Annotated in this window: 58 protein-coding genes (2 of these 58 cut by a window edge); 13 read left to right on the top strand and 45 right to left on the bottom strand. The window is 70.0% G+C overall.

The genetic code is table 11. The features are described from left to right. On the bottom strand, positions 1-53 hold the 5' end (the start) of the coding sequence (locus H629_RS14550) for a histidine kinase (protein ID WP_084705375.1). Its footprint begins 730 nt before the window's first position; the window shows 53 of its 783 coding nt (coding positions 1-53); it begins with the start codon at positions 51-53; the stop codon falls past the left edge of the window. Positions 54-160: 107 nt separating this feature from the next. Between H629_RS14550 and H629_RS0108435 the strand changes: the two genes are divergently transcribed. Continuing rightward, positions 161-946, top strand: a complete 786-nt coding sequence (locus tag H629_RS0108435) for a GAP family protein (protein WP_051137854.1) — start codon at positions 161-163, stop codon at positions 944-946. Positions 947-985: 39 nt separating this feature from the next. Here the strand turns inward: H629_RS0108435 and H629_RS0108430 are convergent, their stop codons facing one another. The 5 genes from H629_RS0108430 to H629_RS0108410 all read right to left on the bottom strand — a co-directional run bounded on the left by H629_RS0108430 (position 986) and on the right by H629_RS0108410 (position 6,555). Next, positions 986-2,035: a hypothetical protein gene (locus tag H629_RS0108430; protein WP_024356837.1), complete on the bottom strand. Its 1,050-nt coding sequence runs from the start codon at positions 2,033-2,035 to the stop codon at positions 986-988. A 308-nt stretch (positions 2,036-2,343) separates the two neighbouring features. Continuing rightward, positions 2,344-3,246 (bottom strand): succinate--CoA ligase subunit alpha, encoded by a 903-nt coding sequence (sucD, locus tag H629_RS0108425; protein WP_024356836.1) that lies wholly within the window; start codon positions 3,244-3,246, stop codon positions 2,344-2,346. A 30-nt stretch (positions 3,247-3,276) separates the two neighbouring features. Further along, on the bottom strand, positions 3,277-4,443 hold the full coding sequence (gene sucC / locus H629_RS0108420; RefSeq protein WP_024356835.1) for an ADP-forming succinate--CoA ligase subunit beta: 1,167 nt from the start codon (positions 4,441-4,443) through the stop codon (positions 3,277-3,279). Between the two features lie 116 nt (positions 4,444-4,559). Continuing rightward, positions 4,560-5,585, bottom strand: a complete 1,026-nt coding sequence (locus H629_RS0108415; RefSeq protein ID WP_024356834.1) for a GGDEF domain-containing protein — start codon at positions 5,583-5,585, stop codon at positions 4,560-4,562. Continuing rightward, complete coding sequence (locus H629_RS0108410) at positions 5,578-6,555, bottom strand: GGDEF domain-containing protein (protein WP_024356833.1); 978 nt, start codon at positions 6,553-6,555, stop codon at positions 5,578-5,580. The genes H629_RS0108415 and H629_RS0108410 overlap by 8 nt, the downstream gene beginning before the upstream one ends. Before the next feature lie 223 nt (positions 6,556-6,778). On the opposite strand from H629_RS0108410, the gene H629_RS0108405 reads away from it, so the two are divergent. Continuing rightward, on the top strand, positions 6,779-7,408 hold the full coding sequence (locus H629_RS0108405) for a TetR/AcrR family transcriptional regulator (RefSeq protein WP_024356832.1): 630 nt from the start codon (positions 6,779-6,781) through the stop codon (positions 7,406-7,408). 50 nt (positions 7,409-7,458) lie between these two features. On the opposite strand, the gene H629_RS0108400 is transcribed toward H629_RS0108405, so the two are convergent. Further along, on the bottom strand, positions 7,459-10,044 hold the full coding sequence (locus tag H629_RS0108400; protein WP_029746759.1) for an ATP-dependent helicase: 2,586 nt from the start codon (positions 10,042-10,044) through the stop codon (positions 7,459-7,461). Positions 10,045-10,145: 101 nt separating this feature from the next. Here H629_RS0108400 and H629_RS0108395 point away from each other — a divergent pair, with 101 nt between their 5' ends. After that, positions 10,146-11,132 carry an asparaginase domain-containing protein gene (locus H629_RS0108395; protein WP_024356831.1) on the top strand — a complete coding sequence of 329 codons (987 nt, stop codon included), beginning with the start codon at positions 10,146-10,148 and terminating at the stop codon, positions 11,130-11,132. Positions 11,133-11,167: 35 nt separating this feature from the next. On the opposite strand, the gene H629_RS0108390 is transcribed toward H629_RS0108395, so the two are convergent. Further along, complete coding sequence (locus H629_RS0108390; protein ID WP_024356830.1) at positions 11,168-12,184, bottom strand: glycerophosphodiester phosphodiesterase family protein; 1,017 nt, start codon at positions 12,182-12,184, stop codon at positions 11,168-11,170. A 121-nt stretch (positions 12,185-12,305) separates the two neighbouring features. Here H629_RS0108390 and H629_RS0108385 point away from each other — a divergent pair, with 121 nt between their 5' ends. Continuing rightward, positions 12,306-13,130 carry a Bax inhibitor-1/YccA family protein gene (locus H629_RS0108385; protein WP_024356829.1) on the top strand — a complete coding sequence of 275 codons (825 nt, stop codon included), beginning with the start codon at positions 12,306-12,308 and terminating at the stop codon, positions 13,128-13,130. A 221-nt stretch (positions 13,131-13,351) separates the two neighbouring features. Next, positions 13,352-14,017 (top strand): prepilin peptidase, encoded by a 666-nt coding sequence (locus tag H629_RS0108380; RefSeq protein WP_024356828.1) that lies wholly within the window; start codon positions 13,352-13,354, stop codon positions 14,015-14,017. Between the two features lie 211 nt (positions 14,018-14,228). On the opposite strand, the gene guaA is transcribed toward H629_RS0108380, so the two are convergent. The 7 genes from guaA to H629_RS0108345 form a co-directional block, all read right to left on the bottom strand. Then, complete coding sequence (guaA, locus tag H629_RS0108375) at positions 14,229-15,812, bottom strand: glutamine-hydrolyzing GMP synthase (protein ID WP_024356827.1); 1,584 nt, start codon at positions 15,810-15,812, stop codon at positions 14,229-14,231. A 38-nt stretch (positions 15,813-15,850) separates the two neighbouring features. Then, on the bottom strand, positions 15,851-16,309 hold the full coding sequence (locus H629_RS0108370; protein ID WP_024356826.1) for a DUF3817 domain-containing protein: 459 nt from the start codon (positions 16,307-16,309) through the stop codon (positions 15,851-15,853). A 10-nt stretch (positions 16,310-16,319) separates the two neighbouring features. After that, on the bottom strand, positions 16,320-17,183 hold the full coding sequence (locus H629_RS0108365) for an SURF1 family protein (RefSeq protein WP_240471080.1): 864 nt from the start codon (positions 17,181-17,183) through the stop codon (positions 16,320-16,322). Positions 17,184-17,252: 69 nt separating this feature from the next. Next, positions 17,253-18,374, bottom strand: coding sequence for a GuaB3 family IMP dehydrogenase-related protein (locus tag H629_RS0108360; protein ID WP_024356824.1), 1,122 nt, complete (start codon positions 18,372-18,374; stop codon positions 17,253-17,255). Positions 18,375-18,462: 88 nt separating this feature from the next. Next, positions 18,463-20,082, bottom strand: coding sequence for a solute symporter family protein (locus H629_RS0108355; protein WP_024356823.1), 1,620 nt, complete (start codon positions 20,080-20,082; stop codon positions 18,463-18,465). Next, positions 20,079-20,477, bottom strand: a complete 399-nt coding sequence (locus H629_RS0108350; protein WP_024356822.1) for a DUF485 domain-containing protein — start codon at positions 20,475-20,477, stop codon at positions 20,079-20,081. Before H629_RS0108350 ends, H629_RS0108355 begins: the two co-directional genes overlap by 4 nt. A 46-nt stretch (positions 20,478-20,523) precedes the next feature. Beyond that, entirely contained in the window at positions 20,524-22,503 is a 1,980-nt protein-coding gene (locus tag H629_RS0108345; protein WP_024356821.1) for an AMP-binding protein, read from the bottom strand. 104 nt (positions 22,504-22,607) lie between these two features. Here H629_RS0108345 and H629_RS0108340 point away from each other — a divergent pair, with 104 nt between their 5' ends. Beyond that, on the top strand, positions 22,608-23,561 hold the full coding sequence (locus H629_RS0108340; RefSeq protein ID WP_024356820.1) for a helix-turn-helix transcriptional regulator: 954 nt from the start codon (positions 22,608-22,610) through the stop codon (positions 23,559-23,561). 90 nt (positions 23,562-23,651) lie between these two features. On the opposite strand, the gene guaB is transcribed toward H629_RS0108340, so the two are convergent. The 3 genes from guaB to groES all read right to left on the bottom strand — a co-directional run bounded on the left by guaB (position 23,652) and on the right by groES (position 26,620). Continuing rightward, complete coding sequence (gene guaB / locus H629_RS0108335; RefSeq protein WP_024356819.1) at positions 23,652-25,154, bottom strand: IMP dehydrogenase; 1,503 nt, start codon at positions 25,152-25,154, stop codon at positions 23,652-23,654. Positions 25,155-25,221: 67 nt separating this feature from the next. Then, complete coding sequence (rarD, locus tag H629_RS0108330) at positions 25,222-26,226, bottom strand: EamA family transporter RarD (protein ID WP_024356818.1); 1,005 nt, start codon at positions 26,224-26,226, stop codon at positions 25,222-25,224. Positions 26,227-26,323: 97 nt separating this feature from the next. Further along, on the bottom strand, positions 26,324-26,620 hold the full coding sequence (gene groES, locus H629_RS0108325) for a co-chaperone GroES (RefSeq protein WP_024356817.1): 297 nt from the start codon (positions 26,618-26,620) through the stop codon (positions 26,324-26,326). A gap of 257 nt (positions 26,621-26,877) precedes the next feature. Between groES and H629_RS0108320 the strand changes: the two genes are divergently transcribed. From H629_RS0108320 to H629_RS0108310, 3 genes are all read left to right on the top strand, one after another. Next, the gene (locus tag H629_RS0108320; RefSeq protein ID WP_024356816.1) at positions 26,878-27,306 is read left to right on the top strand and encodes a DUF4190 domain-containing protein; all 429 of its coding nucleotides are present in this window, start codon (positions 26,878-26,880) and stop codon (positions 27,304-27,306) included. 46 nt (positions 27,307-27,352) lie between these two features. Further along, the gene (locus H629_RS15575) at positions 27,353-27,892 is read left to right on the top strand and encodes a DUF4190 domain-containing protein (protein ID WP_024356815.1); all 540 of its coding nucleotides are present in this window, start codon (positions 27,353-27,355) and stop codon (positions 27,890-27,892) included. Positions 27,893-28,012: 120 nt separating this feature from the next. Next, positions 28,013-29,167 (top strand): THUMP-like domain-containing protein, encoded by a 1,155-nt coding sequence (locus tag H629_RS0108310; RefSeq protein ID WP_240471082.1) that lies wholly within the window; start codon positions 28,013-28,015, stop codon positions 29,165-29,167. 187 nt (positions 29,168-29,354) lie between these two features. Here the strand turns inward: H629_RS0108310 and H629_RS0108305 are convergent, their stop codons facing one another. The 8 genes from H629_RS0108305 to glmS form a co-directional block, all read right to left on the bottom strand. Next, positions 29,355-29,744: a hypothetical protein gene (locus H629_RS0108305; protein WP_024356813.1), complete on the bottom strand. Its 390-nt coding sequence runs from the start codon at positions 29,742-29,744 to the stop codon at positions 29,355-29,357. Positions 29,745-29,868: 124 nt separating this feature from the next. Beyond that, positions 29,869-30,972, bottom strand: a complete 1,104-nt coding sequence (tsaD, locus tag H629_RS0108300; protein ID WP_024356812.1) for a tRNA (adenosine(37)-N6)-threonylcarbamoyltransferase complex transferase subunit TsaD — start codon at positions 30,970-30,972, stop codon at positions 29,869-29,871. After that, positions 30,969-31,514 carry a ribosomal protein S18-alanine N-acetyltransferase gene (gene rimI, locus H629_RS0108295; protein WP_024356811.1) on the bottom strand — a complete coding sequence of 182 codons (546 nt, stop codon included), beginning with the start codon at positions 31,512-31,514 and terminating at the stop codon, positions 30,969-30,971. The genes tsaD and rimI overlap by 4 nt, the downstream gene beginning before the upstream one ends. Further along, positions 31,511-32,290 carry a tRNA (adenosine(37)-N6)-threonylcarbamoyltransferase complex dimerization subunit type 1 TsaB gene (gene tsaB / locus H629_RS0108290; RefSeq protein WP_240471079.1) on the bottom strand — a complete coding sequence of 260 codons (780 nt, stop codon included), beginning with the start codon at positions 32,288-32,290 and terminating at the stop codon, positions 31,511-31,513. The genes rimI and tsaB overlap by 4 nt, the downstream gene beginning before the upstream one ends. Continuing rightward, positions 32,287-32,952: a tRNA (adenosine(37)-N6)-threonylcarbamoyltransferase complex ATPase subunit type 1 TsaE gene (gene tsaE / locus H629_RS14985; RefSeq protein ID WP_420835249.1), complete on the bottom strand. Its 666-nt coding sequence runs from the start codon at positions 32,950-32,952 to the stop codon at positions 32,287-32,289. The genes tsaB and tsaE overlap by 4 nt, the downstream gene beginning before the upstream one ends. Before the next feature lie 17 nt (positions 32,953-32,969). Beyond that, positions 32,970-34,106, bottom strand: a complete 1,137-nt coding sequence (alr, locus tag H629_RS0108280; RefSeq protein WP_024356808.1) for an alanine racemase — start codon at positions 34,104-34,106, stop codon at positions 32,970-32,972. Beyond that, the gene (locus tag H629_RS0108275) at positions 34,103-34,549 is read right to left on the bottom strand and encodes a holo-ACP synthase (protein WP_024356807.1); all 447 of its coding nucleotides are present in this window, start codon (positions 34,547-34,549) and stop codon (positions 34,103-34,105) included. Before H629_RS0108275 ends, alr begins: the two co-directional genes overlap by 4 nt. A 48-nt stretch (positions 34,550-34,597) precedes the next feature. Continuing rightward, positions 34,598-36,448: a glutamine--fructose-6-phosphate transaminase (isomerizing) gene (glmS, locus tag H629_RS0108270; RefSeq protein WP_024356806.1), complete on the bottom strand. Its 1,851-nt coding sequence runs from the start codon at positions 36,446-36,448 to the stop codon at positions 34,598-34,600. A 128-nt stretch (positions 36,449-36,576) separates the two neighbouring features. On the opposite strand from glmS, the gene coaA reads away from it, so the two are divergent. Next, a complete protein-coding gene (gene coaA / locus H629_RS0108265) occupies positions 36,577-37,512 on the top strand; it encodes a type I pantothenate kinase (protein WP_029746748.1) in 936 nt (311 codons plus the stop codon). 103 nt (positions 37,513-37,615) lie between these two features. Here coaA and H629_RS0108260 read toward each other — a convergent pair whose 3' ends face one another. After that, positions 37,616-38,164: a DinB family protein gene (locus H629_RS0108260; protein ID WP_024356804.1), complete on the bottom strand. Its 549-nt coding sequence runs from the start codon at positions 38,162-38,164 to the stop codon at positions 37,616-37,618. 80 nt (positions 38,165-38,244) lie between these two features. Between H629_RS0108260 and H629_RS0108255 the strand changes: the two genes are divergently transcribed. Next, positions 38,245-39,186 (top strand): helix-turn-helix transcriptional regulator, encoded by a 942-nt coding sequence (locus tag H629_RS0108255; RefSeq protein WP_024356803.1) that lies wholly within the window; start codon positions 38,245-38,247, stop codon positions 39,184-39,186. 124 nt (positions 39,187-39,310) lie between these two features. Here H629_RS0108255 and H629_RS0108250 read toward each other — a convergent pair whose 3' ends face one another. From H629_RS0108250 to H629_RS0108230, 5 genes are all read right to left on the bottom strand, one after another. Then, on the bottom strand, positions 39,311-40,129 hold the full coding sequence (locus H629_RS0108250; RefSeq protein ID WP_024356802.1) for a DUF559 domain-containing protein: 819 nt from the start codon (positions 40,127-40,129) through the stop codon (positions 39,311-39,313). 213 nt (positions 40,130-40,342) lie between these two features. Beyond that, positions 40,343-41,692 carry a phosphoglucosamine mutase gene (gene glmM / locus H629_RS0108245; RefSeq protein WP_024356801.1) on the bottom strand — a complete coding sequence of 450 codons (1,350 nt, stop codon included), beginning with the start codon at positions 41,690-41,692 and terminating at the stop codon, positions 40,343-40,345. Positions 41,693-41,709: 17 nt separating this feature from the next. Then, a complete protein-coding gene (gene rpsI / locus H629_RS0108240) occupies positions 41,710-42,189 on the bottom strand; it encodes a 30S ribosomal protein S9 (protein ID WP_024356800.1) in 480 nt (159 codons plus the stop codon). 38 nt (positions 42,190-42,227) lie between these two features. Then, positions 42,228-42,674, bottom strand: coding sequence for a 50S ribosomal protein L13 (gene rplM, locus H629_RS0108235; protein ID WP_024356799.1), 447 nt, complete (start codon positions 42,672-42,674; stop codon positions 42,228-42,230). A gap of 159 nt (positions 42,675-42,833) precedes the next feature. Continuing rightward, positions 42,834-43,883, bottom strand: coding sequence for a serine hydrolase domain-containing protein (locus H629_RS0108230; RefSeq protein WP_024356798.1), 1,050 nt, complete (start codon positions 43,881-43,883; stop codon positions 42,834-42,836). Positions 43,884-43,958: 75 nt separating this feature from the next. Between H629_RS0108230 and H629_RS0108225 the strand changes: the two genes are divergently transcribed. Further along, positions 43,959-44,495, top strand: a complete 537-nt coding sequence (locus tag H629_RS0108225) for a PadR family transcriptional regulator (RefSeq protein ID WP_024356797.1) — start codon at positions 43,959-43,961, stop codon at positions 44,493-44,495. Positions 44,496-44,523: 28 nt separating this feature from the next. Here the strand turns inward: H629_RS0108225 and H629_RS0108220 are convergent, their stop codons facing one another. Continuing rightward, entirely contained in the window at positions 44,524-45,432 is a 909-nt protein-coding gene (locus H629_RS0108220) for a tRNA pseudouridine synthase A (RefSeq protein ID WP_024356796.1), read from the bottom strand. A gap of 124 nt (positions 45,433-45,556) precedes the next feature. Here H629_RS0108220 and H629_RS0108215 point away from each other — a divergent pair, with 124 nt between their 5' ends. Beyond that, positions 45,557-47,524 (top strand): acyltransferase family protein, encoded by a 1,968-nt coding sequence (locus tag H629_RS0108215; protein ID WP_024356795.1) that lies wholly within the window; start codon positions 45,557-45,559, stop codon positions 47,522-47,524. 411 nt (positions 47,525-47,935) lie between these two features. Here H629_RS0108215 and rplQ read toward each other — a convergent pair whose 3' ends face one another. From rplQ to rpmD, 12 genes are all read right to left on the bottom strand, one after another. Continuing rightward, entirely contained in the window at positions 47,936-48,439 is a 504-nt protein-coding gene (gene rplQ, locus H629_RS0108210) for a 50S ribosomal protein L17 (protein ID WP_024356794.1), read from the bottom strand. A gap of 45 nt (positions 48,440-48,484) precedes the next feature. Beyond that, positions 48,485-49,471 carry a DNA-directed RNA polymerase subunit alpha gene (locus H629_RS0108205; protein WP_017885300.1) on the bottom strand — a complete coding sequence of 329 codons (987 nt, stop codon included), beginning with the start codon at positions 49,469-49,471 and terminating at the stop codon, positions 48,485-48,487. A 201-nt stretch (positions 49,472-49,672) separates the two neighbouring features. Then, complete coding sequence (gene rpsK / locus H629_RS0108200) at positions 49,673-50,071, bottom strand: 30S ribosomal protein S11 (RefSeq protein ID WP_017885301.1); 399 nt, start codon at positions 50,069-50,071, stop codon at positions 49,673-49,675. 48 nt (positions 50,072-50,119) lie between these two features. Continuing rightward, entirely contained in the window at positions 50,120-50,488 is a 369-nt protein-coding gene (rpsM, locus tag H629_RS0108195; protein ID WP_024356793.1) for a 30S ribosomal protein S13, read from the bottom strand. Positions 50,489-50,714: 226 nt separating this feature from the next. After that, positions 50,715-50,831, bottom strand: a complete 117-nt coding sequence (gene rpmJ / locus H629_RS0108190) for a 50S ribosomal protein L36 (protein WP_017885303.1) — start codon at positions 50,829-50,831, stop codon at positions 50,715-50,717. A 67-nt stretch (positions 50,832-50,898) separates the two neighbouring features. Then, on the bottom strand, positions 50,899-51,120 hold the full coding sequence (gene infA, locus H629_RS0108185) for a translation initiation factor IF-1 (protein WP_017885304.1): 222 nt from the start codon (positions 51,118-51,120) through the stop codon (positions 50,899-50,901). Positions 51,121-51,277: 157 nt separating this feature from the next. Then, complete coding sequence (locus tag H629_RS0108180; protein WP_024356792.1) at positions 51,278-52,165, bottom strand: polysaccharide deacetylase family protein; 888 nt, start codon at positions 52,163-52,165, stop codon at positions 51,278-51,280. Between the two features lie 33 nt (positions 52,166-52,198). After that, positions 52,199-53,041, bottom strand: coding sequence for a type I methionyl aminopeptidase (gene map / locus H629_RS0108175; protein WP_029746742.1), 843 nt, complete (start codon positions 53,039-53,041; stop codon positions 52,199-52,201). Positions 53,042-53,044: 3 nt separating this feature from the next. Then, the gene (locus tag H629_RS0108170; RefSeq protein WP_024356790.1) at positions 53,045-53,644 is read right to left on the bottom strand and encodes an adenylate kinase; all 600 of its coding nucleotides are present in this window, start codon (positions 53,642-53,644) and stop codon (positions 53,045-53,047) included. After that, positions 53,641-54,963: a preprotein translocase subunit SecY gene (gene secY / locus H629_RS0108165; protein WP_024356789.1), complete on the bottom strand. Its 1,323-nt coding sequence runs from the start codon at positions 54,961-54,963 to the stop codon at positions 53,641-53,643. Before secY ends, H629_RS0108170 begins: the two co-directional genes overlap by 4 nt. A 209-nt stretch (positions 54,964-55,172) precedes the next feature. Further along, positions 55,173-55,634, bottom strand: coding sequence for a 50S ribosomal protein L15 (gene rplO, locus H629_RS0108160; RefSeq protein ID WP_024356788.1), 462 nt, complete (start codon positions 55,632-55,634; stop codon positions 55,173-55,175). After that, a protein-coding gene (rpmD, locus tag H629_RS0108155) for a 50S ribosomal protein L30 (protein WP_024356787.1) crosses the window boundary here: on the bottom strand, positions 55,631-55,801 show its 3' portion. It continues 18 nt past the right edge of the window; only the last 171 of its 189 coding nucleotides appear in the window; its start codon lies beyond the right edge, outside the window; it ends in the stop codon at positions 55,631-55,633. The genes rplO and rpmD overlap by 4 nt, the downstream gene beginning before the upstream one ends.

Below are 55,801 nucleotides of genomic sequence, written 5' to 3'. Positions count from 1 at the left end.
CGATCGGCGATCACTCGAAGCATCCCCCGGGGCTGCGCAGTCTCAGTGGTCATGCTCCCATCCAAGCAGCAGCCTCGGACATCCGTCTCCGGCCAAAGGATGAGGCGGTGTCGTGCCTTCCGCCGATGCGCGCGCGGAGCGCAGCCGCGAGAGTGGCGGCATGCTCGTCACCGCCCAGCTTCCGATCCTCGCCGATGTCCCGCTGCCCCTCGCCCTCGCGCTGCTCGCCCTGCTCGACGGGCTCAGCGTCGGCACCCTGCTGATCCCCCTGTTCTTCCTCATCGCACCCGGGCGGCCCCGTATCGCCCGCGTGCTGCTGTACCTCGGCACGATCACGCTGTTCTACCTCGCGATCGGCGTGCTCTTCACGCTGGGGCTCGTCAACGTCATCGACGCGGGACGCGATTTCCTCGGCTCGACGCTCGGCCGGGTGGTGCTGCTTGCGGGCGGGCTCGCGCTGCTCGCGAGCGGCATCGTGATCGGGGTGTCGGATGCGCGCAAGCGAAAGGCCGCCGCGGCGCTTCCTGACAGCAGCCCGACGGCTCAGACGAGCGGGCGGATCCTGCGATGGCGCGACCGCCTGCTCTCCGACGGCACGAGTCGCGCCGCGGTCGTGGGTGTCGCCCTCGCCGCGGGCCTCGCCGAGGTGGCGGGCATGCTCCCCTACCTCATCGGCATGACGATGCTGGCCGACGCCCCCATCGGCATGCCGGCCCGCTTCGCGATGCTCGCGGGCTACTGCGTCGTGATGATCCTGCCCGCCCTCATCCTGCTGGCGGCACGCCTGGTCGCCGCACGCTCTGTCGACCGCCCGCTGCGCCGCTTCACCGGGTGGATGCAGCGCACGGGCGCGGAGAACACGGCGTGGATCCTCGGTATCATCGGCTTCCTGCTCGCCAGATCCGGCGCGACGCAGCTCGGGATAGACCTGCCGATCATCGGCTGAGCGGCGGCCGGAACGATCGTGCCGTCGCGATCCGCCCCGCTACCAGGCGGCTGCGACCGCCCGGTGCGTCTCGAACAGCGGGACCGTCGTGCCCTCGGGGGCGCGACCGAAGCCGCACTCGGTGGCGACGCCGAAGGGGCGGGACACGTGCTGCTGCGCGGCGGCGATACGGCGCTCGGCGCCCTCGGCGCCGTCCTCGCGGTGCACGAGGCCGAGGTAGAGCTCGGTCTGCTGCGGGATCGCGAGCCCCGCGAGCGCCGCGAAGTAGTCGGCGTCGTCGCGTTCGATCGGCACCGGCAGATGCAGCCAGGTGAGCGGGCGCTCTGCGGCCCCGACTGCGAGGTTCGCGAATCGCACCAGGTTCTCGGTGTCGCGCGGCTCGACGAAGTGCTTCTCGGCCACGTCGCCGTAGCAGAGGTGCACCCCCACCTCCACGTCTGCGGGCACCCTGTCGATCTGGCGGGCGAGCCGCTCGCTCGTGCCGGACCAGACATCGTCGAACCACTCGTAGGGCTGCCCCGTGAAGCTCTTCTGCTGCTCCAGCATCGCGAACTCCAGAGCCGCATCCCACTGGATCGCGAGCTCGTCGTGCGGGATCTCGGCGAGAATGCGGTCGAGCTCGGCGGCGAGCGCGCGCTCGTAGACCGGCTCGAACTCGATGCGATCCGCCGCCCACACGAAACTGCCGACCACGCCGAGCGGCGTGGGCAGCGACACCTGGAAGCGGGTGGCCAAGGGGATCGCGCCCTCGCCCTTCAGCCGCGAGAAGACCGCGTACGACTCGAGCGCGGCGTCGGCGTAGCCGAGCGGCGGCAGTTCGAGATCGGCGGCGCGCACCCCTTCGGCGAGGCGCACCGGCCGCATGTCGAGCATGCGCAGCGGGATCGGCGCATCGCCGACGCGCTCGATGCCGTCAGCCGCGCCCAGACGGTCGGCCTGGAACACGATCCAGTGGAAGCGCTCCCCCACCTCGCCGTCGGGGATGCGCTTGAGCCGGTCACCGAGGTGCTCGGCAGCGGTGCGCATGGTGGTCTCGGCGTCGTCGAAGTTGATGCTGCCGACGAGGTGGGCTCCCTGGGGTTCGCTCATGCGCTCCAGTGTAGTGAGCGGGGTCGGGGGGCCTGAACCTCCCGGCAGCCCCGAGCCCCGAAGCCCCGACGCCCCCAATCCCCCAAGCCCCCAAGCCTCGGGTGGCCCCTGCCTCTCCCTCTGCCCGAATACGCGAAAGGCGGATTTCGCATGCGGACCCAAGAATCCAGCTGCGAAATCCGCCTTTCGAGAGGGGTGGATCGCGCTCGCGCGAGCACAGGCATGCAACAGGGGCGGATCGCACAGCTGCGCGATCCGCCCCTCAGCAGCGGCGAGCGCACCCGCCCGCCCCCTGCAACCCGAAGCGCTTACAGGGCGGCGTACGCCGCGCGCAGCAGCTCGGCGGTCTCGGTGGGGGTCTTGCCCACCTTGACGCCAGCGGCCTCGAGGGCCTCCTTCTTCGCCTGCGCGGTGCCGGCCGAGCCGGACACGATGGCGCCGGCGTGGCCCATCGTCTTGCCCTCGGGCGCGGTGAAGCCCGCGACGTAGCCGACGACAGGCTTCGTCACGTTGGCCTTGATGAAATCGGCCGCGCGCTCCTCGGCGTCGCCGCCGATCTCGCCGATCATCACGATCGCCTTCGTCTCCGGATCGGCCTCGAACGCCGCGAGGGCGTCGATGTGCGTCGTGCCGATGACGGGGTCTCCGCCGATGCCGATGGCGGTCGAGAAGCCGAGATCGCGCAGTTCGTACATCATCTGGTAGGTGAGGGTGCCCGACTTCGAGACGAGGCCGATGGGCCCCTTGCCCGTGATCGTCGCGGGCGTGATGCCTGCGAGCGCTTCGTCGGGCGTGATGATGCCGGGGCAGTTCGGGCCGATGATGCGGGTCTTGTTGCCGGTGGCCTTCGCGTGGGCCCACAGCTCTGCCGAGTCCTTGACCGGCACGCCCTCGGTGATGATCACCAGCAGGCCGATGCCCGCGTCGATGGCCTCGACGGCTGCGTCCTTGGTGAAGGCCGGGGGCACGAAGGCGACCGATACGTCGGCGCCGGTCTGCTCCATGGCCTCGGCGACCGTCGCGAAGACGGGCAGCTCGACGGTGTTGCCGTCCCGGTCGGTGTGCGTCACCGTGGTGCCGGCCTTGCGGGCGTTCACGCCGCCCACGATGTCAGTGCCTGAGGCGAGCATGCGCGCGGTGTGCTTGGTGCCCTCGCCGCCCGTGATGCCCTGCACGATGACCTTGGAATCCTTGTTCAGGAAGATCGACATTCTGTTGCTTCTTTCCGTGAGTCTCGTGGGTTAGCGGGCGTTCGCGAGTTCGGCGGCCTTGTCGGCGCCCTCGTCCATGGTGGCGGCGAGCGTGACGAGCGGGTGCGCGGCCTCGGCGAGGATGCGGCGCCCCTCCTCGACGTTGTTGCCGTCGAGCCGCACGACCAGCGGCTTGTTGGCCGAGTCGCCCAGCTTCTGCAGCGCGCCGACGATGCCGTTGGCCACCGCGTCGCAGGCGGTGATGCCGCCGAAGACGTTGACGAACACCGACTTCACCTGCGGATCGCCGAGGATCACGTCGAGGCCAGCGGCCATGACCTCGGCCGACGCGCCGCCGCCGATGTCGAGGAAGTTCGCGGGCTTCACCCCGCCGTGGTTCTCACCGGCGTAGGCGACCACGTCGAGCGTCGACATCACGAGGCCCGCGCCGTTGCCGATCACGCCGACCTCGCCGTCGAGCTTCACGTAGTTGAGATCCTGCGCTTTCGCCTTGGCCTCGAGCGGATCCTCCTCGGCCTTGTCCTCGAGCGCCTCGTGCTCGGGGTGGCGGAAGTCGGCGTTCGCGTCGAGCGAGACCTTGCCGTCGAGGGCGATGACGTCGCCGGCGCCGGTGAGCACGAGCGGGTTCACCTCGACGAGCGTCGCATCCTCACCGGTGTAGACCGCGTAGAGCCGCTCGAACACAGCCGCGACCTTGGCGACGAGCTCCTCGGGGAACTTCGCGGCGCGAGCGATCTCCTCCGCCTTCGCGGCGTCGATGCCGACGATCGGATCGACCTCGATGCGCGCCAGCGCCTCCGGCTTCTCGACCGCGAGCTGCTCGATCTCCATGCCGCCCTCCACCGAGCACAGCGAGAGGTACGAGCGGTTGGCACGATCCAGCAGCACCGAGAAGTAGAACTCCTGCGCGATGTCGGCGCCGGCGGCGACCATCACGCGCTGCACCACGTGCCCCTTGATGTCGAGTCCGAGGATCGCCTGGGCCGCGTCGAACGCCTCGTCAGGGGTCTTCGCCACCTTCACGCCGCCGGCCTTGCCGCGCCCGCCGGTCTTCACCTGAGCCTTGACCACGACCACGCCGCCGAGCTTCTCGGCGGCGGCTCGCGCCTCCTCCGGCGTATCAGCGATGATGCCGGCAAGCACCGGCACTCCGTATCGCTCAAAAAGATCTCGTGCCTGGTACTCGTACAGATCCACGTACTGTCCTTCGCTTGGGAGTAATGGTGATCCGAGGCAGAAAAATGTCTCGACGTCGAGATATCTCGACCATCCGAGAGTCTAGCACCGCGATATGGGCGCCTCCCGGCCGCGGCTCATCCCTCGCGTCGTGCGCCACGACCGAGATACAGCTCGGCGTCGGCGCGCGCGATCGCCTCGTCCAGACCCTCGGTCGTCTGCGCGGCCACCACGCCCCATGACCACGAGAACGGGGACTCGTCATGCGCACGACCGAGACTCGCCCTCAGCTCCCCCGAGCCGGCACGCGCCACGAGCACGAACTCGTCTCCCCCGAGCCTCGCCACGAAGCCTCCGCCGCGGCCGGAGTGCCCGCGCATCCCCACCATCGCCGACCACTGCCGCACCGACTCGCGCAGCGCCGTGTCGCCGGCGGCGTGACCGCCGGCGTCGTTGACGAGCTTGAAGTCGTCGAAGTCGATTACGGCGACCGCCAGCGGCTCGTCGAGGCGCTCGGAACGGCGCAGCATCCGCGATCCGGCCTCCGCCATTCCCCGCCGGTTCAGCGCGCCCGTCAGCGCATCGGTGCACGCCTGGGCGCGCAGCTGACGGCGCACCGCTCGCGCCCCCTCGAAGCAGAACAGCATGATGATGAGCGCGTAGCCGATCATGACGAACGGCGATCCGACATCATTCCCCATGTCGGGGTTCCAGATCAGCGTGCTCGACACCCGCGCCATGCTCAGCCCGATGAAGCTCCACGCGACCACCGTGGGGTAGAACCAGGCCACGTAGAGCGCCACGAGCGGCAGCTCCAGCAGCGCGTTGATCTCCGCGTGGCTGTGGCGGGAGAACATCAGGAAGTAGCTCGACCAGGCCTCCATGCCGAGCACCACCGCGAACCCCGCCCAGAGCGGGTAGTGGCGTCCCAGCACCAGCGGCACCATCGCGAGCAGCAGGTACAGCACCAGCCACACGCTCACCATCGGCCGCTCGATGTGCGGGTGACCGACCACGAGATCGGAGGCGAACACGACCGCGAGCATCAGCGGGATCAACGCGCTCACCGTCGAGAACGGCGTCTGCCACCGCACGAAGCGGCGCAGCAGCGCGCCCGCCCGGTCGAAGACGCCGGCCGCCCACTCAACCGACCCGCTAGCCATCGTTCTTCACCCGCCGATCCGCTTTCGACTGCTTCTCCCGATACAGTTCGCCGTCGGCCCGCGCGAGCATCGCCGCCGGCGTATCGCCGGCGCCGGACTGCGCGATCCCCGCCGACCACGGGTGAGGGGCCCCGTCCCGCAGGCGGTCCACGATGCACTGGGCCTCCTCGATCCGCACATGCGGCAGCAGCAGCACGAACTCGTCGCCGCCGATCCTGCCGACCGCATCGCCCGCGCGCAGCTCGGCCCGCCAGCCCGCGGTCGTCTCGAACAGGGCCTCGTCGCCGGCGGCGTGCCCCCGGGTGTCGTTGAGCCGCTTGAAGTCGTCGAAGTCGATCACCACCAGGCAGAACGGATCGCGCCGCGTCGAGCGCCGCTGCAGCCGGTGCGAGATCCGCTCGACGATCGCCCGCCGATGATAGGTGCCGGTCAGCGGATCGATCGCGGCGGACTGCGCCTGCCTGCGCCACAGGTACAGCCCGGCGCCGAAGCAGAACAGCATCGCGAGCAGCGCGTGCACGGCGACCGGGGCCCCGATGACGCCGTCCGCGCTGAACAGCGGGTTCATCCACATCGTGATGCCGAACGACACCAGGCACAGCATCACGAGCAGCAGCGCGAGGCGCGGCCGCACGAACCAGCCGAGGTAGAACGCGACCACCGGCAGCTGCTGCGCCGAGGAGATCACCGCCTGGGGATCATCGGCGAGACTCAGGTAGTAGGTCTGCGCCACGATGAAGATGAGCACGCTGAGGGTGCCGATCCAGCGCGGCACCTGCTTGCCGAACAGGAAGGCCGAGCATCCGCCGACCACGCAGAACAGCAGCAGCCCCCACGTCAGCGCGGGGTTGCCCAGACCGGCGTGGAACACCACGTCGACCACCAGAGTGAGTCCGAGCAGCAGGGCCGCTGAGGAGAGATACAGGGAGTGCGCATCCTGCCGCCGCATCAGCGCCGAGACTCGCCTCATGACTCCCCCTCCCCGACGTATCCCCATTCCGTCGATGCCCCTGCCAGTTTCTGCCAGCGTACACACGCTTCCGTGTGGAATCACCCTGGCTTCACCCTGCGGACCGCGCTGCAGCCACCGGAATCACAGGCTGCGGGCGGTATGCTGAGGGGGCTGCTGACGGCGGGGTTCCCGCCCGGAGGCATCAGACCTCTCCGGCGGCCGGTGAACAAGGGAGGTGGACGTGGAAGAGACCGAGACACCCAAGCGCGAGGGCCTGCGGGCGCGCAAGCGTCGAGCGACCGAGAACGCCATCGAGACCTCGGCCGTGACTCTGGCCCTGGAGCACGGCGTCGAACACGTCACGGTCGAAGCGATCTGCGAGATGGCGGACATCTCGCGCAGCACCTTCTTCAACTACTTCGCCGGGCGCGACTACGCCATCGTGGGGCGTGCGATCAGCATCCCCGAGGGCGATGAAGCCTTCGTGGTGCTCGACAGCTGCCCCGACAACCTCACCCTCGGCATCCTGCGTCTCATCTTCGCCGCCATCGGGCACAGCAACGTCAACACCGAGGTGGCACGCCTGCGCGCCCAGCTGCTCGCCGAGCAGCCGGAGGCCGGACGCATGGCGCTCGTCACCCTGCTCGAGTCGGCCCACCACATCACCGCAACCGCGACGGCGTGGCTCATCGCGCATCCCGAGCACGCGAAGCTCGACTCCCCGTTCCGCGAAGCCACGATGGCGGCGTCGCTCGCGCACGGCGTCATCAGTGCGCAACTCGGCGAGTGGATGCAGCGCGACGGCGACATCGCCGCCGACGAGGCCGACCTCGAACGCATCATGCAGGAGTACCGCGTCCTCATCGGCTGAGCGGTCGGCCGCGTGGGATCGCGGCCCCCTGGGAGGAAAGATCGGGCGGCTCAGTCGATCTTGGAGATCGGGGCGAGCTTCACGAGCAGCTTGCGCTCCCCGACCGCGTCGAACACGACGTGCGCGATCCGCTTCGAGCCGGCGCCCGTGACGCTCGTCACACGGCCTTCGCCGTACTCGTCGTGGCGGATGCGGTCACCCGAGGAGAGTTCGAGGTCGCCGTTGTCGCGTGCGGCGCCGCCGATCATGTTGGGGAAGCCGCCGCCCGCGGCCTGCGCCGCCTTCGCCTGACGCTTGCGCTCTCGCCACTTGTCGAGCGCGGACTGCATGTTGCCGCTCGCGGGCTCGCTGACCGCCGCCGAGCCGTAACCGCCGCCCGAGGTGCCGAACGACACCGAGGAGTCGACGCGCCCCCGCGACCGGGAGGCCCCCGAGCCGTACCCCGAGGACGATCCGCGCGGCGCGTTAAGCGCGCGCGACTCGGTGCCGCCACGACCCGTGACCTCGCCGGGCGACTGGCGCCAATCGATGAGCCCCTCGGGGATCTCCTGCAGGAAGCGGGAAGGCATCGCGACCGACACGTCGCCGAAGGTGGCGCGGGTGGATGCGAGCGTGAGGTACAGCTGCTCGCGGGCGCGGGTGATACCGACGTACATGAGGCGCCGCTCCTCGCTGATGCCGCCGACCTCGTCGACCGACATCTGGTGCGGCAGCAGCCCCTCCTCCACTCCCGTGATGAACACGGCCTTGAACTCGAGGCCCTTCGCGGTGTGCATCGTCATGAGCGAGACGGTGCCGCTCGTGTCGTCGAGGTCGTCGGCTGCGGCGACGAGGCTGACCTCGGTGAGGAAGGCGAGCAGCCCGGCGCCCGGCTGCTTGGCGTCGAACTCGCGGGCCACCGCGATGAGCTCTTCGAGGTTCTCGGCGCGCGCGTCGTCCTGCGGATCGCGCTTGGCCCGCAGCTTCTCGATCATCTCGGTCTCATCGAGGATCAGCTTGAGCACGTCGCCGACGGGAGCGGGCTTCGCCTCCTCGTCCGAGTCGTCGGTCGCACCGCCGCCGGCGGCCATGCGCGCGGCTCGGGCGAGCAGTTCGGCGAGCTGCCGCACCGTGCCCCGAAGCTTCGGCCCGATCGCCGGGATCTCGTCGACGCGCAGCATGGCGTCGTGGAACGAGAGGCCCTGCGCCTCCTGGAAGTTGGCGAGGTGCGCCTCGGCCATCGGGCCGATCCCCCGCTTGGGGGCGCCCAGCAGCCGCGACCACGCGATCGGGTCGTAGGGGTTCGCGATGCTGGTGAGGTAGGACATCGCGTCTTTGATCTCGGCGCGCTCGTAGAACTTGGTTCCGCCGAGCACGCGGTACGGGATCGCGGATCGGATGAGCAGTTCTTCCAGCGCTCGGGTCTGCGAGTTGGTGCGGTAGAACACGGCCACGTCGCCGTAGGCCATGCCGCCCCGGTGCAGATCCTCGATCTCCTCGGCGACGAAGCGCGCCTCGTCGTGCTGTGAGTACCCGGTGAAGCCGACGATCTTCGCGCCGTCGCCCTCGGTGGTGAAGAGGTTCTTCTCCTGGCGGTCGAAGTTGTTGCCGATGACGGCGTTGGCGGCCGAGAGGATGTTCTGCGTGGAGCGGTAGTTCTGCTCGAGCTTCACGACCTCGGCGCCGCGGAAGTCGCGCTCGAACTCGACGATGTTGCGGATGTCGGCCCCGCGGAAGGCGTAGATCGACTGGTCGCTGTCGCCCACGACGGTGAGGCTGGCCGGCGGGATGCGGCCGCTCGCGTCGAGTTCGCGCGCGCGGGCGGGCGGCACGAGCCTGTCGACCTCTTCGGGCTCGATGAAGCGCGTGAGCTCTCGGATCAGGGAGTACTGGGCGTGGTTCGTGTCCTGGTACTCGTCGACGAGGACGTGGCGGAAGCGCCGCTGGTAGACGGCGGCCACGTCGGGGTGCGCGCGGAAGAGCTGCACCGTCTGCCCGATGAGGTCGTCGAAGTCGAAGGCGTTGGCGCGGCGCAGCTCCTGCTCGTACATCTTGAAGATCTCGACGAACAGGCGATCGCGCGGGTCGCTCTCGTTCATGGTCGCGGCGTAGTCGTCGGCGTCGCTCAGCTCGTTCTTGAGCTTCGATATCTTCGAGCCGGCGTTCGCGGGGGTGAAGCCGTAGGTGTCGGCGTCGAGCTCCTTGATGATGCGCTTGAGCAGAGCGCGCGAGTCGGCGGAGTCGTAGATGGTGAAGCCCGAGACGTAGCCGAAGCGCTCGGCTTCGCGCCGCAGGATCCGCACGCACGCGGAGTGGAAGGTGGAGACCCACATGCCCTGCGCGCCCTCGCCGAGCAGCCCCTCGATGCGCTCCCGCATCTCGGCGGCGGCCTTGTTAGTGAAGGTGATCGCGAGGATCTGACTGGGCCACGCCTCCTTGTTGCGGATGAGGTGGGCGATGCGGTGGGTGAGCACGCGGGTCTTGCCGGATCCGGCGCCGGCGACGATCAGCAGCGCCTGTCCGCGCGAGACCACGGCGCGCTCCTGCGCCGGGTTCAGCCCGTGGAGCAGCGGATCGCCGCCGTCTGCCGCCCCCGCGCCGCCCGCCGAAGGACCACCGAACGGAGCCCCGGGCTCCAGAAGTTCAAACTCGCTCATCGTGGGATCCAGTCTAGGCATGACCACTGACATTCACGTCCGCGCCCCCACCCGATCCGCCCCGGCGAGCAACCGCGCGGCGAACAGGCCAGAATAGAGGGATGGCTACTCCCAGCGTGCTCGTCTTCGCGACGGGCGGCACGATCGGCATGCACGAGACCGACGCGGGGCTCGCCCCCGACCCCGACTTCCCCGAGGTGCTCGAACGGCTCGTGGCCGGCATCTGCGGCCCGCTCGGCGTCGAGGCGCGCATCAACCACCTGCTCCCCGCGATCGACAGCGCGAACGCCGACGCCGATACGGCGCCCCGCATCGCCCGCGCGATCAGCGCCCGCGTGCGCACCCACCGCCCCCGCGGCGTCGTCATCCTGCACGGCACCGACACGCTCGCCTATACCGCGTCCCGGCTCGCGTTCGAGCTCTCCGGCATCGGCAGCCCCGTCGTGGTGACGGGCAGCCAGCTCGCGCACGGCGCCCCCGGCACCGACGCTCTCGACAATCTCGCCCTCGCGATCCGCGCCTCCGTGAAGGCCGCACCGGGCGCGCCGGTGTCGGTGGCCTTCGGGGGCGCGATCCTGCCCGCCGTGCGCGCGGTCAAGCACGACAGCGTGTCGCTCGCCGCTTTCCGCGCCGAACGTCCGCTCGCCGCCGGCTCCGCTGGCATTTCAGCGGAGCCGACAGGCCAGGACTCCCCCGCCGCGCCGGCCCGCGTGCTCTCGTTCCGTTTCACCCCGGCGGTGACCGCGGCCGACCTGCGCGCAATGGTGGGCGGGCAGCCCGACGGGCTCGTGCTGGAGTGCTACGGGTCCGGCAATGCGCCTATGGCACGACCCGGCATGCTGGGCACGCTGCGGGAGATCTGCGGATCGATGCCCGTGGTCGCCGTCACTCAGTGCGCGGTCGGCGGGGTGGATCTCGCCCGCTACGCGGTCGGCCGCGAGCTGGCGGCGGCGGGAGTGATCGACGGATCCGACCTCACCGTGGAGGCGGCGACGGCCAAGCTCGGCTTCCTGCTCGACCGCGGCCATCGCGGCGCCGAGCTGCGCGCCCTGATGGAGCAGAACCTCGTCGGGGAGCTCACCCGCTGAGCACCGCGGCCTCCGCGTCACCGCCCGCGATCGCGCTACTGCGCGTCGCGGATCGCCACCCCGAGATCGGGGTGGTCCACGAACACGCCATCGACGCCGGACCGCAGCAGCAGCGCGAACTCCGCCTGCCAGTCACCCCACGCCGCCCCGCGCAGCGAGGTCTGGTGGCGCACGTTGAGGTAGCGGTTCTCGGGCCGCAGCGTCCAGGTGTAGACGAGCAGCCCGCGCGCGTGCGCCCGCGCCACGAGGTCGGTGGCGCCGATCGCGCGCCCCAGCGCGTTCACCCGGATCAGGTTGCCCTTCGCGACGCTGATCCCGTCGACCCGCTGCGCGAGCAGCTCGAGCCCGGGGTCGCTGCGGTACCAGGCGAAGCTGCGCGAGGGGGCGCCGTCGACGGGCTCGTCGGCCGGCGACCCGAAGCGGTCGGCGAGGAACACGAGATCGGCGCGCACCCCGGCGGCGCGCAGCCGATCCAGCACCCCGAGCTCGAACGATTCGATCACCAGACGCTCGCGATCCGCATCCCACCCGGTGGCCGCGAGCTCGGCGAGCAGCAGCGCTCCGAGGTCGTGCCCGACGCCCGCGAAGTAGGCGGCGTGCTTCACCTCCACCACCGCGCGCAGCCGCCGCCCCAGCCGCGCGCTCTCCTCGTCGACGATCGCGAGCACGTCGCGCAGGCGCAGGATCGGCTCGGCGCCGTCGAACTCGCGATTGCCGGGGCGCACCCGCGGCAGGCGCTCGGCGCAGCGCAGGGTCGCGAGTTCGTCCCAGGTGAAGTCCTCGGTGAACCATCCGGTGAGGCGCTTGCCGTCGATCGTCTTGGTGGTGCGGCGAGCGGCGAACTCGGGGTGCTGCGCGACGTCGGTGGTGCCCGAGATCTCGTTCTCGTGCCGCACCACGAGCACCCCGTCGCGCGTCGCGACGATGTCGGGCTCCACAGCGTCGGCGCCGAGCTCGAAGGCGAGCCGGTACGAGGAGGCGCTGTGCTCGGGACGGTAGCCCGGTGCCCCGCGGTGGCCGATGACGATGGGCGCAGGATCCGGGCTCTCCATGCGCCCAGCCTATCCGCGCTGCGCGAACAGGGGCGGCGGATCGGGCAGAGTCACAGCCACGGAAGCGCCCCCTGTGGATAAGCTGGAACCGTTCCCATACGCCAGGAAAGGATTCCGACGCATGAGCAACCCGGCTCTCAGCAACAACCCGGCACTCAACGGCAAGACCCTCACCGCTGACGAGCTGCGCCGCATCTACGATCAGCCCGCTGCGCAGACGCAGCGGCCAGGCATCGACGAGCCCGTCGCCGAGGCGGGCTTCGGCGGCGAGCAGCCGCCCGTCATCGCCCCCTCCGACCGTCCGATGACCTACGAGAACACCATCTCCAAGACGGTGATGCTGTTCCTCATCGTGCTCGTCTTCGGCGCGGTCGGCTGGTTCATGCCGATCCTCGCACTGCCGGCGGCCATCGCCGGCCTGGTGCTCGGCCTCGTCAACTCCTTCAAGAAGGAGCCGAGCGTTCCCCTCATCGTGCTGTACGCGGTGTTCCAGGGCGTCTTCCTCGGCGGCATCTCGGGCATCTTCGAGGCGCAGTGGGCGGGCATCGTGTCGCAGGCGATCATCGGCACCCTCTCGGTGTTCGGCGTGACCCTGCTGCTCTTCCGCAGCGGCAAGGTGCGCACCAGCCCGAAGCTCAACAAGATCTTCATGGTCGCGATCTTCGGCTACCTGGCGTTCTCGGTCGTGAACCTCGTGCTCATGCTCACCGGCGTCAACCAGGACCCGTGGGGGCTGCGCACCGGCTGGCTCGGCCTCGCGATCGGCGCGCTCGCCGTGCTGCTCGCCGCCTACTCGCTCGTCATGGACTTCGAGCTCATCCAGAACGGTGTGAAGAACCGCGTGCCCGAGAAGTGGGCCTGGTCGGCGGCCTTCGGCCTCATGGTGACGCTGATCTGGCTGTACGTCGAGATCCTGCGCATCCTCGCGATCCTGCGCGGCGACTGACACCGTCTGCGACCCGGAGCCTCGTGCTCCGGTGATCGGGGCCGGTCATCCACTCGGGTGACCGGCCTCAGCCGTATCCGGGTCCGGCCAGACGGACGTCCGGAGGGCCGGAGGGACGGGCGGCCGGAGGACCGCCCGGAGGGACGGGGCTGTGGACAGCCGGGTACGCGGTGCGATGGCGCGAACTACGGTCGAGGGCACCCCCTCCGAAAGCAGGCGCCATGCAGACCCCCGATCCGATGCCCGCGACGGCCAGCGCGGCGACAGCCATCGCGGCGACGACGATCGCACTTGCGGCGGCCGCACTTGCGACGACCGTGGTCTGGTGGTGGCCGCGGGCCGGCGCCGATGTCGAGGGGCCCGCCTTCTGGCTGCTGCTCGCCGCCTACCTGCTGCTCGCCGTTGTCAGCGCAGTGCTCGCAGTCATCGATCTCGTGTCGCGCACGCTGCCGAATGCGATCCTGCTGCCCTCGGGCGCCGCGCTGCTCGCCCTGGTGATCGCGACCAGTGCGGCGGCGGGCGATCCGGGGCTGCTGATCCGCAGCGTCGTCTGCGGCCTGGCGCTCGCGACCGGGTACGGCCTGCTGTGGCGCTGCTCGCCGCGCAGCCTCGGCGGCGGCGACGTCAAGCTGGCCGCGCTGCTCGGCGTCGCCCTCGGCCCGCTCGGGTGGGGGTCAGCGCTGCTCGGCGCAGTCGCCCCGTTCCTGCTCGGCGGCGTCTTCGCGGCGGGGCTGCTCATCGTGCAGGGCCTGCAGCACCGGGCCGGCAGCGGGGCGGATCCGCGCAGCCTTGCGGCCTTCCCGTTCGGGCCGTGGATGCTCGCCGGCGCCTGGACCGGCGTGTTCGCCGGGGCGGACATCGCCGCCGGGATCCTCACACCCCCATGACGTTCTCACAGAAACGCCGAAACCGGCGGCCGCCTCCGCAGAGGCGACCGCCGGCCTCAGACAGGCGAGCACTCAGCTCACTCCCCCTCGATCGCCGGCGCGATCGAGTTCCACGCAGCACTTATGCGAGTGAGAGCTCCTTCGTCACTCCCACTCGATCGCTGGCGCGATCGAGTTCCACGCAGCATCTACGCGAGTGGGAGCTCCTTCGTCACTCCCACTCGATGGTCCCCGGGGGCTTCGAGGTGACGTCGAGCACGACGCGGTTGACCTCGGGCACCTGGTTGGTGATGCGGTTCGAGATGCGCGCGAGCACCTCGTAGGGCACGCGCGTCCAGTCGGCGGTCATCGCGTCCTCGGACGAGACCGGGCGCAGCACGATCGGGTGGCCGTAGGTGCGGCCGTCGCCCTGCACGCCCACGGAGCGCACATCGGCGAGCAGCACCACCGGGCACTGCCAGATCTCGGCGTCGAGGCCGGCGGCGGTCAGCTCCTCGCGGGCGATCGCGTCGGCGGCGCGCAGCGTCTCGAGACGGTCGCGGGTCACCTCGCCCACGATGCGGATGCCGAGGCCGGGGCCGGGGAACGGCTGACGTCCCACGATGGCCTCGGGAATGCCGAGCTCGCGGCCGATCTCGCGCACCTCGTCCTTGAACAGCGTGCGCAGCGGCTCGATGAGCTCGAAGTCGAGATCCTCGGGCAGGCCGCCCACGTTGTGGTGCGACTTGATGTTCGCCGTGCCGGCGCCGCCGCCCGACTCGACCACGTCGGGGTAGAGCGTGCCCTGCACGAGGAACTTCACCTTCTCGCCCTCGGCCTTCGCCTCGGCGACGAGGTCGAGCTGCACCTTCTCGAACGCGCGGATGAACTCGCGGCCGATGATCTTGCGCTTCTCCTCGGGATCGGTGACGCCTTCGAGGTGGCCGAGGAAGACGTCGGCCGCGTCGACCGTGATGAGGCGCACACCGGTCGAGGCGACGTAGTCGCGCTCCACCTGCTCGCGCTCCCCCTGCCGCAGCAGGCCGTGGTCGACGAAGACCGCGGTGAGCTGGTCGCCGATGGCCTTGTGCACGAGCGCGGTCGACACGGCGGAGTCGACGCCGCCCGACAGCGCCGAGATGACGCGGGCGTCGCCGACCTGCGCCCGGATCCGCTCCACCTGCTCGGCGATCACGTTGCCCGCATTCCAGTCGGCGGGGATGCCGGCGACGTGGTGCAGGAAGTTCTCGAGAATGCGCTGCCCGTGATCCGAGTGCTTGACCTCGGGGTGCCACTGCACGCCGTAGAGCTTGCGCTCGGGCGAGCCGAACGCGGCCACGGGGGTGACCGAGGTGCGCGCGAGCACGTCGAAGCCCTCCGGTGCCTGCTGCACGGCGTCGCCGTGGCTCATCCAGACGTTCTGCGTCTCTGGCTGGCCGCCGAGGATCGCACCGCCGTCGCCGAGGATCGTGGCCTCGACGCCGCCGTACTCGCGGTCACCCGTGTTGCCGACGGTGCCGCCGAGGGTGTGCGCCATGATCTGGAAGCCGTAGCAGATGCCGAGCACGGGCACGCCGAGCTCGAAGATCGCCGGGTCGAACTGGGGCGCGCCCTCCTCGTACACCGACGAGGGGCCGCCCGAGAGCACGATGCCGAGCGGCTGCTTGGCCTCGACCTCGGCCGCGGTGATGCTGTGCGACACGAGCTCGGAGTACACGCCGGCCTCGCGCACGCGGCGCGCGATCAGCTGCGCGTACTGCGCGCCGAAGTCGACCACGAGAACCGGACGGTGATCCGTGTCAGTCTGTTCTGCCATTGCAGGCCTTTCAGGGGTTGTGGGTGAGGAAGTCGATTCTACTGAAGCAGGGCCGGGGCGGCCTCGGCTTCACGGGCGTCGAGGAATCCGGTGACCTCGCGCACGATACGGGCCTCCAGGAAGAACGACATGAACGGGATGACGCCGCCGAGAGCGATGAGGATGAAGCGCCAGAAGTTCCAGCGCATGGGGCTCCACAGCAGGAAGTCGGAGACGAGGTAGATCACGTAGAACCAGCCGTGGGCGATGAGGATCGCCTTGAACAGGTCGAAGCCCTCCGGGTGGAAGTCGGCCTCGACGCCCTCGGGCGCGATCGGGTAGAAGTGCGCGAAGCCGTCGGCGGTGAAGAGGAAGAGCTGCACGCCGAAGGCGTACTTCATGACCATCACGGCGCACAGCAGCAGCAGCATGACGCCGGTGACCACCGAGGTGACCTTGTAGAAGCTCAATGCCTTGCGAATGCGCGGGTAGTCGGAGGGCTTGGGCTGCAGTTGCATGGGTTCCATTCTATTCTTGCGCCGCTTGGAGCAGCTTGAGTTCATGCTCCTTCTCCCAGGCGTCGCGGGTGAGGCGATACCAGAGGAAGAGCGCGAAGCCGGCGAACACGATCCACTCGACCCCGTAGAAGATGTTGAGCCAGTTGACGGTCTCGGCGGGCAGCGGCGCGACCGAGTCGACGGCGTCGAGCTGCGCCTCGGCGAGCAGCGCCTCCGAGCCCCCCTCGTCGTGCAGCACGAGGTAGCCGGAGTAGACGGGGCTCTCCACGCCGGTCCACACGTTCGCGAGGAAGGCGGGGATCATCGTGCGCAACACCTGCGGATCCTCGCCCGGTTTCGGCACCTGCGGCCCCTCGGGCGGCATGAAGCGGCCCTCGACGGTGCGGGGCTCGCCGAACGCCGGATCCGCTTCGATGCGATCGATCGCCTGCTCGGCTTCGGCCTCACCGGGAGCCCAGCCGATGGCGACCGCGAGGTGCGCGCCGGGCTCGGCGTCGGGCCCGTCCGCCACGAGGTGGCCCACCACCCAGGCGCCGGACTCGCCGTCGTTCACGCGCGGCGCCACGACCCGCGAGTCGCCCGGCACGAAGGAGCCCTCGAGGTGCACGACCACGCCGGCCCCCGCGTCGGTGACCCCCATCAGAGTGTCGGAGACCTCGGCGAGCGGCCGCGGGGTCTCCGTGTCGATCTCCTCGACCGCCGCCTGCCGCACCGCGCTGTCCATCTGCCACTGCCCCAGCCACGCGAAGACCGCGGCCACGAGCATCGCGAACACGAGCGCGAGGATCCAGCGGGGCCGGCGCATGACCTGGCCGAGGGTGGGGTCGCCCAGGTACTCCGGTCGCTTCTGGCGGGGGTGCGGGGTCGGCTGCACGCCGGTCCCGGGATGAGCCGCAGGATCCGGGGAGGAAGGCTGGCTCGAGGACACCGGCTCCGCGGCCCCCTAGCGCTCGGCGTGCACGACGCCGACGCGCTGGAACTCCTTGAGTTCCGAGTAGCCGGTGGTCGCCATCGCCCGGCGCAGCGCGCCGATCAGATTGGCACTGCCGTCGGGCACGTGCGCCGGGCCGTTCACGATCTCCGAGAGCGGGGCCACGGGCGAGACGCGCAGGCGCTTGCCGCGGGGAAGATCCTCGTGGTGGGCCTCCTGACCCCAGTGCCACCCGTTGCCGGGGGCGTCCGAGGCCTTCGCGAGCGCGGTGCCCAGCATGACGGCGTCGGCGCCGCACGCCATCGCCTTGATGAGATCGCCCGAGGTGCCGAGGCCGCCGTCGGCGATGACGTGCACGTAGCGCCCGCCCGACTCGTCGAGGTAGTCGGTGCGCGCACCGGCCACGTCGGCGATCGCGGTGGCCATGGGCGCGCGGATGCCCAGCGTGACGCGGGTCGTCGACGAGGCGCCGCCGCCGAAGCCGACGAGCACGCCCGCGGCGCCCGTGCGCATGAGGTGCAGGGCCGACTGGTAGGTGGCCGCGCCGCCGACGATGACGGGAACGTCGAGCTCGTAGATGAACTGCTTGAGGTTGAGCGGCTCGCGCCCCTCCTTCGCGACGTGCTCGGCCGAGACGGTGTTGCCGCGGATCACGAACAGGTCGACGCCCGCCCGCACCACGGTCTCCGTGAACTCGGCGGTGCGGTGCGGCGACAGCGCGCCGGCGACGGTCACGCCGGCCTCGCGGATCTCGCCGAGACGCGCGGTGATGAGTTCCGGGCGGATCGGCGCCGAGTAGAGCTCGCGCATGCGGTGCACCGCGGCGACCTCGTCGTCGATGCCCGCGAGTTCGGCGAGCAGGGACTCGGGGTGCTCGTGCCGGGTCCACAGCCCCTCGAGGTTGAGCACGCCGAGGCCGCCGAGGCGGCCGAGCTCGATCGCCGTGGCCGGCGACATCACCGAGTCCATCGGGGCGCCGAGCACCGGGATGTCGAACTGGAAGGCGTCGATCGACCAGGAGGTCGAGACGAGCTCGGGATCGCGGGTGCGCCGGGTCGGCACGATACCGATCTCGTCGAAGGTGTACACGCGGCGGGCGCGCTTGCCCCGCCCGATCTCGATCTCGTTACTCACCCGACCAGTCTATCCGGCCTCCCCTGTGCGGTGGTCCGGCGGGGGCGGGACGCGTTCACCGCCCCTCCCCCGCCGTCGACGGCGCCGCTCAGTGCTGCACGGGCGGCTCCGCGCCGTGACCGGTGAGCGCCCGCACCTCCATCTCGGCGGCGAGCTGCTTCGACTCGCGACCGGGATCGGTGATCGATCCGAGCCACCCGAGCAGGAAGCCGAGCGGGATCGAGATGATCCCGGGGTTCTTCAGCGGGAAGATCGCGAAGTCCACGCCGTCGCCCAGCATGGCGGCCGGATCGCCGGAGACGACCGGGGAGAACGCGATCAGCAGCACCGCCGAGAGCAGGCCCCCGACCATCGACCACACGGCGCCGCGCGTCGTGAAGCGGCTCCAGAACAGCGAGTACAGGATCGTGGGCAGGTTCGCGGATGCGGCGACCGCGAAGGCGAGCGCCACGAGGAAGGCGATGTTCTGCCCCTGCACGCCGATACCGCCGAGGATCGCCGCAGCGCCGATCACGAGCGTCGTGATCTTCGCGACCTTCACCTCCTGCCGGGCCGAGGCCTGGCCCCGCTTCATCACGCTGTTGTAGATGTCGTGCGCGAACGACGCCGAAGCCGTGATCGTGAGTCCCGCGACCACCGCGAGGATCGTCGCGAACGCGACGGCCGAGATGAAGCCCAGCAGCAGCGGTCCGCCGAGGTGCAGCGCCAGCAGCGGAGCGGCGGAGTTCTGCCCGCCGGGGGCGTTCGCGATGGTCTCCGGGCCGACGAGCGCCGCGGCGCCGTAGCCGAGCACGAGCGTGAAGAGGTAGAAGACGCCGATGAGCCAGATCGCCCACACCACGGAGCGCCGGGCCTCCTTCGCGGTGGGCACCGTGTAGAAGCGCATGAGCACGTGCGGCAGGCCGGCGGTGCCGAGCACGAGGGCGAGCGCGAGCGACACGAAGTCGATCGGATTCGCCCCGTACTGCAGGCCGGGGGCGAGGATCGCCGCGCCATTGGCGTTCTCGGGGTTGGTGACGGCGGCGTCGAGCACTGCGCCGAAATCGAAGCGGTTGAGCGCGAGCACCCAGACGGTCATCGCGGCGGCGCCGGCGATGAGCAGCACGGCCTTGATGATCTGCACCCAGGTGGTGCCCTTCATACCGCCGATGAGCACGTAGAGGATCATGACCACGCCGACCACCGCGATCACGAGCGACTGCCCGAGCTTGTCGTCGATGCCGAGCAGCAGCGAGACGAGCCCGCCGGCACCCGCCATCTGCGCCAGGAGGTAGAAGAAGCACACCGCGAGCGTGGTGAGCGCTGCGGCCATGCGCACCGGCTTCTGGCGCAGCCGGAACGACAGCACGTCGGCCATGGTGAACTTCGCGGTGTTGCGCATCAGCTCGGCGACGAGCAGCAGCGCGACGAGCCAGGCGACGAGGAATCCGATCGAGTAGAGGAAGCCGTCGTATCCGTTGATCGCGATAGCGCCGCAGATGCCGAGGAAGGAGGCGGCCGAGAGGTAGTCGCCCGCGATCGCGAGACCGTTCTGCCGGCCCGAGAACGAGCGTCCGCCGGCGTAGAAGTCGGCAGCGCTCTTGTTGTTCCGGCTCGCGCGTATCACGATGACCATCGTCACCGCGACGAACGCGAGGAAGATCCCGATGTTGAGCACGGGGTTCTGCTGACCGGCTGCGGCTTCGAGATGGAGGATCTGCGCGTTCATCGGGAACCTCCCTCGGCACCGGCGATGCCGCTGCCGTTCGGGCCGCCCGGCGCGGCGTGCTCGAGGTCTTCGAGCTCGGCGCGCAGTGCCGCAGTGGCGGGGTCGAGCCTCCGGTTCGCGAAGGATACGTACCACATGGTGATGCCGAAGGTCGTGACGAACTGCGCCAGGCCGAGCCACAGCCCGACGTTCAGGCCGAGCATCGGCTGCGCCATGAACTCGTGCGCGTAGGCGGCGAGGACGACGTAGAGCAGGAACCAGATCATGAACGCCACCGCGATTGGGAACACGAAGCGCCGGAAGCGGTGCTTGTACTCCTGGAACTCGGGCCGTGCCTGAAATGCTTCGTAGTCGATGGGGGTGGTCTCTTCGAACCCCCGGGGTTCATTGGACATGGGGCCTCCTTGCCTCATGGGAATACGGGGAACGACGACGGTCCGCTCAGCGCGGCACCGTCACCGCCTGGGTCGCGGGCGCCGAGACGGTGTCACCGAGCGCAGCGATGAGGTCGTCGATCACGGCGGGATCCTCGATGGTGGCGGGCACGCGGTACTCCTCGCCGTCGACGATCTGGCGCATGGTCTTGCGCAGGATCTTGCCCGATCGGGTCTTCGGCAGCCGCTCGACGATCGTCACGTCGCGGAACGCGGCCACGGGTCCGATGTGCTCGCGGACGAGCCGTACGAGCTCGGCCGCGAGCTCTTCCCGCACCACGGTCTCGCCGTGCTTGAGCGCGACGAAGCCGGCGGCCCGCTGCCCCTTGAGCTCGTCGTGCACCCCGATCACCGCGCACTCGGCCACGGCCGGGTGAAGCGTCAGCACCTCCTCCAGCGATCCCGTGGAGAGCCGGTGCCCGGCGACGTTGATGACGTCGTCGGTCCGCCCCATCACGAAGAGGTATCCGTCCTCGTCGAAGTGGCCGGCGTCGCCGGTGGCGTAGTAGCCGGGGAACGCCGAGAGGTAGGAATCGACGAAGCGCTGCGAGCTCCCCCAGATGCCCAGCAACGCGCCCGGCGCGAGCGGCAGCCGGATCGCGATGTTGCCCTCGACGCCCGGCGCCGTGATGTCGGCGCCCTTCGAGTCGACGATGCGCACGTCGAAACCGGGCATCGGCACGGACGTCGAACCCGCCTTCGCCGGCAGCGTCTCGATCCCGAGGGGGTTGGCGCAGATCATCCACCCCGTCTCGGTCTGCCACCAGTGGTCCACGACGGGCACTCCGAGGCCGTCGTTGATCCAGTGCCAGGTCTCGGGATCCATCCGCTCTCCCGCGAGATACACTGCGCGCAGCGAGGAGAGGTCGTGCTTCGCGAGCTCGGAGAGCTCGGGATCCTCGCGCCGGATCGCGCGCAGCGCGGTCGGAGCGGTGGAGAGCATCTTCGCGCCGTAGCTCGACAGGATGCGCCAGAACGCTCCGGGATCCGGGGTTCCCACCGGCTTGCCCTCGTAGAGCACCGTCGTGCCGCCCGCGAGCAACGGGCCGTAGACGATGAACGAGTGGCCGACCACCCAGCCGACGTCGGACGCCGTGAAGATCGTGTCGCCCGGACCGAAGTCGTAGATGTTGCGCATCGCCCAGCCGAGTCCCACGGCGTAGCCGCCGCTGTCGCGCACGACGCCCTTCGGACTGCCCGTGGTGCCCGAGGTGTAGAGGATGTAGAGCGGATCCTCGGAGCGCACGGGCACCGGATCGGCGGGCGCGGCCTGCTCCTCCAGCGCGTCCCAGTCGAGCCACGCGACACCCGCCTCATCCGCGAAGTCGGCGGCCGACCCCGGCACCGCGTCGCGATCGCGCACGATGACCGTCTCGACGCCGGAGTCCGCGCCGCCCGCGATCTCGATGGCCCGGTGCACGAGCGGCAGGTACTCGACGACCCGCTGGGGTTCCAGGCCTCCGGAGGAGGTGACGATCACGCGGGGCTTGGCGTCCGCGATCCGCACCGCCAGCTCGTTGGCCGCGAATCCGCCGAACACGACCGAGTGGATCGCGCCGATGCGCGCGCAGGCGAGCATCGCGACCACTGCCTCGGGGGTCATCGGCAGGTAGATCAGCACCCGGTCGCCGACGACCACGCCTGCATCGCGCAGGACTCCGGCGAAGCGCGCCACTCGGTCGCGCAGCTGCGCGTAGCTGATCCGGGCGCGGGTACCGGTCATCGCGGAGTCGTAGATCAGCGCGGTCTCCTCGCCACGACCGGCCTCGACGTGGCGGTCGAGCGCGTTGAAGCAGACGTTCAGCCGTCCGTCCGGGAACCAGCGCCACTCGGTGGCGCTGCGCTCCTCGAGGGCTCGGGTCGGCGGGGTCGTCCATGACACCCGCGCGGCGGCCTCGAGCCAGAAGGCGTCGCGGTCCCGGGTGCTCCGCGCGACGATCTCCGGATAGTGCTGCCCGGGACGGGGAATCGATGTTGCTGTGCTCACTCATTTCTCCTTTGAAACTTCCGCGACAACCCTGTCGCTGTGTGCGTGGATTAGGCTATTGACGGGGGAAGCCCAGGCAATACCCCCGAAAGTTGGTAGTCCCGATGCAGCGACTCGACCCGCAGGCCCAGCAGACCCTGCTCGAACTCGCCGTGGCCGAGTTCGCCGCGGCGACGCGCTTCCCCCTGGCCTTCGGCGGCTTCGAAGCGCGCGGAACGGCGACGGTGACGGCGCTCTTCGGGCATCGCACGCTGAGCCTGCACGGCCTCTGCGTGCAGGCCGGACGGGGCCTCGGAGGACGGGCGCTCGCCGAGCACCGACCCCGGCTGACGATGGACTACCGGCGCTCGCGCCACATCACCCACGACTACGATGCGCAGGTGCTCGGCGAGGGGATCGTGGCGCTGTTCGCGCACCCCGTGATCGTCGACGGGGAGATCCGTGCGGTGCTCTACGGCGGCACCCGCGACGCGACGCTCGCCGGATCGGCGTTCGCCCGATCCGCCGCGGCCGTGGTCGCCGATCTCGCCCGTGAGATCGGGACGCAGGACGAGGTGGAGCAGCGCGCGGCCTGCCTCGCCGCGCGCCTCGCGGCCGAGCAGCAGGCGCATCATGCGCTGCCCGGGCCCGCGCTCGAGACGCTGCGCAGCAGCCACGCCGAGCTGCGCAGCATCGCCGCCGCCGTCCCCGATCCGATACTCCGGGCGCGCCTCGCCGAGGTCGACCGTCGGCTCACGACGATCGAGACGGGAGCCGCCCCCGGCACCGCGCCGGACGGCTCAGGGCACGGCCCCCGGCCCGGCGACACCGCGCGCGCCGCACCGGCGCCGCGCACGGCCGGCGCCGGTGCGAGCCCCGACCGCGTCTGCCTCACGCCGCGCGAGCTCGATGTGATTTCCCACGCCGCCCTCGGCGGGACCAATGCCGAGATCGGGCGCGCGCTCGGGCTCACCGAGAGCACGATCAAGAGCTACGTCAAGACCGCCATGTCGAAGCTGCAGGCCTCCACCAGGCACGCCGCAGTCGCGGCCGCACGCCGCCACGGCCTCATCCCCTGAAACGCGAGAGTGCCGGGATCCCGTGGATCCCGGCACTCTCTGCGGTGGCGAGGAGGCTCTGCGCGGCGGTCGGGCCGCAGCGCGGCACTCCTAGCGCTTGTAGTTGGGCGCCTCGACGACCATCTGCACGTCGTGCGGGTGGCTCTCCTTGAGGCCCGCCGAGGTGATGCGCACGAACTCGCCGCGCTGCTTCAGCTCTTCGACCGAGCGCGCGCCCACGTAGAACATCGACTGGCGCAGGCCGCCGATCATCTGGTGGGTGACGGCGCCGACCGGGCCGCGGTAGGGCACCTGGCCCTCGATGCCTTCGGGGATCAGCTTCTCGTCGCTCGGCACGTCGGCCTGGAAGTAGCGGTCCTTCGAGTAGGAGGTGCGCTCGCCGCGCGTCTGCAGCGCGCCCAGCGAACCCATGCCGCGGTAGTTCTTGTACTGCTTGCCGCCGACGAAGACCAGATCGCCGGGGCTCTCGTCGGTGCCGGCGAGCAGCGAGCCCATCATGACCGAGGACGCGCCGGCCACGAGCGCCTTCGCGATATCGCCCGAATACTGCAGGCCGCCGTCGGCGATCACGGGGATGCCGGCGGGGGTCGCGGCCTTCGCGGCCTCGTAGACCGCGGTGACCTGCGGCACGCCGACGCCGGCGATGACACGGGTGGTGCAGATCGAACCGGGGCCGACGCCCACCTTCACTGCATCGGCGCCGGCTTCGACGATCGCCTTCGCGCCGGCGTAGGTCGCCACGTTGCCGCCGATCACGTCGACGCCCGCGAAGGCGGGATCGCTCTTGATCTTCGCGATGATGTCGAGCACGCCCTTGCTGTCGCCGTTGGCGGTGTCGACCACCAGCACGTCGACGCCCGCGTCGATGAGTTCGCCGGCGCGCTTCCACGCATCACCGAAGAAGCCCACGGCCGCGCCCACGCGCAGTCGGCCGGCGTCGTCCTTGGTGGCGAGCGGGTACTGCTCTTCCTTGTCGAAGTCCTTCACCGTGATCAGACCGGTGAGGCGGCCCTCGCCGTCGACGAGGGGCAGCTTCTCGATCTTGTGCTGGCGGAAGATCGCTGCGGCGTCGTCGCGGGAGATGCCCACGGGCCCGGTGATGAGCGGCATCTTCGTCATCGCCTCGGCGACGCGCACCTGCGAGCGGTCCTTCGGATCGATGAAGCGCATGTCGCGGTTCGTGATGATGCCGAGCAGCACCCCGTTCGAGTCGACGACGGGCAGGCCCGACACGCGGTACTCGCCGCAGAGGGCGTCGACCTCGGCCACGGTCGCGTCGACCGAGGTGGTGACCGGATTGGTGATCATGCCGGCCTCGCTGCGCTTGACCCGATCCACCATCTCGGCCTGATCCTGAATCGACAGATTGCGGTGCAGAATCCCCAGGCCGCCGTTGCGAGCCATCGCGACCGCCATGCGAGTCTCGGTCACCGTGTCCATGGCCGCCGAGATCAGCGGGATGTTGAGGCGGATCCGACGCGTCAGCTGGGTCGAGGTGTCCGCATCGCTCGGGATGACGTCCGTGTGCGCCGGGAGCAGCAGCACGTCGTCGTAAGTCAGACCGGTGAACGCGAAGGGGTCACGCTGTTCCATGGAACCTCTTTTGCTGTGTGGGTTGGGCCGATGGGAGCAGGCGACCGGATCGCGGCGCCTCCCCCGATCAGTCTAAGGGAATCGGGCCGGTGTTCGTCTGCGCGGTGGGCGAACGCTTGACCTGCCCGAACCCGTCGCGCCGCTTCGCGGGCTGACTCGGCGGCGGCGCTTCGGCCTGCGCGAACGCTTCGCGTCCGCGCTGCCGGCCGAACATGTCGATGATGAGGATCACGAGCGCGATCCACACCGCGACGAAGCCGATCCAACGACTCACAGGCATCTCCTCGTGCATCACGAAGTAACCGTAGAGGAAGCCGAGGATCGGGGTGAGGAACTGCAGGAAGCCCAGATACGACAGCGGCAGACGCCTGGTGGCCTCCCCGAACAGGATGAGCGGCACGGCGGTCATGATGCCGCTCAGCATGACGAGCGCCGTGATGCCGGGCCCGAACGAGAACACGCCGATCCCGGAGAGCCCCGCGACGATCAGCAGCTGCACGATCGCGACCGGCAGCGAGGCGAAGGTCTCGATCGTGAGGCCCGTGATCCCGTCGACCTGTTCGCCCGCGTGCTTGTGCACGGCGCCGTAGAGACCGAACGACCCCGCGATCCCGAGCGCGATCCAGGGGAACGAGCCGTACGCGACCGCCGCGGTCGTGACGCCGACGGCCGCGATCCCCACCGCCCACCACTGGGGCCGCGTGAGACGCTCCTTGCGCACGACCACGCCGATGAGGATCGTGAAGAGCGGATTGATGAAGTAGCCGAGCGAGGTCTCGAGCACGTGGCCCGTCATGACGCCGATCACGAACAGCTGCCAGTTCGCGTAGAGCAGCAGCGCCGACAGCGCGAACCACCCGAGCAGCCGAGGGTTGCCCAGGATCGCACCCACCTGGCTCCAGCGGCGGGTCGCGGAGACGAGGAGCACGCAGAAGGCGAGGGTCGCGCCGACCCGCCAGGGCACCACCTCGAACGGCCCGACCATCGCGATGAGGCCGAAGTAGAAGGGGAAGATTCCCCAGATGAGGTAGGCACCCAGCCCGTATCCCAGTCCGGCGCGCGATGGTCTCACCGGCCCAGTCTATCCCCGCCGGTGCGTTCGCCCCGCATACGAACAGGCCGGGCCCCGATCCTGAGATCGGGGCCCGGCCTGTTCGAGAGGAAGCGCCTTAGCGCTCGACCACCGCGAGGATGTCGCGAGCCGAGAGCACGAGGTAGTCGGCGCCGCCGACCTTCACCTCGGTGCCGCCGAACTTCGAGTAGATCACCACGTCGCCCACGGCGACGTCGAGGGGGATGCGGGTGCCGCTGTCGGCCACGCGGCCGGGGCCCACTGCGACGACCTCGCCCTCCTGGGGCTTCTCCTTGGCGCTATCCGGAATCACCAGACCGGACGCGGTGGTCTGCTCTGCCTCGACCTGCTTGATGACGATACGATCCTCGAGCGGCTTGATGGCTACCGACACGGTTGACCTCTTTCCAATGTCTGAAGGTTCTCTCGCGCCCGCCTCGTGCGAGCGCGCCTACAGCAGAGTTTAGGACCCTGGTTGGCACTCTTGCAAGGGGAGTGCCAACCAGGCGGCGGTGGATCGCCCACAGCGAACGGGATCGGCGACCCGACCGAGCGACCCGCGACCTTCGCGGCCGCGCCGCCTAGAATCAGAAGAGACAGCCGATGCGCATCACCGCGGATCGGGATCCCGCAACCGCTCGAGGAGCAGTCATGACCACCCCGATCCCTCCCCAGCAGCCCGGCACGCAGCCCACGACGCCCTACCCCCAGGCACCGCATGCCGCTGCCCCCCAGGCCGACGCGAACGCCGTCAGGTACCAGCAGCAGGCCGCGCCGCAGACCGCCTACCGTCCGCAGCCGGCCGTGGCCACGACCCTCGGCGCGACGAACACCTACGCGGTCCTCGCCGTCATCTTCGGCTTCCTGGTGCCCATCGCCGGCATCGTCTTCGGCCACATGGGCCTGTCCCAGATCAAGCGCACCGGCGACGCCGGCCGAGGCCTCGCACTGACCGGCATGATCGTCGGCTACGCCTACTTCGCGTTCATCGCGATCTTCCTCGTCGTCTACATCGGGTTCATCGCCATGATGTTCGCGGCCATGGGCACCGCGTTCAGCGGATCCGACCTCTACTACTGACCCGGCGGCGACCCGCCGTCGCACGTCGTTCGTCGAAAGGAACCCCGTGTCCCACCCCCAGCCGCCCGCAGGCGACTTCCCCCAGAACCCCGCCGCGGGCGATGCGGCCCAGCAGCCGCAGTACGCGCAGCCTGAGCAGCCGCAACAGCCGCAGTACGCGCAGCCGCAGCAACCGCAGTACCAGCAGCCGCAGCAGCCGCAGTACGCTCAGCCGCAGCAGCCGCAGTACCAGCAGCCGGCCCCCGCGAGCTACCCCCAGCCCCAGCAGGCGTACGCGCAGCCCCAGCAGGCGTACGCGCAGCAGACCTATCAGGCCGTGTACGTCGCACCGGTACCCACCAACACGCTCGCGATCCTCTCCATGATCGCGAGCATCGTCGGCTTCTTCACCTTCGCGATCTTCGCGATCGGCGGCGTCATCATGGGGCACATCTCGCTGAACCAGATCAAGCGCACCGGCGAGAACGGACGCGGCATGGCGCTCGCCGGCCTCATCATCGGCTACGTGGCGATCGGCTTCTGGGCGCTGCTCCTGCTCTTCTACATCGTCATCATCGGCTTCGCCATCTCGGCGAGCGGATACTGACCCCTCCCGGGCGTGGGGACGACCGGATCAGGCGCCTCCGGGGGAGGCGAACGCGCAGCGCTCGCCTCCCCCGGCTGGGAGCACCTGGCGACCCCGGCGGGCGAAGACCTGCTCGCCCGCATCGCTGAAGCGCTGCACGAGGGGCGCAGTCTCGAACAGGCCGCCCGCGCGCTCCGCGCCGAGGGCGCCGATCCCGAACTGCTCGCCGCGGCGCTGACGCAGACCGAGCTGCGGGCCCGAGCCGTCGCGAAGTTCGGCGAGCGCGCCTCTGCCATGCTCTTCACGCGCGCGGCACTCGAACAGGCCACCCGCGCACGGGTGGCCGCACTGCACGCGGAGCGCTTCCGCAGCGCCGGCTGCCGCTCCGTCGCCGACCTCGGCTGCGGGATCGGCGCGGAATCGCTGGCCTTCCTGGACGCCGGCCTCGACGTGCGTCCCGTCGAGCTGGATCCCCTCACCGCGTCGTTCGCGCAGCACAATCTCTCCCTCGCGGCCGCCCACCTCGGTGCCGAGCCGCCGCTCGTGCGCGTGGGCGACGCCGAAACGATGGGCCCGGGCGACGCCGATGCGGCCTTCCTCGACCCCGCCCGGCGCACCGCCGGGCACAGCGGCACCCGCAGACTCGCCTCCCCCGACGACTATTCGCCCTCGCTGCGCTTCGCCTTCGGCCTCGCCGAGGAGCGGCCGACGGGCGTGAAGCTCGGCCCCGGCCTCGACCGCGAACTCATCCCCGACGACGCCGAGGCCCAGTGGATCTCGGTCGACGGCCAGCTCGTCGAGACCGGGCTCTGGTTCGGATCCGTCGCGCGACCGGGCGTGCGCCGCGCCGCCCTGGTGCTGCGCGGCGCCGAGGAGAGCGCCGAGCTCACCGCCGCGCACGACGCCGACGACGCCGAGGTGCGCAGCCTCGGCGACTACCTCTACGAGCCCGATGGCGCCGTGATCCGCGCCCGCCTGATCGGCACCCTCGCGGATCGGCTCGACGCCGGGATGCTGTCGGCGGGGATCGCCTATCTCACGAGCGACCGCCGCCTCGACACGCCCTTCGCGAGCGCGTTCCGGGTGCTCGAAACCCTGAGCCCCCGCGAGAAGGACCTGCGGCGCGCCCTCGCCGCCCGCGAGATCGGCGCCCTCGAGATCAAGAAGCGCGGCGCGGACGTGGATCCCGCGGCGCTGCGACGCCGTCTGAAGCTGCGCGGCCCGCGCAGCGCCACGCTCTTCCTCACGCGCGACGAGCAGGGACGCCACACCGCGCTGCTCGCCGAACGCTGCTGACCGCGGCTGCTGTTACGTTCCCCACGATCGGGGTCACTTTTGGTCGCGTGTCTGCACGACACGCGACCAAAAGTGACCCCGATTCCGAGATGAGGTTCGCGGCGAGATGGCGCGAACCAGTACGGAAACGAGAAGCGGGGCGGGCTCGGGATGATCCCGAACCCGCCCCGCCGAGGGCTCGCTACGGTCAGTAGTTCACGTCGGAGCAGGACACGGTCTGCCCGGCGATCTCCACGAACTCCGCGCCGTTCATGCACTGCTGCACCGCGTCGACACCCACACCGGCCAGGCCGACGAGGGTGACGATGAGGATGATGTAGCCGATCGTGCCGAGAGCACCGATGATGATGCCGACGACGCCGGGCACGTTGCTGGCGCCCACCTTGCGGGACTGGACCACGGCGACGATGCTGAGGATCAGGCCGATGAGCGGCATGAGGAATGCGAGGACGAGACCCACGATGCCGAGCGTCTTGCCCGGGGTGCTCTGGGGGGCCGGGGCGGCTGCGGCGTAGGCCGGCGCCTCGGGCTGGACGGGGTTTGCGGCGGGCTGGCCGCCGGGCTGGGTGTCAGACATGGTGCTCCTTCGGTCGGGCTCGACGGGGCGCTCCCCCGATCGCTCTTCCACAATAATGAAGAGCGGGCCGCGACCGCGACCCTGCGTCGGTGCGTCACCGACTCGCTGCTGAGGCGCGTCGGGTTCAGCGCACCTGGATTTCGGTCACCGGCAGGGTCGAATCGGCGCCGAAGCCGAGCCCGGAAGGTTCACGCCCGGCCGCGACCAGCTGGGCGCCGATCGAGGCGATCATCGCCCCGTTGTCAGTGCACAGCGAGAGCGGTGGCACGCGCAGTTCGATCCCGGCGGCCTCGCAGCGTTCGCGCGCGAGCTCGCGCACCCGCGCGTTGGCGACGACGCCTCCGCCGAGCAGCAGGCGCGGCACCCCCAGGTCGCGGCAGGCGGCGAGCGCCTTCGTGAGGAGCACGTCGGCGACTGCTTCGCGGAAGCTGGCTGCGACGTCGGCGACGGGCAGCGGCTCGCCGCTCTGCTCGTGCTTCTCGACCCACCGCGCCACCGAGGTCTTGAGCCCCGAGAACGAGAAGTCGTAGCGATGCCGTTCGAGGTCTTTCGGCAGGGTGAGCCCGCGCGGGAAGCGGATCGCGTGCGGATCGCCTTCGGCTGCGACGCGGTCGATCTGGGGCCCGCCCGGGTAGGGCAGGCCGAGCAGGCGCGCGACCTTGTCGAAGGCTTCTCCGGCCGCATCGTCGATGGTCTCGCCGAGCATCTCGACGTCGCTCACGAGGTCGCGCACGAGCAGCAGCGAGGTGTGTCCGCCCGAGACGAGCAGAGCGATGGTCGGCAGTTCGAGTTCGCCCACCGCACCCACGGCCTCTCGCAGGCCATCGCCCTGCAGCAGGTCGGCGCCGACGTGCCCGACGAGGTGGTTCACCGCGTAGAGGGGCTTGCCGAGGCCGACGGCGAGCGCTTTCGCGGCGGCGACGCCCACCATGAGTGCGCCGGCGAGCCCGGGCCCGCAGGTCACGGCGACGGCGTCGAGCTCGTCGAGCGTCACTCCGGCTTCATCGAGCGCTCGTTCGATCGTGGGGGTCATCGCTTCGAGGTGCGCACGCGCTGCGACCTCGGGCACCACGCCGCCGAAGCGGGAGTGCTCGTCCATCGACGAGGCGATGGCGTTGGCGAGGAGCGTGCGCCCGCGCACGATGCCCACACCCGTCTCGTCGCAGCTCGTCTCGATGCCCAGCACGAGCGGCTCGCGGGTGGTGCCGGAGGTCTCGGCGGCGTTCATCGACGGCCCTTCATCTCGAGTTTCATGATCACCGCGTCGACTCCGTCGGGCTGGTAGTAGCGAGGTCGCACGCCGAGCTCTTCGAAGCCGAGCGAGCGGTAGAGACCGCGGGCGACGGGGTTGTCGGCGCGCACTTCGAGGAATACCTCGCGCACCTCGGCGCGTTCGGCTTCGGCGAGCAGGGCGTCCATGAGTCGGCGCCCGTGACCGCCGCCGCGCACGCCGTCAGCGACGGCGATGGTCTGCACGTCTCCTTCCGAGCCCACGATCAGCAGGCCTGCGTAGCCCTGCACTGCGCCGTCCGTGTCGACCAGCACCAGGTAGCGGCGGTGGTCGGCGACGAGTTCTTCCCGCATCATCTCGCGGCTCCAGGCATCGGAGCCGAACACCGCGCTCTCGATCCGCCAGATCGAGTCGAGGTCGCCCTCCGAGGCCTCCCGCAGCGAGAGGCCGGCAGGATCGGCGGCAGGATCGGGGGCGGTGCCGGCGGCGGCCGGATCGGTGGCGGTGCGCGACTCCGGCGAGTCGGACAGGCTGCTCACGAGCTCACCCGTTTCGGGGCCCCGGGCTGCTTGACATCGGGGGCGCGCAGGTAGACCGCGCGATCCGGCTCGAACTCGCGTCCGGCGGCGAGGCGTCGCGCCGCGAGACGCACGAGCGAGGCCGCGGGAATGCTCGCGGGCCACACCTCGTTCGGCACGGCCTCGTAGTCGGCGCGCGCGACGAGCCCGGGGCCGGCCGCGCGCTCGGGGATGCCCGCCCAGTCGAGACCGGAGAACTCCGTCACGAAGAGTTCGCGGCGACGGGCGTCCTGCACCACCCGCACCCCGCTGCTCGCACCGTCGAGCACGTCGAGGGCTACGGCTTCGTGGCCCTGCACGGGCAGCAGCGGCGCGCGACGCGCGGCGGCGAAGGCGTGCGCGGCCGCGATCCCGACCCGCAGACCGGTGAACGGCCCGGGCCCGATCCCGGCCACCACGCCGGTCACCTCGGACGGGGAGACCCCGCTCCGCCGGAACACCTCGGCCAGCAGCACGCCGATCGCCTCGGCGTGCCCACGCGGATCATCGCTCGACACCTCGACGACGCGGCCGCGCGCACCCACCGCCACACCGGTGCCGATCGCCGTGTCGATCGCGAGCAGCACCCGGTCGCCCAGCTCGGGCGCTTCGATCTCGCGGCAGCGCGGCCCGGATGCGGTCGCCGGAGCAGCGGCGGTCTGCACCGGCTGCGCCGGCTGCGCTGTCTGCGATACCTGCGCTGTCGAGGCCGTCTGCGCTGTCGACATCGTCTGCGCCCGCTCCACGGTCTCGCTCATCGCAGCTCCCCCCCCGCGTCGCGGGGCTCTTCCGCATCGTCGGCGCCGCCCGAGCGGGCTGCGGCCTCGATCGAAGCGAGCGGATCACCGGATCCCGCCGACCAGCGCGGCCCGTGGCCGGTGACCGTGACCGACCGACTCTCGACCAGGGTCTCGCCCCAGTCGGGTTCTGCATCCGCGGCGCCGCCCGCGCCCAGAGCCGCGTCATCAGCACCGGCATCAGCACCGGCACCGGCACCAGCACCGGCATCAGCACCAGCGCCGCGCGGACGCTCGATCACCACTTCGATCCAGGAATCCCGTACGCCGACCACGCCGGCGCCCCACTCGGCCACCACCACCGAAGCCTCGAAATCGAGGTCGAGGTCGTCGAGTTCGTCGGCTCCGCCGCCGCTCTCGCCGCCGAGCGCGCCGAGCCGGTAGGCGTCGACGTGCACGAGCGGCGCACCGCCCACGAGCGAGGGGTGCGTGCGCGCCAGCACGAACGTGGGGCTCTGCACCGGCCCCCGCACCCCGAGCCCCTCGCCGATGCCGCGGGTGAGCGTGGTCTTGCCCGCGCCCAGCGGCCCGGTCAGCAGCACGAGATCGCCGGCGCCCAGCAGCCGGCCGAGCCGCACGCCGAAGCGGTGCATCTCGTCAGGGTCGTCGATGCGCAATCGCACGACGCGCCCCTCCGCGCTCACGCGGCACCCCCGTCGGAGGCCAGGCGCAGCACCCGGGAACCGATCCCCGCCACGATCTCGTAGTTGATGGTGCGCATGAGGCCCGCCCAGATCTCCACCGGCGGGTGCCCCAGTTCGGGGTCGCCGAACAGCACGACCGGCTCGCCCAGCGCCACCCGCCCGGCCAGCGGGCCCACGTCGACGATGAACTGATCCATGCCGATGCGCCCCACGATCGGCCGCGGTTCCCCCGCCACGGTGACCCACGCCCCCGCGCCGTTGAGGGCGCGCGGCATGCCATCGGCGTAACCCATGGGCACGAGCGCGAGCGTCGTCGCGGTCTCGCAGACGTGGTTGAAGCCGTACGAGACGCCGGTGCCCGCCGGCACGCCGCGCAGCGCGACGATCTCGGAGCGCAGCGTCATCGCCGGAACCAGGCCGAGCTGCGCCGAGGTCTTGTCGGCGAAGGGGCTCAGCCCGTAGACGGCCATGCCCACGCGAACAGTGTTGTAGTGCAGGTGCGGTGAGGAGAGCGTCGCGGCGCTGGCCGCCAGGTGCTGCATCTCGGGGTCGATGCCCGCCTCGCGCAGCTGCGCGATCGCCTCGTCGAAGCGCGCCGCCTGACCTCGGTCGTTCTCGTCGCCGGCGTTCGCGAGGTGGCTGAAGATGCCGCGCACGCGCACCAGCCCCTCCCGCGAGAGCTCGGCGGCCCGGGCGAAGAGCGCCGTCCACTCGTCCGGAGCAGCGCCGTTGCGGCTGAGCCCGGTGTCGATCTTCAGCTGCGCCGTGGCGGTGCGGCCAACCCGCCGCGCCGCGTCGGCGAGCGCTTCGAGCTGCTGCACATGGCTGACGCCGATCTCGATGTCGGCGGCCACGGCATCCGCGAAGTCGACGCGCACCCCGTGCAGCCAGCACAGGATCGGAGCCTCGATGCCGGCCTCCCGCAGCGCCAGAGCCTCCTCGAGATCAGCGGTCGCGACCATCGCCGCCCCGCCCGCCAGCGCCGCCTCGGCGGCGATGCTCGCGCCGTGGCCGTAGCCGTCGGCCTTCACCACCACGATCACCGCGCCGCCCGTCAGCTCGCGCACGCGAGCGACGTTGTGCCGGATCGCCGACAGGGAGATCTCCGCGACCCGCATCGACCCTGTTCTCATGTCGTCTCCGATTCCTGCTCCGGCGTCGGACGATCCGTCGTCGGCGATGCTGCGAGCGTACCGCCGACCTCCGACATTCCCGCGATCGGCGCCGCCGATTCCACGATCACGAACGCTGTCGCCACCCCGGCGTCGTGCGTCATCGAGAGATGCGCGCGATCCGCCCCGCGCCCTGCGAGCGCCGCCACGAGCGCAGGCGTCGCAGCGAACGACGGAGCGCGATCCGCATCCCGCACCACCTCGAGATCGTGCCAACCCAGCCGGCCCGAACCGCCGAGCGCCTTGATGAGCGCCTCCTTCGCGGCGAAGCGAGCGGCGAGCGAGGCGAGCGGCAACTCGCGCTCGGCCGGCGCGAACAGCCGCGTCCGCAGGGACGGGGTGCGCTCGAGCTGCCGCTCGAAGCGCGCGATGTCGACGGTGTCGACGCCGATCCCCCGGATCATGGCTCCCTCGGTCTCAGACGGTTCCGACTGGCTGGAATGAGCGACGGCTCACTCCACCGTGACCGACTTCGCGAGGTTGCGGGGCTGATCGACGTCGAGCCCCTTCACCGTCGAGAGCTCCAGCGCGAACCACTGCAGCGGCACGACCTGCAGCAGCGGCTCGAAGAGGGCGTCGGCGAGAGGAAGCCGGATCACGTCGTCGGCGAACGGCAGCACCGCGGTGTCGCCCTTCTCGACCACGGCGATCACCCGGGCGCCGCGAGCACGGATCTCCTGGATGTTCGACACGACCTTCGAGTGCATCAGCGGCGAGGTGCGCGGGCTCGGCACCAGCACGAACACCGGCTGGCCGTGATCGATGAGCGCGATCGGCCCGTGCTTCAGCTCGCCCGCAGCGAAACCCTCGGCGTGGATGTAGGCGATCTCCTTGAGCTTCAGCGCGCCCTCCAGCGCCACGGGGTACCCCACGTGGCGGCCGAGGAACAGCACCGAGCGCGTGTCGGCCATCCAGTGCGCCAGCTGCGCGATCTGATCGTGCGTGTCGACCGCCTCGCGCACCTTCGCGGGCAGCTCCTCGAACTGCTGCACGGCCTGCGCCGAGACCTCGGCCGACAGCGTGCCGCGCACCCGTCCCAGGTGGAGACCCACGAGGTACAGCGCCGTGATCTGCGCGATGAACGCCTTGGTCGAGGCGACCGCCACCTCGGGGCCGGCGTGCGTGTACACGGCTGCGTCGGATTCGCGCGGGATCGTGGCGCTCTGCGTGTTGCAGACCGAGACGGTGGTGACACCGCGCTCGATCGCGTACTTCACGGCCATGAGCGTGTCCATGGTCTCGCCCGACTGGCTCACCGAGATCACCATGGTGCGGTCCGAGAGCACCGGATCGCGGTAGCGGAACTCGTGGCTCAGCTGCACCTCGACCGGGATGCGAGCCCACTTCTCGATCGCGTAGGCAGCGACCTGGCCGGCGTACGACGCCGTGCCGCAGGCGATGATGACGATGCGCTCGATGCCTCGCAGTCGCTCGTCGCCCAGCTCGGTGAGCTCGGGGATCTCGACGCCGGCGTCGGAGATGCGGCCGCGCACCGTGTTCGCGACGGCGTCGGGCTGCTCGTTGATCTCCTTCGCCATGAACGACGACCAGCCGCCCTTGTCGGCGGCCTCGGCGTCCCACTGCACCTCGTACTCGGAGAACTCGACGGGGGTGCCGGCGAAGTCGGTGATGCGCACCTCGTCGGGCGTGATGATCGCGATGTTGTCCTCGTCGACCGCGACGGCGCGGCGCGTCGCCGACACGAAGGCCGCCACGTCGGAGCCGAGGAAGTTCTCGCCCTCGCCGAGGCCCACCACGAGCGGCGAGTGGTGGCGCGCGGCCACCACCTTGCCGGGCTCGTCGCGGTGCATCGCGAGCAGCGTGAAGGTGCCGTGGAGGCGGGTGACCACCGAGCGCAACGCGCTCTCCAGGTCGCCCTGACGCGCCACCTCGCGGCCCACGAGCGCAGCCACCACCTCGGTGTCGGTCTCGCTGATGAGCTCGATGCCGTCGGCCTCGAGCTCGGCGCGCAGCTCGGCGAAGTTCTCGACGATGCCGTTATGGATCAGGGCGAGCTTGCCGCCGTCGCCGAGGTGCGGGTGCGCGTTGGCATCGGTCGGACCGCCGTGCGTCGCCCACCGGGTGTGCCCGATGCCGGTGCCCGTGGCCTGCACGGGGCTGGCCTCCAGCAGTTCCTCGAGACGCGCGAGCTTGCCGGAGCGCTTGCGAACGGAGATCTCACCCGTCTCGTCGACCACCGCGATGCCCGCGGAGTCGTAGCCGCGGTACTCGAGGCGGCGCAGACCAGTGATGAGCGCCTCAACCGTATCGTTGGGGCCGACGTATCCGACGATTCCACACATGGGGTCAAGTTTAGTGGCACGATGGATGAACGATGGCCGAGTACAGCACCCCCGACCCCGCGCGTGTCGAAGACGCTCCCCGCGAGCCCCGCCCTCGCGGCGCACTGAGCACCGACACCCAGGCGCTCATGCGCCCCGAGTTCACGTCGCCCTTCACGGAGATCGACCGCGCCGAGTGGTCGCGCCTCGCCGGCGAGACGCCGATGCCGCTCACCGAGCAGGAGATCGACGCCTTCCGCGGCCTCGGCGAACCGCTCGACCTCGCCGAGGTCTCCGAGGTGTACCTGCCCCTCAGCCGTCTCATCAACCAGTACGCGATCGCGACTCGGGAGATGCACCAGCGCACGCGGGGTTTCCTGCAGCGCAACGGCGAGCGGCAGAGCCCCTTCGTGATCGGGATCGCGGGATCCGTCGCCGTGGGCAAGTCGACGGTCGCGCGCATCCTGCGAGATCTGCTGGCCCGCTGGCCCGAGACGCCGAGCGTGCAGCTCGTCACCACCGACGGCTTCCTCTACCCCACCCGCGAGCTCGAGCGCCGCGGCATCGTGCACCGCAAGGGCTTCCCCGAGTCGTACGATCGCCGCGCCCTGCTGCGCTTCGTGTCGCAGGTGAAGGCGGGCGTCGAGGAAGTGCGCGCCCCGGTATACAGCCACCTCGTCTACGACATCGTGCCCGACCAGTTCACCGTTGTGCGGCAGCCCGACATCCTCATCGTCGAGGGGCTCAACGTGCTGCAGCCGGCCTCGATGCAGCACCCGCTCGCGGTGAGCGACCTCTTCGACTTCTCGCTCTACGTCGATGCGCGGGTGTCCGACATCCAGCGCTGGTACCGGACGCGCTTCCTGCACCTGCGCGAGAGCGCATTCTCGAACCCGCGGTCGCACTTCCGCCGCTTCGCCACGCTCAACGACGAGGCGGCCAGCGCCATCGCCGACGAGTTCTGGAACAACATCAACGAACCCAACCTGGTCGAGAACATCCGGCCGACACGGGCGCGGGCCACACTGGTGCTGCGCAAGGAGGCGGATCACCGCGTGCAGAAGGTGCTGTTGCGGAAGTTGTAGGGATTCCCCTCCGTCCCGTCCATATGGAATCTGCCGGAGATATGCCGCTATCACCCGGATCCTCCATATCGACGGCAGATCCCATACCGACGGCAGACCACCGTCACGCCATGCTCTGGGCCCCGTCGATCGACTCGCGGATGATGTCGGCGTGCCCGGCGTGCTGCGCGGTCTCCGCGACGATGTGCAGCAGTGCGCGGCGGATCGACCACGCCGCGTCGGTGTTCCAGGGCGCCTTCGGCAGTTCGTACGTGGCGTCGAGGGACGGTTCGGATCGGACGAGCCCGTCGACCTCGGCGGCGACCTCCTCGTAGGCCGCGAGCACGCCCTCCAGCGTCTCGTCCGGCTGCAGCTGGAACTCCCGCTCGCGCCCGGCGAAGTCCTCGGCGGTCCACTCGGAGAACGGTTTGTGCCCCTGCATCATCGCCTCCGCTCCGCCTCGGATGAACCTGGCCCAGCCCTGCTCGACGGCCGACACATGCTTGATGAGGCCCCCGATCGAGAGCGTGCTCGCGGTGGGCTGCAGAGCGGCCTGCTCGGTGGTGAGGCCGCGGGCGGTGTGCCGCAGGAAGAAGCGCGCGTGCGCAAGGCTCGCGAGCAAGTCGGTGCGTTCGCCGTCGAGCGGCGCGGAAGAGGTATCAGTGCTGAGCATGGTGCTGGTCCTTTCGGTGGCCTGGTATCACCTACGCTAGAAGCAATAGCGGCCAGTTTCTGTCACTGATAGGAGGGCGCATGGCGGGCACCGGATCTCGGGCGCTGAGTCTGCTCGCGCTGCTGCAGGAACGGCGATTCTGGGCCGGCACGGATCTCGCCTCCCGGCTCGGGGTCTCGCTGCGGACCCTGCGCCGGGATGTCGACCGCCTCAGAGAGCTCGGCTATCCAGTGCGCGCCGACCCCGGCGTGGGTGGCGGCTACCGGCTCGATCCCGGCACGTCACTGCCGCCACTGATGCTCGACGACGCCGAAGCCGTGGCCGTGATCGTCGGTCTCCTGCTCTCGTCTCAGTCGCCGATCGCCGACACCGCCGAGACCTCGGCCCGGGCCCTCGCGAAGGTGGTGCCCGTGCTGCCGGCCCGTCTGCACGGCCGCGTCGAGGCGCTGCGCGCGGCGACGGTGAGCGCAGAGTCGCCGTGGTCGAGCACCATCGACCCGAGCACGCTGGTCGCGGTGGCGCGCGCCTGCCGAGACGATGAGCGCATCGCCTTCGCCTACACCTCGGCCGATGGCGCTCAGACGTCTCGCCGAGTCGAGCCGCACCGCCTCGTCACGCTCGCTCGGCGCTGGTACTTGGTGGGTTACGACCTGGGCCGTGGCGACTGGCGCAGCTTCCGCCTCGACCGCATGAGCGAGGTGGCCGGCACGGGCGATCGCTTCAGGCAGCGCCGGCTGCCCGGGGATGCGGATCCCGCGGCGTTCGTGCGGGCCGGCGTGCACGGGCGATCCGAGGTGGTCGTCGTCGCGGAGCTGGATCGGCCGGCCGTCGAAGTGCACCCCCGCGTCGGCCGGTGGGCGACGGTGGTGGCGCTCGGGGATCGCTGCCGGGTCGAGGTGGAGGCGTCGTCGCTCGACTGGGCGGTGTTCCTGGTGGGCCTCTCTAGAGCTCGGGTGATCTCGGCCGAGCCGCCGGAGTTCGCCGCTCTGTTGCGCGACTGGGCGGGTCGCCTCGCCGGGTGATCCGCCCCTCGACCGACGGTACGGCACCTGCCGTAGATCTGGGATCTGCCGAAGATATGCCGATCCTGCTCGGTATCTCCCTATTCACGGTAGATCCCATATCGACGGCCGCAGCCCGGGCCGGTCAGGCCAGGTGCAGACCCTGGGCGACGGCATCCATCACCAGGGCCTGCACCTCGGGCCACCGGAACATCACCTGTTCGTAGCTGACCCGGAGCACGGTGAAGCCTCGCAACCTCAGCAAGGCATCGTGGGCGATATCGCTCGTGCGCTGACGACCGGTGTGGTGGGCACCGTCGATCTGCAGCACCAACCGCTCACCGATGAGGAAGTCGACATGATGCCCGTACAACCAGGATTGCCACATGATCCGCACTCCGAATCTGCGCAGCCGCAGCCTCACGTACGTTTCCAGCCCGGAGTCGGCGAAGGGGGTGGTCTGCGCGAGCACCGCCCGCGCCGTGCCGTCGAGGGGCAGCCGTTCGAGCACAGATCGATCGATGAGCTTCCGATTCAGCGCCGAATCCCAGGCCGCCACGGCGTCTTCAAACGGCTGACAGTGAGCAATGAGACCGAGCACGTTCTCGACAGAGTCGACGAGCGCGAAGCGTTCGCGCGGGATCAGCGGCTTCCCGTAGTGCAGCCTGGCCCCGTCAGGTCTGACCTCGGCCCCCGGTCGCGGCACGGCGAAGTGCCGCGGATCCGCCTCCCGTACCCAGATCCCGAGCCGGCGAGCCTGAGTGAGGCAGCTGAGCATCAGCCCGGCTCCCGCGGCGAACACGAGAGCGGAGTCCGCTTGGGGCAAGGCCACCCAGCCTTTTCTGATTCGCACCAGCTTGCCATCCGACACAGCACGGGCCACACGGTGCTTGCTCACCCCGTTTTCAAGGAGGGTGCGGGTGCGCACAACGCCGTCGTGGGAGGCGAGGATCTCTCGAAGCATGGCCTCAGCCTCGACGATGCGAAATCCCGGAGGGCCCGGATCCATGAAACTGTGGACAATTCACCTCGCCCGAGCCGAAACCCCCACCTGTGAGCGAGGTTCGTAGATATGAGAAATGCCGTGGATATGGAGATTTCGAAGGAAACCTCCATATCCACGGCAGATCTCATACCGTGGGAAACGACCAGCCAGTCAACCAACCAGCCGACCAGCTCAGACCGCGAGCCGCTCCTTGACGATGGCGGCGAGGTCATCGGCCAGGCGCTGCGCCTGCTCCTCGTGCTGAGCCTCGACCATCACGCGCACCACGGGTTCGGTGCCGGAGGGGCGCAGCAGCACCCGCCCCTTGCCGCCCAGTGCGATCTCGGCCTGGTGCACGGCCTGCTGCAGCAGTTCGTCGCCCGCCACGCCGGCGCGATCCACGCCCTTCACGTTCACGAGCACCTGCGGGTACACGGTCATGCACTGCGCGAGCTCGGCGAGCGGCTTGCCCGTGCGCTTGACCTCTGCGGCGAGGTGCAGCCCCGTGAGGATGCCGTCGCCGGTGGTCGCGTAGTCGCTCATGATCACGTGGCCCGACTGCTCGCCGCCCAGCGAATAGCCGTGCTCGTTGATCGCTTCGAGCACGTAGCGGTCGCCCACGCCGGTCTCGATGACCTCGATGCCGTTGTCGGCCATCGCGAGCTTCAGGCCGAGGTTCGACATGACGGTGGCGACGAGCGTGTTGCGCTCGAGCCGGCCGCGAGCCGACATGGAGAGGGCGAGGATCGCCATGATCTTGTCGCCGTCGACGACGTCGCCGTTCGCGTCGACCGCGAGGCAGCGGTCGGCATCGCCGTCATGCGCGATGCCGAGGTCGGCCCCGTGCCGGCGGACGGCCGCGATCAGCGGTTCGAGATGGGTGGATCCCACACCGTCGTTGATGTTGAAGCCGTCGGGATCGTTGCCGATCACGGTGACCTTCGCGCCGGCGTCGGTGAACACGTCGGGCGAGATACCGGCGGCCGCGCCGTGCGCGCAGTCGAGCACCACGTGCAGGCCCTCGAGCTTCACGCCCTCGAGCGTGCCGAGCAGGTGCACGAGGTAGCGGTCCTCGGCGTCCGCGAAGCGGCGGATCCGCCCCACCTCGCGGCCGGTGACCGCGATCCGGGTGCCGCCCATGGCGGCCTGGATCTCGTCCTCGATGTCGTCGGCGAGTTTCCGCCCGCCCTCCGCGAAGAACTTGATGCCGTTGTCGGGGGCGGGGTTGTGCGAGGCCGAGACCATCACGCCGAAGTCGGCGCCGGTGTCGGCGACGAGGTAGGCGGCGGCGGGGGTCGGGATCACGCCGGCGTCGAGCACGTCGACTCCGGCTGCGGCGAGCCCGGCCGACACCGCCGCGGCGATGAACTCACCGGAGACGCGCGGATCGCGCGCCACGACGGCGACCGCGCGACGGCTCTCGCCCCGGGCTGAACGCCCGAGTACGAGAGCCGCTGCGTGAGCGAGGTTCATGGCCAGCTCGGCGGTCACATCGACCCCGGCCAGACCACGAACCCCGTCGGTGCCAAACAGGCGTCCCATGGAGGGGTGCTTCCTGCTTAGCGCTTCGAGTACTGAGGCGCCTTGCGGGCCTTCTTGAGACCGGCCTTCTTGCGCTCCTTGATGCGGGCATCGCGGCTCAGGAAGCCGGCCTTCTTGAGCGTCGGGCGGTTGTGCTCGGCGTCGATCTCGTTCAGCGCGCGGGCGATGGCGAGGCGCAGGGCGCCGGCCTGGCCCGAGGGGCCGCCGCCGACGATGCGGGCGATCACGTCGTACGAGCCGTTCAGCTCGAGTACGGTGAAGGGGTCGGTGATGAGCTGCTGGTGCAGCTTGTTCGGGAAGTACTCGTCGAGCTCACGGCCGTTGACGGTCATCTTGCCCGAGCCGGGGACGAGGCGCACGCGGGCGATGGCCTGCTTGCGGCGGCCCACAGCGGCACCGGGAACGGTGAGGGCGGGACGGGGGGTCGACACGGTCGCCTGCGAGGCGGGCGTCTCGGTGGTGTAGCTCTCGGGGGCCACGGTCTGCTCTTCAGTCACTGTGAAGTCTCTCTCTGAATGTCTCGTCGTCGCCGCGATTACTGCGCGACCTGGCCGAAGGTGTAGGGGGTGGGCTGCTGAGCCGCGTGCGGGTGCTCGGCACCGCGGTAGACCTTCAGCTTGCGGAACAGGTCGGCTCCGAGCGAGTTCTTCGGCAGCATGCCGCGGATCGCCTTCTCGACGGCGCGCTCGGGGTTCTTCTCGAGCAGCTCGGTGTAGCTGACCGAGCGCAGGCCGCCCGGGTAGCCCGAGTGGCGGTAGGCGAGCTTCTTAGCCGCCTTGTTGGCGGTCAGCACGACCTTGTCGGCGTTGATGATGATGACGTAGTCGCCCATGTCCATGTGGGGGGCGAAGGTCGGCTTGTGCTTGCCGCGGAGCAGGGCTGCGGCGTGCGAGGCGAGGCGGCCGAGCACGACGTCGGTGGCGTCGATGACGAGCCAGTCGTGCTTCTGATCGGCGGCCTTCGGCGAATATGTGCGAGTCACTTGAGTGCTGCTTTCTGTCGAATTGGAGGTGTTCGTGGATCCCACTCCGATGCCCGGTCCCCTGAGGGTGCTCGAGCGCGTGGAGGGCTCAACAAATCGGGTGCTTGCGCACCAAATATCAACTTTAGCACAGCTTCGGATCCGGGCCGAGACCCGGCCTCAACGGCTGCCGAGCACGCTCTCGACGGTGATCGCCGCCCGGATCGCGCGGGAGATCTCGCGCCGGGCGTGGAAGTTCATGACGAGATGGGCGCCGCGGGCGCGGTCGTGGAAGAGGTAGGTGGCGAGGGATCCGAGATGCCCGACCGGTCTCGGCAGTCCGCGCAGCAGGGGCGAGAATCCGTCGAAGCGCAGCTCCATCATGGCGGCGCCGTAGTGGATGCCGCTGCGCACCCGGCTGCGCACGTCCGTCATGATGGCGAGTTCGCGCGGCGTGACGAGCCGGCCTCCGTGCAGCGCCTCGCTGAAGGCGATGAGGTCGGCCGGCGTCGCGGCGATCCCGCCCCCGGCCCAGCCGCAGCTCAGCGCTCCGGATGCGCTGAGGTCGTCGCGCCCGACGTAGCAGGGCGCGAGACGGTCCTCGCCGCGGGCCGGCGAGGTGAGGCCGGGCAGGAAGGTGCGCTCGAGTCCGAGGGGCTCGACGATGCGATCCCGGACGGCCTCGTGGTAGGCGGCGCCGCCCACCTCCTCGATGAGACGCCCGAGCAGCACGTAGCCCGTGTCGGAGTAACGGAAGCGCTCCCCCGGCACCCCGACCGGCCGGTGATGCTCACGGGCGAAGTCGAGCATCTCAGCGGGGGTCCACACCCGGTCGGGCTGGGCGGCGACGACGCGCACGAGGCCGTTGCGACGGCCGCGGTCGCCCTCGAAGTAGTCGGCCGCGCCGGAGGTGTGGCGCAGCAGTTCCAGCACCGTGGGCGGGCGGGAGCCGGGGGCGAAGAGCCCCGCGATCTCGCGCGCCGGGAGCAGTGCGTCGATGCCGGTGTCGAGCCCGAACGCCTCGCCGCGCGCGAGCTGCAGCACGATGGCGCCCGTGGCCAGCTTGCCGATGCTGGCCGCGTGGAAGGGCGTCGACTGATCGCCGTAGGTGAACTCGACGCCGGGGGCGCGCAGCAGCACCTGGGGCGCCCCGAGTCTCCCCCGTCGGCGGGCGATGCGGTCGAAACGGGCGCGCAGCGGCTCCAGGGACATGTCGGACTGATCGGGCATGATGATCCTTACACACGAACGAACTAACATTACTCAAAGAAACATTACTTTGAATAACATACCCGAAAGGCGCGCGTGGCGTACGTAGTTCTCGGCCTCCTCATCGCGGTGGGCCCGCAGACCGTCTACAGCCTCAACAAGTTCTTCGAGGCGGGCATCTCCCTCTTCTACGCGGCGAGCCTCGGCGCGCAGCGTCAGGCGCTGCAGCGCCTGCTCGCCGACGGGCTCGTCACCGTCACCGAGGAGCACGACGGCGGGCGCGCGAAGAAGGTCTACGCCGTTACCGCCGAGGGCCGATCCGCTTTCCAGGACTGGATGCTCGGCCCGATCACCGATCGTGATCTGGAGGTCGCAGCGCTGTCACGGCTGTACTTCCTCGGCGCTCTGCCCTCCCCCGCCGAGCGCCGCACAGTGCTCGAGCACATCGCGCAGCGCGCGGCCGAAGACGAGGCCCGGCTCGAGGCCCTCGCCGCGATGATCGACGGCGCCGAGGTGCCCGAGCAGTACCGCGAGCTGGCGCGCTACCAGCGCCTCACCGTCGAGTACGGCCTGCGCACCCACGGGCTGGGCCGCACCTTCTTCTCCGAGCTCGCCGAGGCCGAACGCGACTGATCCGCCGGCCGACCGGCGGCCGCCCGCCTCAGTCGCCGGAGAGCGGATCGCGCCGCGCGCGCGTCTGCTCGGCGCGCAGCGCGAGCTCGGCGTCAGCGGGGTACGCGATCTCCTCCAGCGACAGGCCGTGAGCCGGCATCACCGTGAAGCGGCTCGACCGTTCGCGGGCATCGCGCAGGGCCACGAGCTCGTCGCGCCCGATCCGCCCGCTGCCCACCGCCACGACCGCGCCCACGAGCGCGCGCACCATCGAGTGGCAGAAGGCGTCGGCCTCGATGCGCGCGGCGTAGGCGCCGTCCTCGGTCTCGCGCCACTCGAAGCACAGCAGATCGCGCACCGCGGTCGCGCCCTCACGGGCCTTGCAGAAGGTGGTGAAATCGTTGAGGCCGATCAGCTCGTCACTCGCCCACTGCATCTCGGCGAGATCGAGGGGCTTCGGCACGTCGGCGGTGAAGCGCGCGGTGAGCGGATCGCGGCGCATGCCCTCCCCCCGCAGCCGGTACTCGTAGCGGCGGCGCAGCGCGGAGAAGCGGGCGTCGAACGCGGCCGGCACGACCCTCGCCTCGTGGATCACGACGTCGGGCGCCGAGCGCTTCAGCACGCCGTTCAGCTTGCGCGCCCGCATCGCCGACTCGGCCGCGCCGTTCCGACCATCGTCGGCACCGCGGCGCGCGCTCCACTTGGCGAGCCGGGCGTCGGCGACGTCGAGATGCGCGACCTGGCCGCGGGCGTGCACGCCGGCGTCGGTGCGACCGCCGACGGTCAGCCGCGCCGCCTCCTCACCCGTGCGCAGCAGCACCGCGATCGCGGCCTCGAGCTCCCCCTGCACCGTGCGCAGCCCGGGCTGCGCCGCCCACCCCGAGAAGTCGGTGCCGTCGTAGGCGAGGTCGAGACGCAACCGGGTGAGGGGCGCGCTGGGTCCGGATTCGAGGGTCACGCCTCGATCCTGCCAGATGCGCGCCCCGGCCTTCCTCTCTGGGGACGCCCCCGGCCCGGCCGCTCCCCGGCTCGGCGCGTAGAATGGTCCGATGCGCGCTCGCTCGCAGCGCCGAAAGCTTCCCATGATCACACCTCAGCCCAGCCCCGCACCGCGCACCGCCCGATTCGGCGGTCTCGACGGCCTGCGCGCCCTCGCCGTGGGCCTGGTGCTCTGCTACCACCTCTTCCCCTCGCTGCTGCCCGGCGGCTTCCTCGGCGTCGACGTGTTCTTCGCGATGAGCGGCTTCCTCATCACCTCGCTGCTGCTGCGGGAATACGAGGTGGACGGGCGGATCCGCCTCGGCGTCTTCTGGCGCCGGCGCGCTCGCCGGCTGCTGCCCGCTCTGGGGCTCGTGCTGCTGGTGAGCACCGCCCTCGCGCTCGCGGTCGGCGGCGACCTGCTCGTCGGGATCAGGCAGCAGATCGCGGGGGCCGTGTTCTTCGTGAGCAACTGGGTGTTCATCGCGAACGGCGCCGACTACTTCGCGCGGGACACTCCCGAGCTGTTCCGCAACACGTGGTCGCTCGCCATCGAGGAGCAGTTCTACATCGTGCTGCCGCTCCTCGTGCTGCTGCTCGTCAGGCTGCGATCCCGGGCCTCGCGCGCCCTCCCGCTCGCGGCGCTCGGCCTCGCCTCTGCGGCGCTGATGGTCGCGCTGTCGCAGGCCGGGGCCGACCCCACCCGCATCTACTTCGGATCCGACAGCCACACCTTCGGCCTGCTGCTGGGCGCCGCGATGGCGGCGGTGCTGCACCGTCCGGCGGCGGTGGAGACGGCGGATCCGGGCGCGCTGCGGCAGCTCGTCTCGGGCGTCGCGGCGGTCGTCGGCCTCGGCGTGCTCGGGTGGCTCGCGCTCACCCTCGCGGAGGGCAGCCCCGCCAGCTTCCAGTGGGGCTTTCAGCTGGCGACGGGGGCCTCTCTGCTCGTGGTGTGGGCGGTGACCCGGCCGGGTGCGTGGATCGGCCGCGCGCTCGACGCGCCGCCGCTGCGGTGGGTGGGCGAGCGCTCCTACGGCATCTACCTGTGGCATTGGCCGCTGCTGCTGATCTGCGCGGCCGCTCTGAACGCGGATCTCGAGTGGCTGGTGGCGCCGCTGACGCTGGCCGCCACGATCCTGGCGGCCGCGCTCTCGTACCGATTCGTCGAGCAGCCGGTGCGCCGCTTCGGGCTGCGCCGTTCTCTGCGCCTGCTCGTGCGTCCGAGCGATCATACGCCCCGGAGGCGGTTCGTCGCAGTCGTCCTCGGTGTCGTGGTCGCCGTGACCGCTCCGCTGGCCGTCACCGCGCTCGTGACGGCCCCGCAGCAGAGTTCCGCTGCGGAGGCGATCGCGCGCGGGCAGGAAGCCCTCGAACGCAGTCGGCAGCAGACTGATGAGGCAGAGGCGGGCGACGCTCGGGGCGAAGCCAAGGCCCGCGAGGGCTCCGGCACGGGCTCAGGCGCAGGCTCCGGCGCGGCGGCCGAGAAACAGCCGGGTGCTGAGAAGGCGCCGGGCGCGGCGGGATCCTCGAAGACCGCCGCCGAGGCCCCGCCCGTCTCGCCCGAGGGCCGAGACCTAGTCGCGGTGGGCGACTCGGTGATGCTGGCCAGCCTGCCCGAGCTCGAGGCCGTCTACCCCGGCATCTCGGTCGACGCGGCCGTCTCGCGGGGCATGGGGGCGGGCGCCGAGATCGTGACCGAGCTCGCGTCGCAGAGCGCGCTGCGCGGCGTGCTCGTCGTCGGGCTCGGCACCAACGGCCCCGTGCAGCCCGAAGACCTCGACACGATCCGCCGCGCGGCGGGGACTCGCCCGCTCGTGCTGGTGAACGCGCACGCCGACCGCGACTGGATCCCCGGCGTCAACGAACTGCTCACCTCCTATGCGGCAGCCCATCGCGGAGTCGTGGTCGCCGACTGGACCGGTGCCGTGACCGGCGTACCCGACGCGCTCGCCGGCGACGACATCCACCCCAATCCGAGCGGCGGCGAGATCTACGCGGCCGCCGTGCAGCGCGCACTCGACGAGGTGCAGCGTCCGGGCGAGGCCGTCGGCTTCGCACTCCCCCGCCGCTAGCACCCGCCGCGATCCGCACCTTCCGCAATCCGCACGTGCCGCGATCCGCACGTGCCGCGATCCGCAGTCCGCCCGGTGCGCCACCCATCCACCGCGATCCGCCCACCGGCACAGCCCGACGGCCCCACTTCTTCAGATCGGGGTCACTTTTGGCCGCGTGTCGCGCTGCGACACGGCAAAAAGTGGCCCCGATCGAAGAAACGAGCAGGCACGGGTCCGTAACCCACCGAGGCAGCGGCCCGAACAGCGCAGCAGCAGCCCGAACAGCGCAGCAGCAGCCCGAACAGCGCAGCAGCGGCCCGAACAAGCGCAGCAGCAGCGGCCCGAACAGCGCAGCAGCGGCCCGAACAAGCGCAGCGCCCCGTGATCCGGAGGGATCACGGGGCGCTGCGGCACTGCGAGTGGAGGACCTTACTCGGCCTTCTCCTCGGCGGGAGCCTCGGTCTCGGCGGGCGCCTCGGCGGCCTCCTCGACGACGGTCTCCTCGGCAGGCGCCTCGACGACCTCTTCAGCCTTCGGCGCGGCCGCAGCCTTCTTCGCCTTGGCCTTCGGGGCGACGGGCTCGAGCACGAGCTCGATCACCGCGAGGGGCGCGTTGTCGCCCTTGCGGAAACCGGTCTTGATGATGCGGGTGTAGCCACCCTCGCGGTTCTCGACGAGCGGCGCGATCTCGGTGAAGAGCTCGTGCACGACGCTCTTGTCGAGGATCTGGCGCATGACGCGACGACGAGCGGCGAGGTCGCCGCGCTTCGCGAAGGTCACGAGGCGCTCGGCCACGGGCTGCAGGCGCTTGGCCTTGGTCTCCGTGGTCTGGATGCGCTTGTGCTCGAAGAGCTGCGCAGCCATCTGGTTCAGCATGAGGCGCTCGTGTGCGGGGCCGCCTCCGAGGCGGGGGCCCTTGTTGGGCTTGGGCATTGTTTACTCCAGTAAGTGTGCGATCAGGCGAACAGTGCCGGATCGTTAGTTGTTGTCGTCTTCGTAGCTGTAGAACTGCGCACCGTCGAAGCCGGGCACGGCGTCCTTCAGCGAGAGGCCCATCTCGGTGAGCTTGTCGCGCACCTCGAACACGGACTTCTGACCGAAGTTGCGGATGTTCATCAGCTGCGCCTCGGAGAGCGCAACCAGCTCGCTCACCGTGTTGATGCCCTCGCGCTTCAGGCAGTTGTAGCTGCGCACGGAGAGGTCGAGATCCTCGATCGGGATCGAGAGCTCGCCCTCGGCAACGACCTCGACCGGCGCGGGGCCGATCTCGACGCCCTCGGCCGCGGTGTTGAGCTCGCGGGCCAGACCGAACAGCTCGACCAGCGTCGAACCGGCCGACGCGATCGCATCGCGGGGGCTGATCGCGGGCTTGGTCTCGACGTCGACGACGAGGCGATCGAAGTCGGTGCGCTCACCGGCACGCGTGGCCTCCACGCGGTAGGTGACCTTGAGCACCGGCGAGTAGATCGAGTCGACCGGGATACGGCCGACCTCGGCGTCCTCGTTGCGGTTCTGCGCTGCCGAGACGTAACCGCGGCCGCGCTCGATGGTGAGCTCGAGCTCGAACTGCGCGGTGTCGCTGAGCGTCGCGATGACGAGCTCGGGGTTGTGCACCTCGACGCCCGCGGGAGCGGAGATGTCGGCGGCAGTCACCTCGCCCGCACCGGTCTTGCGCAGGTACGCCGTGATGGGCTCGTCGTGCTCGCTCGAGACGACGAGATCCTTGATATTGAGGATGATCTCGGTGACGTCCTCGGTCACGCCCGGGATGGTCGTGAACTCGTGGGCGACGCCCTCGAAGCGCACGCTGGTCACGGCGGCGCCCGGGATCGACGAGAGCAGGGTGCGGCGCAGCGAGTTGCCGAGCGTGTAGCCGAAGCCCGGCTCGAGCGGCTCGATGGCGAAACGCGAACGGTACTCGGAGATCGATTCTTCAGTCAGAGTGGGTCGCTGTGCAATGAGCACTGTGTGTGGTCCTTTCGCTGGAGTCCGCTATATGACTCATGCGGGTAAAGGGAGGAACTTGCGTTCTGATCGGGTATGCGGTTTCCCCGATTGGTCAAGCCGAGTCCGGCCTGACCGGAGAAATCGCCGAGCCGACGCGGCCGCTTCTTCCGCGACCGGAGGTCGCAGTCGAAGCCGGCCGCAGTCGGCTTGACAACGAATTCAGACGCGGCGACGCTTGGGCGGCCGGCAGCCGTTGTGCGTCTGCGGGGTGACGTCGGTGATCGAACCGACCTCGAGGCCCGCGGCCTGGAGCGAGCGGATCGCGGTCTCGCGACCCGAGCCCGGACCCTTCACGAAGACGTCGACCTTCTTCATGCCGTGCTCCTGCGCCTTGCGCGCGGCCGACTCGGCGGCGAGCTGCGCGGCGAACGGGGTCGACTTGCGCGAGCCCTTGAAGCCGACGCCGCCGGAGGAGGCCCAGCTGATCACGGCACCGGTGGTGTCGGTGATCGAGACGATCGTGTTGTTGAACGTCGACTTGATGTGGGCCTGGCCCACGACAACGTTCTTCTTGTCCTTGCGACGCGGCTTACGAGCCGCCGTCTTGGGTGCAGCCATTGAGTGTTCTCCTGAAAAGCTCTGTGTGTTCGGTCAGTGAACCGGCGATTACTTCTTCTTGCCGGCGACGGTGCGCTTCGGGCCCTTGCGGGTACGAGCGTTCGTCTTGGTGCGCTGACCGTGCACGGGCAGGCCCTTGCGGTGACGGAGACCCTGGTAGCTGCCGGTCTCGACCTTGCGGCGGATGTCGGCGGCCACCTCGCGGCGGAGGTCGCCCTCAACCTTGAAGTTGCCTTCGATGTAGTCGCGGAGCGAGACGAGCTGGTCGTCGGTGAGGTCCTTGACTCGGATGTTCCCGTCGATGCCGGTGTCGGCGAGGGTCTTCAGCGCGCTGGTGCGGCCGACGCCGTAGATGTAGGTGAGTGCGATCTCGACGCGCTTATCGCGCGGGATGTCGACTCCTGCGAGACGTGCCATGTTGGCTCTCCTTGCGGATCTTGGAGGTTTGGTGCGTGTCGGGGGTTCGGGCCTCCGTCCCGAGGTGTCCCCCGCGGCTCGCCGGCCGAGGCCGGGTGAGCGCGGGTTCTTCGACGCGCTGGATCAGTTGTTGAGTTGTGTTGCTGTCGTTCCGCGTGTCGGGAGCGGGTGCCGGATCCGGATCGGATCCCGCGCTTCGCTCCGCTCGCGCGGAATGACGACCTGCTTAGCCCTGACGCTGCTTGTGGCGCGGGTTGCTCTTGCAGATCACCATGACGCGGCCGTGACGACGAATGACCTTGCAGTGATCGCAGATCGGCTTGACGCTGGGCTTGACCTTCATGATGTTTCCTTACTGGTTCGCTGTCCTCGTACCCGCGGGATGCCGCGAGCCGTTACTTTCCAGCGACCTACTTGTAGCGGTAGACGATACGGCCGCGGGTCAGATCGTAGGGCGTCAGCTCCACGATCACGCGATCCTCCGGGAGAATGCGGATGTAGTGCTGACGCATCTTTCCCGAGATATGAGCGAGCACTTTGTGTCCATTGGTCAGCTCGACGCGGAACATCGCGTTCGGCAGAGCCTCGACAACCTGTCCCTCGATCTCGATGACGCCGTCTTTCTTCGCCATAGCCTCACTATCGCTTGCGTAGGTGTGTGCTGGTCTTGCGAATGCCCTTCGTCCGCCCCGTGGGCCCGATCCGGAACTGCGATCGGGAACGCGAAAACAGGCGCAAAGCACCAAAGATCAAGAGTACCGGGCGTGTCGGTGTTTGTAAAGCCCGCGCTCAGAGCACGCCGAAGCTCAGGCCGCGGTCGCGCAGCTGCTGCACGGCGGCGAGGATTCCGGCCGCGGTTCCGGATCCCGGCTGGTTCATGTGGGCGATCACGATCTCGCCGCCCGCGGCGGCGCCCACCTCGGCGGTGACGCTCCGCACGGGGAAGGTCGCTCCCCCGTCGCCGTTGATCGCGAAGCCGGCGATCCGCTCGCCGAGCGCGGCGGAGACGCTGAGCGCCACGTCGTCGAGGTGCGCCGTGCCGGGCCGGAACCATCGCGGGGCGGTCCCGGTGAGCTCGGTCAGCGCGACGTGGTTCTCCCACACCTCGAGGGCGGCCTCACGCACGCTCGCGGTACCGGGTATGCCGTATGCGGAGGATCCGTTCACGCTGAGCGGCATGTGCCGCGTACCGTGGTTCTGGATGGAGAACAGCGGGTCGCCGGCGAGGGCCGCGGCGAGGCCGGGGTTTGCCTCGATCCAGCGGTGGTTGAGGAAGAGGGTCGCGGGGATCGCGGCCGCAGCGAGCCTCTCGATCAGTGTGGCGTCGAAGCCGGAGCCGGCGCTGCCGCCGCAGGCGTCGAGGGTGAGGAGCACGGCGGCCGGATCGGCGGCGCCCGCCTCCGCGGCGGTGCGGATGACACCCGGGATGTCGGTGCCCCACTGGCTCGGGACGCGGCCCTCGTGCGCGGCGATGATCGCCTCGACATCGGGCTGCGGCGGAGGATCCGGCGCCTCAGGCTGCTCGACCTTCGGCGGATCTGCGGGGGCCGGCCGCTCGCGTCGCGGCTCTGCCGCCGCTGGACGCGTCTCCTCTGCGGCGCACCCGGCCAGCGCGAGGCCGAACAGGCCGGCCGCGCCGGCCAGGGCGCTGCGGCGGGCGATCCCGTGCTCGTTCACGCGCGCACCTCCAGCCGAACCGTCGCGGTCGGGCTACGGGATCGGAACGGGCGTGATCCCGAGCGGTGCGAGCCCGCTGGCCCCGCCGTCCTCGGCCGTCAGCACCCAGATACCGCGCTCGTGCACGGCGACGGTGTGCTCCCACTGGGCGCTCATCGAGCCGTCGGCCATGGTCACGGTCCAGTCGTCGTCCTCGACGATCGTGTCGATGCCGCCAGCGGAGATGATGGGTTCGATCGCCACGACGAGCCCCGGCTTCACCTCGGGGCCGCGACGCTTCACCGGCACGTTGAAGACGGGCGGATCCTCGTGCATGCTGCGTCCGATGCCGTGGCCGATGTAGTCCTCGAGCACGCCGAAGTCGCTGTGCTTGCGCACGTAGCCGGAGACGGCCTCGCCGACCTCGTTCAGGTGCGAGGCGGTCGCGAGGCGCGCGATGCCGCACCACATGGCCGCCTCGGTGACCTCGCTGAGCAGCTCGAGGGCGGCGGTGCGCTCGGGGCGTTCGGGGTCCGGGATCACCGCGGTGATCGCGGCGTCGCCGTTCCACCCGTTCACCACGGCGCCGGCGTCCAGTGCGACGATGTCGCCGGGTTCCAGCGGCCGGTCGGTGGGGATGCCGTGCACCACGTGCTCGTTGACGTTGGCGCAAATGGTGTGGCGGTACCCGGGCTCGAGCATGAAATTGGGGGCTCCGCCGCGCGAGCGGATCGCCTCCTCGGCGATCGCATCGAGTTCGAGCGGTGTGACACCGGCGCGCACAGCGTCGCGCATCGCCGTGAGCGCGGCGCCGGTCGCAAGGCCCGGCTCGACCATCAGTCGCAGCTGCGCCGGCGACTTGTAGATGGAGCGCCGCAGGATTCCCCGACGCGACACGGGCTAGCGCTCCACCGGAGCGGCGAGCTTGGCCTCGAGGCCGGCGGCGATGCGGGCCGCGACCTCCTCGACCGAGCCCAGCCCGTCGACGGCGACCAGGATGCCGCGGTCGGAGAACAGTTCGATGAGCGGAGCGGTCTGCTGCGCGTACACCTCCTGGCGGTGACGGATCACCTCTTCGGTGTCGTCGGCGCGGCCTTCGATCTCGGCGCGCTTGAGCAGGCGGGCGACGACGGCGTCGGCGTCGGCTTCGATCAGCACGACCGCGTCGAGCGAGGCGCCGTCGAGCATGCCGTCGAGGGCGTGCACCTGATCGACGGTGCGGGGGTAGCCGTCGAGCAGGAAGCCGGGCGCCGCGTCGGGCTGCGTGAGGCGATCCTGCACGATCTCGTTCGTGAGCGAGTCGGGGACGAGCTCGCCCCGCTCGATGATCTCCTGCACGCGCTTGCCGAGCTCGGTGCCGCCCTTGATGTTGGCGCGGAAGATGTCGCCGGTGGAGATGGCGGGGACGCCGTAGCGCTCGGCGATGGCCGCGGCCTGGGTGCCCTTGCCCGCTCCGGGCGGGCCGATGATGAGCAGGCGGGTGGTCTGGGTATCGGTCACTTGAGGAGTCCTTCGTAATGGCGCTGCTGCAGCTGGGCGTCGATCTGCTTGACGGTCTCAAGGCCGACGCCGACGATGATGAGGATCGACGCGCCGCCGAACGGGAAGTTCTGGTTGGCGCCGAAGAACGAGAGCGCGATGAGCGGGAGCAGCGCGATCAGGCCCAGGTAGAGCGAGCCGGCGCTGGTGATGCGGGTGAGCACGTAGTTGAGGTACTCGGCGGTGGGTCGGCCGGCGCGGATGCCGGGGATGAACCCGCCGTACTGCTTCATGTTGTCGGAGACCTCTTCGGGGTTGAAGGTGATCTGCACGTAGAAGAAGGTGAAGCCGATGGTGAGCAGGAAGAAGACGAGCATGTAGATCGGCTGGTCGCCGTAGACCAGGTTGTTCTGGATCCAGACCACCCAGCCCTTCGGCTCCTCGCCGATCTTGGGCTGGTTGAACTGCGTGATGAGCATCGGCAGGTAGAGGATCGCCGAGGCGAAGATCACGGGGATCACGCCCGCCATGTTGACCTTGATCGGGATGTAGGTGCTGCTGCCGCCGTAGGTGCGGCGGCCCACGACGCGCTTCGCGTACTGCACCGGGATGCGGCGCTGCGACTGCTCGACGAAGACGACGGCGGCGACGACCAGGAGGCCGACGGCGAGCACCAGGAAGAAGACCTCCCAGCCGCGCGACTCCTTGATGATCCACATCGCGTTCGGGAAGGTGGCCGCGATCGAGGTGAAGATGAGCAGCGACATGCCGTTGCCGACGCCGCGCTCGGTGATGAGCTCGCCGAACCACATGATGAGGCCGGTGCCGGCGGTCATCGTGAGGATCATGATGAGGATCGCCCACCACTCCTGCGACACGAGGTTCTGGCAGGACTGATCGGCGACGGCGCCGAAGAGCTGGCCCGAGCGGGCGACGGTGATGAGCGTGGTCGACTGCAGCACCGCGAGCGCGATGGTGAGGTAGCGCGTGTACTGGGTGAGCTTGGCCTGTCCGGCCTGGCCCTCCTTGTGCAGCGCCTCGAAGTGCGGGATCACCACGCGCAGCAGCTGCGTGATGATGGAGGCCGTGATGTAGGGCATGATGCCCAGCGCGAAGATCGACAGCTGCAGCAGCGCCCCGCCGCTGAACAGGTTGATCATGTCGTAGAGGCCGGAGGTGCTGTTCGCGTTCGCCGCCAGGCACGCCTGCACGTTGGCGTAGTCGACGAACGGTGCCGGGATGAATGAACCGAGCCGGAACAGCGACACGATAGCGAGCGTGAAGACGATCTTCCGTCGCAGGTCGGGAGTCCGAAAGATCCGTCCGATGGCGCTGAACAAAATCTGCCTCCTGGAAACGTCGTTGGGCCTTCGCCTGACGACGAGAACCGATTGCACCAGCCTACATGTCGGCCGGGCGTCGAACACGTGGATCCACCGAGCGGGATCCGCGAAAGAAAAACGGGGGTGGGCGGAGCCGGCACACGTACCGACTCCACCGCTCCCCCGCTACCCGAGAGAGTCTCGGGCGATCGAGTCCTGACGGACCCTTACTTGATCTCTCCGCCGGCGGCGACGATCTTCTGCTCAGCGGAGCCGGAGACCTTGTCGACCGAGACGGTGAGCTTCACCTGCAGGTCGCCGTCGCCCAGCACCTTGACGGGCTGGTTCTTGCGCACGGCGCCCTTGGCGACCAGATCGTCGACGGTCACTTCGCCACCCTTGGGGTAGAGCTCTGCGAGCTTCGCGATGTTGACCACCTGGTACTCGGTGCGGAACGGGTTCTTGAACCCGCGCAGCTTCGGGGTGCGCATGTGCAGCGGCATCTGCCCACCCTCGAAGCCGGCCTTCACCTGGTACCGGGCCTTGCTGCCCTTGGTACCACGGCCTGCCGTCTTGCCCTTCGAGCCCTCGCCACGACCCACGCGGGTCTTGGCCTTCTTGGAGCCGGGAGCCGGACGGAGGTGGTGCGCCTTGAGCACCTGCTCGCGCTCCTCGTTCTTCTCGCTCATGCGTCGATCTCCTCAACCTCTACAAGGTGAGCGACAGCGCGCACGTAACCGCGGTTCGCCTGCGTGTCCTCGCGAACGACCGACTGGCCGATCTTCTTGAGGCCCAGGCTGCGGAGGGTATCGCGCTGGTTCTGCTTCTCACTGATAACGGACTTCGTCTGCGTAAT

The organism is Leucobacter chironomi DSM 19883 (assembly GCF_000421845.1).
Classification (GTDB): domain Bacteria; phylum Actinomycetota; class Actinomycetes; order Actinomycetales; family Microbacteriaceae; genus Leucobacter; species Leucobacter chironomi.
Note: the sequence above shows the minus strand (reverse complement) of the source record. Positions and strands in the feature narration are given on the sequence as shown.

Excerpts from the sequence above, each read along its gene's own strand:
- H629_RS0108435 (WP_051137854.1), top strand. The coding sequence starts at position 161 with ATGCTCGTCACCGCCCAGCTTCCGATCCTCGCCGATGTCCCGCTGCCC.
- H629_RS0108430 (WP_024356837.1), bottom strand. The coding sequence starts at position 2,035 with ATGAGCGAACCCCAGGGAGCCCACCTCGTCGGCAGCATCAACTTCGAC.
- sucD (WP_024356836.1), bottom strand. The coding sequence starts at position 3,246 with ATGTCGATCTTCCTGAACAAGGATTCCAAGGTCATCGTGCAGGGCATC.
- H629_RS0108415 (WP_024356834.1), bottom strand. The coding sequence starts at position 5,585 with ATGGCTAGCGGGTCGGTTGAGTGGGCGGCCGGCGTCTTCGACCGGGCG.
- H629_RS0108410 (WP_024356833.1), bottom strand. The coding sequence starts at position 6,555 with ATGAGGCGAGTCTCGGCGCTGATGCGGCGGCAGGATGCGCACTCCCTG.
- H629_RS0108400 (WP_029746759.1), bottom strand. The coding sequence starts at position 10,044 with ATGAGCGAGTTTGAACTTCTGGAGCCCGGGGCTCCGTTCGGTGGTCCT.
- H629_RS0108395 (WP_024356831.1), top strand. The coding sequence starts at position 10,146 with ATGGCTACTCCCAGCGTGCTCGTCTTCGCGACGGGCGGCACGATCGGC.
- H629_RS0108390 (WP_024356830.1), bottom strand. The coding sequence starts at position 12,184 with ATGGAGAGCCCGGATCCTGCGCCCATCGTCATCGGCCACCGCGGGGCA.
- H629_RS0108385 (WP_024356829.1), top strand. The coding sequence starts at position 12,306 with ATGAGCAACCCGGCTCTCAGCAACAACCCGGCACTCAACGGCAAGACC.
- H629_RS0108380 (WP_024356828.1), top strand. The coding sequence starts at position 13,352 with ATGCAGACCCCCGATCCGATGCCCGCGACGGCCAGCGCGGCGACAGCC.
- guaA (WP_024356827.1), bottom strand. The coding sequence starts at position 15,812 with ATGGCAGAACAGACTGACACGGATCACCGTCCGGTTCTCGTGGTCGAC.
- H629_RS0108370 (WP_024356826.1), bottom strand. The coding sequence starts at position 16,309 with ATGCAACTGCAGCCCAAGCCCTCCGACTACCCGCGCATTCGCAAGGCA.
- H629_RS0108355 (WP_024356823.1), bottom strand. The coding sequence starts at position 20,082 with ATGAACGCGCAGATCCTCCATCTCGAAGCCGCAGCCGGTCAGCAGAAC.
- H629_RS0108350 (WP_024356822.1), bottom strand. The coding sequence starts at position 20,477 with ATGTCCAATGAACCCCGGGGGTTCGAAGAGACCACCCCCATCGACTAC.
- H629_RS0108340 (WP_024356820.1), top strand. The coding sequence starts at position 22,608 with ATGCAGCGACTCGACCCGCAGGCCCAGCAGACCCTGCTCGAACTCGCC.
- guaB (WP_024356819.1), bottom strand. The coding sequence starts at position 25,154 with ATGGAACAGCGTGACCCCTTCGCGTTCACCGGTCTGACTTACGACGAC.
- H629_RS0108320 (WP_024356816.1), top strand. The coding sequence starts at position 26,878 with ATGACCACCCCGATCCCTCCCCAGCAGCCCGGCACGCAGCCCACGACG.
- H629_RS0108305 (WP_024356813.1), bottom strand. The coding sequence starts at position 29,744 with ATGTCTGACACCCAGCCCGGCGGCCAGCCCGCCGCAAACCCCGTCCAG.
- tsaD (WP_024356812.1), bottom strand. The coding sequence starts at position 30,972 with ATGAACGCCGCCGAGACCTCCGGCACCACCCGCGAGCCGCTCGTGCTG.
- tsaB (WP_240471079.1), bottom strand. The coding sequence starts at position 32,290 with ATGAGCGAGACCGTGGAGCGGGCGCAGACGATGTCGACAGCGCAGACG.
- alr (WP_024356808.1), bottom strand. The coding sequence starts at position 34,106 with ATGAGAACAGGGTCGATGCGGGTCGCGGAGATCTCCCTGTCGGCGATC.
- H629_RS0108275 (WP_024356807.1), bottom strand. The coding sequence starts at position 34,549 with ATGATCCGGGGGATCGGCGTCGACACCGTCGACATCGCGCGCTTCGAG.
- glmS (WP_024356806.1), bottom strand. The coding sequence starts at position 36,448 with ATGTGTGGAATCGTCGGATACGTCGGCCCCAACGATACGGTTGAGGCG.
- coaA (WP_029746748.1), top strand. The coding sequence starts at position 36,577 with ATGCGCCCCGAGTTCACGTCGCCCTTCACGGAGATCGACCGCGCCGAG.
- H629_RS0108260 (WP_024356804.1), bottom strand. The coding sequence starts at position 38,164 with ATGCTCAGCACTGATACCTCTTCCGCGCCGCTCGACGGCGAACGCACC.
- H629_RS0108255 (WP_024356803.1), top strand. The coding sequence starts at position 38,245 with ATGGCGGGCACCGGATCTCGGGCGCTGAGTCTGCTCGCGCTGCTGCAG.
- H629_RS0108250 (WP_024356802.1), bottom strand. The coding sequence starts at position 40,129 with ATGCTTCGAGAGATCCTCGCCTCCCACGACGGCGTTGTGCGCACCCGC.
- glmM (WP_024356801.1), bottom strand. The coding sequence starts at position 41,692 with ATGGGACGCCTGTTTGGCACCGACGGGGTTCGTGGTCTGGCCGGGGTC.
- H629_RS0108230 (WP_024356798.1), bottom strand. The coding sequence starts at position 43,883 with ATGCCCGATCAGTCCGACATGTCCCTGGAGCCGCTGCGCGCCCGTTTC.
- H629_RS0108215 (WP_024356795.1), top strand. The coding sequence starts at position 45,557 with ATGATCACACCTCAGCCCAGCCCCGCACCGCGCACCGCCCGATTCGGC.
- rplQ (WP_024356794.1), bottom strand. The coding sequence starts at position 48,439 with ATGCCCAAGCCCAACAAGGGCCCCCGCCTCGGAGGCGGCCCCGCACAC.
- rpsK (WP_017885301.1), bottom strand. The coding sequence starts at position 50,071 with ATGGCTGCACCCAAGACGGCGGCTCGTAAGCCGCGTCGCAAGGACAAG.
- rpsM (WP_024356793.1), bottom strand. The coding sequence starts at position 50,488 with ATGGCACGTCTCGCAGGAGTCGACATCCCGCGCGATAAGCGCGTCGAG.
- rpmJ (WP_017885303.1), bottom strand. The coding sequence starts at position 50,831 with ATGAAGGTCAAGCCCAGCGTCAAGCCGATCTGCGATCACTGCAAGGTC.
- infA (WP_017885304.1), bottom strand. The coding sequence starts at position 51,120 with ATGGCGAAGAAAGACGGCGTCATCGAGATCGAGGGACAGGTTGTCGAG.
- rplO (WP_024356788.1), bottom strand. The coding sequence starts at position 55,634 with ATGAGCGAGAAGAACGAGGAGCGCGAGCAGGTGCTCAAGGCGCACCAC.